The sequence below is a fragment of the Neisseria sp. P0021.S006 genome (assembly GCF_051956895.1).
Genome location: NZ_JBQCWZ010000011.1, coordinates 1 through 57,671, shown reverse-complemented (window position 1 = coordinate 57,671; position 57,671 = coordinate 1). Strand labels below are relative to the sequence as shown.

Annotated in this window: 52 protein-coding genes, 2 tRNA genes and 1 other RNA gene (1 of these 55 running past the window's edge); 39 read left to right on the top strand and 16 right to left on the bottom strand. The window is 48.7% G+C overall.

Annotated features, from left to right (window positions below; all coding sequences use genetic code 11):
* Both gatB and ACTHUM_RS04095 read left to right on the top strand, forming a co-directional pair.
* On the top strand, positions 1-79 hold the 3' end of the coding sequence (gene gatB / locus ACTHUM_RS04100) for an Asp-tRNA(Asn)/Glu-tRNA(Gln) amidotransferase subunit GatB (RefSeq protein WP_003685244.1). Its footprint begins 1,352 nt before the window's first position; only the last 79 of its 1,431 coding nucleotides appear in the window; its start codon lies beyond the left edge, outside the window; it ends in the stop codon at positions 77-79.
* Between the two features lie 79 nt (positions 80-158).
* A complete protein-coding gene (locus tag ACTHUM_RS04095; RefSeq protein ID WP_004520131.1) occupies positions 159-1,163 on the top strand; it encodes an FAD-binding oxidoreductase in 1,005 nt (334 codons plus the stop codon).
* A 240-nt stretch (positions 1,164-1,403) separates the two neighbouring features.
* On the opposite strand, the gene ACTHUM_RS04090 is transcribed toward ACTHUM_RS04095, so the two are convergent.
* Positions 1,404-3,512: a LysM peptidoglycan-binding domain-containing protein gene (locus ACTHUM_RS04090; protein WP_049336493.1), complete on the bottom strand. Its 2,109-nt coding sequence runs from the start codon at positions 3,510-3,512 to the stop codon at positions 1,404-1,406.
* 155 nt (positions 3,513-3,667) lie between these two features.
* Between ACTHUM_RS04090 and ACTHUM_RS04085 the strand changes: the two genes are divergently transcribed.
* The 5 genes from ACTHUM_RS04085 to ACTHUM_RS04065 all read left to right on the top strand — a co-directional run bounded on the left by ACTHUM_RS04085 (position 3,668) and on the right by ACTHUM_RS04065 (position 8,634).
* The gene (locus ACTHUM_RS04085) at positions 3,668-4,327 is read left to right on the top strand and encodes a class I SAM-dependent methyltransferase (protein ID WP_049336494.1); all 660 of its coding nucleotides are present in this window, start codon (positions 3,668-3,670) and stop codon (positions 4,325-4,327) included.
* Between the two features lie 44 nt (positions 4,328-4,371).
* Positions 4,372-5,199 (top strand): DNA-formamidopyrimidine glycosylase, encoded by an 828-nt coding sequence (gene mutM, locus ACTHUM_RS04080; protein WP_070504764.1) that lies wholly within the window; start codon positions 4,372-4,374, stop codon positions 5,197-5,199.
* A 64-nt stretch (positions 5,200-5,263) separates the two neighbouring features.
* Positions 5,264-6,049, top strand: coding sequence for a 1-acylglycerol-3-phosphate O-acyltransferase (locus ACTHUM_RS04075; RefSeq protein ID WP_049336498.1), 786 nt, complete (start codon positions 5,264-5,266; stop codon positions 6,047-6,049).
* Between the two features lie 188 nt (positions 6,050-6,237).
* On the top strand, positions 6,238-6,975 hold the full coding sequence (locus tag ACTHUM_RS04070; protein WP_004520136.1) for a redoxin family protein: 738 nt from the start codon (positions 6,238-6,240) through the stop codon (positions 6,973-6,975).
* Between the two features lie 252 nt (positions 6,976-7,227).
* Positions 7,228-8,634 carry a dihydrolipoyl dehydrogenase gene (locus tag ACTHUM_RS04065; RefSeq protein ID WP_004520137.1) on the top strand — a complete coding sequence of 469 codons (1,407 nt, stop codon included), beginning with the start codon at positions 7,228-7,230 and terminating at the stop codon, positions 8,632-8,634.
* 79 nt (positions 8,635-8,713) lie between these two features.
* On the opposite strand, the gene ACTHUM_RS04060 is transcribed toward ACTHUM_RS04065, so the two are convergent.
* Positions 8,714-9,844 (bottom strand): PilT/PilU family type 4a pilus ATPase, encoded by a 1,131-nt coding sequence (locus tag ACTHUM_RS04060; RefSeq protein ID WP_004520139.1) that lies wholly within the window; start codon positions 9,842-9,844, stop codon positions 8,714-8,716.
* Between the two features lie 204 nt (positions 9,845-10,048).
* On the opposite strand from ACTHUM_RS04060, the gene ACTHUM_RS04055 reads away from it, so the two are divergent.
* The 3 genes from ACTHUM_RS04055 (at position 10,049) to lepB (ending at position 13,695) form a co-directional block, all read left to right on the top strand.
* Complete coding sequence (locus tag ACTHUM_RS04055; RefSeq protein WP_049336499.1) at positions 10,049-10,750, top strand: 5'-methylthioadenosine/adenosylhomocysteine nucleosidase; 702 nt, start codon at positions 10,049-10,051, stop codon at positions 10,748-10,750.
* Between the two features lie 132 nt (positions 10,751-10,882).
* A complete protein-coding gene (gene lepA / locus ACTHUM_RS04050; RefSeq protein WP_049336500.1) occupies positions 10,883-12,676 on the top strand; it encodes a translation elongation factor 4 in 1,794 nt (597 codons plus the stop codon).
* Complete coding sequence (gene lepB / locus ACTHUM_RS04045) at positions 12,676-13,695, top strand: signal peptidase I (RefSeq protein ID WP_049336502.1); 1,020 nt, start codon at positions 12,676-12,678, stop codon at positions 13,693-13,695. Before lepA ends, lepB begins: the two co-directional genes overlap by 1 nt.
* Positions 13,696-13,748: 53 nt before the next feature.
* Here the strand turns inward: lepB and ACTHUM_RS04040 are convergent, their stop codons facing one another.
* A complete protein-coding gene (locus ACTHUM_RS04040) occupies positions 13,749-14,627 on the bottom strand; it encodes a DMT family transporter (protein WP_049336504.1) in 879 nt (292 codons plus the stop codon).
* 238 nt (positions 14,628-14,865) lie between these two features.
* Between ACTHUM_RS04040 and ACTHUM_RS04035 the strand changes: the two genes are divergently transcribed.
* The 12 genes from ACTHUM_RS04035 (at position 14,866) to greB (ending at position 24,099) form a co-directional block, all read left to right on the top strand.
* Entirely contained in the window at positions 14,866-15,405 is a 540-nt protein-coding gene (locus ACTHUM_RS04035) for a gamma carbonic anhydrase family protein (protein ID WP_049336505.1), read from the top strand.
* A gap of 14 nt (positions 15,406-15,419) precedes the next feature.
* On the top strand, positions 15,420-16,019 hold the full coding sequence (locus tag ACTHUM_RS04030) for a Maf family protein (RefSeq protein WP_049336507.1): 600 nt from the start codon (positions 15,420-15,422) through the stop codon (positions 16,017-16,019).
* Positions 16,020-16,107: 88 nt separating this feature from the next.
* Positions 16,108-16,887 carry a 16S rRNA (adenine(1518)-N(6)/adenine(1519)-N(6))-dimethyltransferase RsmA gene (rsmA, locus tag ACTHUM_RS04025; protein ID WP_004520146.1) on the top strand — a complete coding sequence of 260 codons (780 nt, stop codon included), beginning with the start codon at positions 16,108-16,110 and terminating at the stop codon, positions 16,885-16,887.
* A 7-nt stretch (positions 16,888-16,894) separates the two neighbouring features.
* Positions 16,895-17,218, top strand: coding sequence for a hypothetical protein (locus ACTHUM_RS04020; RefSeq protein WP_004520147.1), 324 nt, complete (start codon positions 16,895-16,897; stop codon positions 17,216-17,218).
* Positions 17,218-17,946 (top strand): amino acid ABC transporter ATP-binding protein, encoded by a 729-nt coding sequence (locus tag ACTHUM_RS04015; protein ID WP_003747231.1) that lies wholly within the window; start codon positions 17,218-17,220, stop codon positions 17,944-17,946. Before ACTHUM_RS04020 ends, ACTHUM_RS04015 begins: the two co-directional genes overlap by 1 nt.
* Before the next feature lie 63 nt (positions 17,947-18,009).
* The gene (locus tag ACTHUM_RS04010) at positions 18,010-18,369 is read left to right on the top strand and encodes a hypothetical protein (RefSeq protein ID WP_003747228.1); all 360 of its coding nucleotides are present in this window, start codon (positions 18,010-18,012) and stop codon (positions 18,367-18,369) included.
* A gap of 4 nt (positions 18,370-18,373) precedes the next feature.
* The gene (locus tag ACTHUM_RS04005; protein ID WP_039862251.1) at positions 18,374-18,826 is read left to right on the top strand and encodes a protein YgfX; all 453 of its coding nucleotides are present in this window, start codon (positions 18,374-18,376) and stop codon (positions 18,824-18,826) included.
* A gap of 38 nt (positions 18,827-18,864) precedes the next feature.
* Positions 18,865-20,148, top strand: coding sequence for a bifunctional tetrahydrofolate synthase/dihydrofolate synthase (gene folC / locus ACTHUM_RS04000; RefSeq protein ID WP_004520149.1), 1,284 nt, complete (start codon positions 18,865-18,867; stop codon positions 20,146-20,148).
* A gap of 13 nt (positions 20,149-20,161) precedes the next feature.
* Complete coding sequence (gene ftsN, locus ACTHUM_RS03995) at positions 20,162-21,307, top strand: cell division protein FtsN (RefSeq protein ID WP_049336513.1); 1,146 nt, start codon at positions 20,162-20,164, stop codon at positions 21,305-21,307.
* A complete protein-coding gene (locus ACTHUM_RS03990) occupies positions 21,300-21,833 on the top strand; it encodes a CvpA family protein (RefSeq protein WP_049336514.1) in 534 nt (177 codons plus the stop codon). Before ftsN ends, ACTHUM_RS03990 begins: the two co-directional genes overlap by 8 nt.
* 152 nt (positions 21,834-21,985) lie before the next feature.
* Entirely contained in the window at positions 21,986-23,533 is a 1,548-nt protein-coding gene (purF, locus tag ACTHUM_RS03985; protein WP_049336516.1) for an amidophosphoribosyltransferase, read from the top strand.
* Between the two features lie 74 nt (positions 23,534-23,607).
* Complete coding sequence (gene greB / locus ACTHUM_RS03980; protein WP_049336518.1) at positions 23,608-24,099, top strand: transcription elongation factor GreB; 492 nt, start codon at positions 23,608-23,610, stop codon at positions 24,097-24,099.
* A gap of 65 nt (positions 24,100-24,164) precedes the next feature.
* On the opposite strand, the gene plsY is transcribed toward greB, so the two are convergent.
* Positions 24,165-24,776, bottom strand: coding sequence for a glycerol-3-phosphate 1-O-acyltransferase PlsY (plsY, locus tag ACTHUM_RS03975; protein ID WP_004520155.1), 612 nt, complete (start codon positions 24,774-24,776; stop codon positions 24,165-24,167).
* Positions 24,777-24,833: 57 nt separating this feature from the next.
* On the opposite strand from plsY, the gene folB reads away from it, so the two are divergent.
* The gene (gene folB, locus ACTHUM_RS03970; RefSeq protein WP_004520156.1) at positions 24,834-25,184 is read left to right on the top strand and encodes a dihydroneopterin aldolase; all 351 of its coding nucleotides are present in this window, start codon (positions 24,834-24,836) and stop codon (positions 25,182-25,184) included.
* Between the two features lie 74 nt (positions 25,185-25,258).
* Positions 25,259-25,795, top strand: coding sequence for an NUDIX hydrolase (locus tag ACTHUM_RS03965; RefSeq protein WP_004520157.1), 537 nt, complete (start codon positions 25,259-25,261; stop codon positions 25,793-25,795).
* A gap of 129 nt (positions 25,796-25,924) precedes the next feature.
* Here ACTHUM_RS03965 and ACTHUM_RS03960 read toward each other — a convergent pair whose 3' ends face one another.
* Both ACTHUM_RS03960 and ACTHUM_RS03955 read right to left on the bottom strand, forming a co-directional pair.
* Positions 25,925-26,563 carry an alpha/beta hydrolase gene (locus ACTHUM_RS03960; protein ID WP_440361185.1) on the bottom strand — a complete coding sequence of 213 codons (639 nt, stop codon included), beginning with the start codon at positions 26,561-26,563 and terminating at the stop codon, positions 25,925-25,927.
* A gap of 41 nt (positions 26,564-26,604) precedes the next feature.
* Positions 26,605-27,399 carry a polyamine aminopropyltransferase gene (locus tag ACTHUM_RS03955; protein WP_440361184.1) on the bottom strand — a complete coding sequence of 265 codons (795 nt, stop codon included), beginning with the start codon at positions 27,397-27,399 and terminating at the stop codon, positions 26,605-26,607.
* A gap of 215 nt (positions 27,400-27,614) precedes the next feature.
* On the opposite strand from ACTHUM_RS03955, the gene ACTHUM_RS03950 reads away from it, so the two are divergent.
* The 6 genes from ACTHUM_RS03950 to ACTHUM_RS03925 all read left to right on the top strand — a co-directional run bounded on the left by ACTHUM_RS03950 (position 27,615) and on the right by ACTHUM_RS03925 (position 33,256).
* Positions 27,615-27,690, top strand: a tRNA-Thr gene (locus ACTHUM_RS03950).
* A gap of 36 nt (positions 27,691-27,726) precedes the next feature.
* A tRNA-Thr gene (locus tag ACTHUM_RS03945) sits at positions 27,727-27,802 on the top strand.
* A 128-nt stretch (positions 27,803-27,930) separates the two neighbouring features.
* On the top strand, positions 27,931-28,722 hold the full coding sequence (panB, locus tag ACTHUM_RS03940) for a 3-methyl-2-oxobutanoate hydroxymethyltransferase (RefSeq protein ID WP_049333454.1): 792 nt from the start codon (positions 27,931-27,933) through the stop codon (positions 28,720-28,722).
* Positions 28,723-28,841: 119 nt separating this feature from the next.
* Complete coding sequence (panC, locus tag ACTHUM_RS03935; RefSeq protein ID WP_254323800.1) at positions 28,842-29,678, top strand: pantoate--beta-alanine ligase; 837 nt, start codon at positions 28,842-28,844, stop codon at positions 29,676-29,678.
* A gap of 88 nt (positions 29,679-29,766) precedes the next feature.
* Positions 29,767-32,367, top strand: a complete 2,601-nt coding sequence (gene mutS, locus ACTHUM_RS03930; protein WP_440361183.1) for a DNA mismatch repair protein MutS — start codon at positions 29,767-29,769, stop codon at positions 32,365-32,367.
* Between the two features lie 37 nt (positions 32,368-32,404).
* A complete protein-coding gene (locus tag ACTHUM_RS03925) occupies positions 32,405-33,256 on the top strand; it encodes a DUF5672 family protein (protein WP_440361182.1) in 852 nt (283 codons plus the stop codon).
* Positions 33,257-33,299: 43 nt separating this feature from the next.
* Here ACTHUM_RS03925 and ACTHUM_RS03920 read toward each other — a convergent pair whose 3' ends face one another.
* A complete protein-coding gene (locus ACTHUM_RS03920) occupies positions 33,300-34,133 on the bottom strand; it encodes a DUF4198 domain-containing protein (RefSeq protein ID WP_049343971.1) in 834 nt (277 codons plus the stop codon).
* Positions 34,134-34,385: 252 nt separating this feature from the next.
* On the opposite strand from ACTHUM_RS03920, the gene ACTHUM_RS03915 reads away from it, so the two are divergent.
* From ACTHUM_RS03915 to ACTHUM_RS03905, 3 genes are all read left to right on the top strand, one after another.
* The gene (locus ACTHUM_RS03915; RefSeq protein ID WP_191620581.1) at positions 34,386-35,429 is read left to right on the top strand and encodes a sulfate ABC transporter substrate-binding protein; all 1,044 of its coding nucleotides are present in this window, start codon (positions 34,386-34,388) and stop codon (positions 35,427-35,429) included.
* A gap of 77 nt (positions 35,430-35,506) precedes the next feature.
* Positions 35,507-36,565: a DNA polymerase IV gene (gene dinB, locus ACTHUM_RS03910; RefSeq protein ID WP_004521080.1), complete on the top strand. Its 1,059-nt coding sequence runs from the start codon at positions 35,507-35,509 to the stop codon at positions 36,563-36,565.
* Positions 36,566-36,680: 115 nt separating this feature from the next.
* Positions 36,681-37,412, top strand: coding sequence for a phosphoadenylyl-sulfate reductase (locus tag ACTHUM_RS03905; RefSeq protein WP_004521081.1), 732 nt, complete (start codon positions 36,681-36,683; stop codon positions 37,410-37,412).
* 59 nt (positions 37,413-37,471) lie between these two features.
* On the opposite strand, the gene recB is transcribed toward ACTHUM_RS03905, so the two are convergent.
* From recB to ACTHUM_RS03885, 4 genes are all read right to left on the bottom strand, one after another.
* Positions 37,472-41,128 carry an exodeoxyribonuclease V subunit beta gene (gene recB / locus ACTHUM_RS03900; protein WP_070625424.1) on the bottom strand — a complete coding sequence of 1,219 codons (3,657 nt, stop codon included), beginning with the start codon at positions 41,126-41,128 and terminating at the stop codon, positions 37,472-37,474.
* 144 nt (positions 41,129-41,272) lie between these two features.
* Positions 41,273-45,031: a hemagglutinin repeat-containing protein gene (locus tag ACTHUM_RS03895; protein ID WP_070625422.1), complete on the bottom strand. Its 3,759-nt coding sequence runs from the start codon at positions 45,029-45,031 to the stop codon at positions 41,273-41,275.
* A 255-nt stretch (positions 45,032-45,286) separates the two neighbouring features.
* Positions 45,287-46,954 carry a ShlB/FhaC/HecB family hemolysin secretion/activation protein gene (locus ACTHUM_RS03890; protein WP_049343965.1) on the bottom strand — a complete coding sequence of 556 codons (1,668 nt, stop codon included), beginning with the start codon at positions 46,952-46,954 and terminating at the stop codon, positions 45,287-45,289.
* A gap of 211 nt (positions 46,955-47,165) precedes the next feature.
* Entirely contained in the window at positions 47,166-48,074 is a 909-nt protein-coding gene (locus ACTHUM_RS03885) for a Dyp-type peroxidase (protein ID WP_049343964.1), read from the bottom strand.
* 105 nt (positions 48,075-48,179) lie between these two features.
* Between ACTHUM_RS03885 and ACTHUM_RS03880 the strand changes: the two genes are divergently transcribed.
* Positions 48,180-49,268: a metallophosphoesterase gene (locus ACTHUM_RS03880; protein WP_070504789.1), complete on the top strand. Its 1,089-nt coding sequence runs from the start codon at positions 48,180-48,182 to the stop codon at positions 49,266-49,268.
* Positions 49,269-49,410: 142 nt separating this feature from the next.
* Entirely contained in the window at positions 49,411-50,001 is a 591-nt protein-coding gene (locus ACTHUM_RS03875; protein ID WP_039862166.1) for a LemA family protein, read from the top strand.
* A gap of 108 nt (positions 50,002-50,109) precedes the next feature.
* On the opposite strand, the gene ACTHUM_RS03870 is transcribed toward ACTHUM_RS03875, so the two are convergent.
* From ACTHUM_RS03870 to ACTHUM_RS03855, 4 genes are read right to left on the bottom strand one after another with little or no spacing between them, the layout of a single operon-like run.
* Positions 50,110-51,222 (bottom strand): SGNH/GDSL hydrolase family protein, encoded by a 1,113-nt coding sequence (locus ACTHUM_RS03870; RefSeq protein WP_004519876.1) that lies wholly within the window; start codon positions 51,220-51,222, stop codon positions 50,110-50,112.
* Positions 51,219-52,247 (bottom strand): peptidoglycan O-acetyltransferase PatB, encoded by a 1,029-nt coding sequence (gene patB, locus ACTHUM_RS03865; RefSeq protein WP_004519875.1) that lies wholly within the window; start codon positions 52,245-52,247, stop codon positions 51,219-51,221. The genes ACTHUM_RS03870 and patB overlap by 4 nt, the downstream gene beginning before the upstream one ends.
* A gap of 10 nt (positions 52,248-52,257) precedes the next feature.
* The gene (locus ACTHUM_RS03860) at positions 52,258-53,694 is read right to left on the bottom strand and encodes an MBOAT family O-acyltransferase (protein ID WP_049336334.1); all 1,437 of its coding nucleotides are present in this window, start codon (positions 53,692-53,694) and stop codon (positions 52,258-52,260) included.
* A gap of 46 nt (positions 53,695-53,740) precedes the next feature.
* On the bottom strand, positions 53,741-54,379 hold the full coding sequence (locus tag ACTHUM_RS03855; RefSeq protein ID WP_004519872.1) for a DedA family protein: 639 nt from the start codon (positions 54,377-54,379) through the stop codon (positions 53,741-53,743).
* A 230-nt stretch (positions 54,380-54,609) separates the two neighbouring features.
* On the opposite strand from ACTHUM_RS03855, the gene hda reads away from it, so the two are divergent.
* From hda to ACTHUM_RS03835, 4 genes are all read left to right on the top strand, one after another.
* Positions 54,610-55,278, top strand: coding sequence for a DnaA regulatory inactivator Hda (gene hda / locus ACTHUM_RS03850; protein WP_004519871.1), 669 nt, complete (start codon positions 54,610-54,612; stop codon positions 55,276-55,278).
* A complete protein-coding gene (locus ACTHUM_RS03845) occupies positions 55,275-55,943 on the top strand; it encodes an HAD family hydrolase (RefSeq protein ID WP_004519869.1) in 669 nt (222 codons plus the stop codon). The genes hda and ACTHUM_RS03845 overlap by 4 nt, the downstream gene beginning before the upstream one ends.
* A gap of 59 nt (positions 55,944-56,002) precedes the next feature.
* A complete protein-coding gene (locus tag ACTHUM_RS03840; protein ID WP_004519868.1) occupies positions 56,003-56,317 on the top strand; it encodes a TonB family protein in 315 nt (104 codons plus the stop codon).
* 157 nt (positions 56,318-56,474) lie between these two features.
* Positions 56,475-57,260, top strand: coding sequence for an endonuclease/exonuclease/phosphatase family protein (locus ACTHUM_RS03835; RefSeq protein WP_039862165.1), 786 nt, complete (start codon positions 56,475-56,477; stop codon positions 57,258-57,260).
* A gap of 167 nt (positions 57,261-57,427) precedes the next feature.
* Here ACTHUM_RS03835 and ssrA read toward each other — a convergent pair.
* Positions 57,428-57,671: a transfer-messenger RNA gene (gene ssrA, locus ACTHUM_RS03830) on the bottom strand; the annotation flags it as partial.

Sequence of the window (57,671 nt, the reverse complement as noted above, 5' to 3'; positions counted from 1 at the left end):
CGGCCAAGTGATGAAAGCAAGTAAAGGCAAGGCCAATCCGGCTCAGGTTCAAGAGTTGATTAAAGCCAAATTGGCTTGATAGATAGGATAGGCCGTCTGAAAACAGGTTTTATTTTCAGACGGCCTTTGTTTTTGATAATAAATTTATTCTAAATACCATGACACATACCATTACCTTACCAGATCAAACTACATTTACGGCGAATGAGGACGAAACTGTTCTTGCTGCCGCAACCCGTCAGAATTTAAATTTGCCTCATTCTTGCAAAAGTGGTGCCTGCGGGCAGTGTAAGGCTGAGTTGATTAGTGGCGAATTTGAAATGGGCAAACATATTGATAAAGCCATCAGTGAAGAAGAAAAAGCACAAGGTAAAGTGTTATTGTGCTGTACCACTGCAAAGAGCGACCTCAAAATCAATGTGCCGGGTTTTAATCAAAATGCTTTGCCGGTGCGCACTTTGCCTGTACGCATTGAAACGATTGAAATCAAACATGATGTTGCTTTGTTGCGATTGGCTTTGCCTAAAGCGCCGTCATTTGCATTTTATGCCGGACAATATATTGATTTGCTGCTTCCCGGCAATATCAGCCGCAGCTATTCAATTGCCAATTCTCCTGACCAAGAAGGTGTTTTGGACCTGCATATCCGCAAACGTGAAAACGGCGTATGCTCAGAAATGATTTTTGGTGCCGAGCCTAAAATCAAAGAAAAAGGCATTGTCCGCGTTAAAGGGCCATTAGGTACATTCACTTTGCAACAGGACAGCAATAAACCGATTGTTTTGTTGGCAACGGGTACAGGTTACGCACCTATCCGCAGCATCTTGCTTGATTTGATTCATCAGAATAGCGAACGTCAGGTTCATTTTTACTGGGGAGCACGTCAGCAGGAGGATTTGTACGCATTGGAAGAAGCAGAAGCATTAATAGACCGTCTGAAAAATGCGAAATTCTCGCCTGTTCTTTCTAAGCCTGATTCCGATTGGAAAGGGGAGAATGGGTACGTGCAAAATGTTGCCGCACAAAATTATCCTGATTTGAGCCAATACGAAGTTTATGCTTGTGGGTCACCAGCTATGACCGAGAGTGCGCAAAGTTTGCTGACTCAAAATTGCGCTTTACCGGAAGATGCCTTCTTCTGTGATGCTTTTTCACCGGCATAGGAATATATTTTACGGAATTCATATGTTTGGATAAGGGTATTTAGCATAGGGTTTGACGACAATTCGTTTGAAGAAGAGAGTGTGTTTTTGCACACTCTTTTTTTATACAGTAATTTTCAAAAAATATTTTTATCTTTAAGTAAAGACTATTCTGTTTGTTATCAAACATTAACTTGATTATCTATCATCAAGAAAAAGGCCGTCTGAATCTTTCAGACGGCCTTTGTTTTAAAGATAATATTAGCTACCAATCAGTTTCAAACGTTGACCGGGAGATACGGTACGGGTATTGCGGTTCCAACGGCGGATATCGTTAATATCAACATTGAAACGGCTGGCGATGGTGTTCAGGGTATCGCCTTTACGTACAGTGTAGGAAACGTTTTGAACCGGGTTGCTGCGGACTTTTGCCGGAGTAGCTGTAACACGGAGGATTTGGCCTTTTCTGATATTGTTGCCTTTGATGTTGTTGGCAATAATCAAATCAGCTACGCTCAAGTTGTAACGTTTGGAGATATTAAACAACGTATCACCATCTTCCACACGGTGTGTGCCTGCTGCAAGTGCTGCAGTTTGTGTGTTTTGTTGGCCATTTACACGGGCAAGACGCGCATTGATGCGTTGTTGTTGTTTAGCGGTATTGGCTGCGATACGTGCTGTACGAGCGCTTTCGGCAGTCACAACAGTTTGAACTTGTTTGGCTTCAGAAGTCGCTTCAGCAACAGTCGCTGCAGGTTCCTCCGCAGGTTGGCTTTGTACCAAAGCCATCAGGTCATCATGCTCTTCTTGAACCGGAGCAACAGCAACAGATTCAACTGCTGGAGTAGGGGCTACATCGTTTGCGGCAACAGTCGGTGCAGTCAAGTCGGCAGGGATAGCTGCTTTTGGTGCTTCAGCAACATTTGTGGCAGCAGGCTCAGCAGTAATATGGGTCATGGCTACAATAGGGGCGGCTACTTCCGCACTTGCAACTTGAGGCTGCGCCTTGGTTTCTGTTACCGCTACGGAAGTAACGTTTTCAGTTTTGCTGCGTGCAATAAAGTCAACCGGTTTGCTGGACTGTGGAACAACAGGAGCAACAATATTGGTCACGGTAGTTTGAGCAACTTTAACCGGTTCTGCTACGCTTGAAGCAATAATCGGCGACATAGCCGGCATATTGGATTGGTAAGTATCCGGCGTATTGTCTTTGTCGATAAAGTTAATAATGTCTTGACTTTGGGTAACTGAGTTTTTAGCCACCAAAATGCTGCGGCCTTCAGAAATGGCGCTACCGCTCAGGCCGTTGAGGCGTTTGAGTTCGGCTACGCTCATGCCGGTATCGTTGGCAATGGCGTTAAGCTTCTTGTTGCCCAAAGAAGTATAAATATCCCAAGACATCAGGGTATCTGGATTGGCATTGCGGTAGTTCTTTTCAAATGCAGAAACCGCAGAAACCGGCAACAACAGGCGACGATTGTTTTTAGGGATAAATACCGGGGCATTGAAACCTGGGTTGAGTGCCAACAGTTCGCTTTCGCTGATGTTTGCAAAACGAGCGATTGTGCTGTTATCAATAGGTTTGTCGATGCTGACAGATTTGAAATACGGCTGATTGCTGATTTCGCTGATATTCATACCGAAGGTTTGCGGATTGGCAACGATATTGCGTACTGCCAATAGTTTTGGAACGTAGTTGCGTGTTTCGTTCGGCATACGCAGGTTTTCGTATGTTGGTTCCAAACCTTGCGCACGGGCGCGGTTTACGGCACGGCCGACGTTACCTTCGCCCCAGTTGTAAGCGGCAAGCGCCAAAGACCAGTCGCCGAACATACCGTGCAGGTATTGCAGGTAGTTCAATGCAGCATCGGTAGCGGCGTAAACGTCGTGGCGGCCGTCATACAAAGGCGTTTTTTCCAAGCCGAAGTGGCGGCCGGTAGCCGGCATAAATTGCCACAGGCCGGATGCGCCGACGTGTGATTTGGCTTTGGTTACGAATGCGCTTTCAATGAAGGGCAGCAAAGCGATTTCGGCGGGCATATTGCGTTTTTTAACTTCATTGGCAATATGGTACATATAAGGTTTGCTGCGGGAGATGGTGCGGTCGAAATATGCACTGTTTGCAGCAAATTTGTTTTCATGGCGGCGAACCAGTTCTGTATTGACTTCGTTGATGCGGAAGTCTTTACGCAACGATGCCCATAAGCTGCCGGAGCCGAAGGTTTGTGCTTTGGCTTGGTCGAGCAGGGCGGAGTTGAGGCGCATCATGGCCATGCCGACTTGGTTGGGTGTAGCGTTTTGTGCGTAGGCTGTGGCGGAAACCGCCGACAGGCTTGAAACGGTCAGAGCGATGGTTTTTAGTTTTGCCATAGTAAATAAAGTTATCAAATATATAATAAAATTTCGTCTTTTTGATAGTATCGTTTCAGCATTTAAACGTCAAGTCGAGCAGGGAATTTGCTTGTGTGATGTGGCCGTGGTGTTAAAATTCTGTCACACAAGTCGGGATGCATAGGGGGCCTTTAATGGAAGTTTTTTTTATGCAAACGCCAATGGGACAATATCTTGCTCAAAAAGAGGCGGATTTTTTCAGACGGCATTTGCAGTATTTGAATAGGCAGGTGGCGGTTCAATTGGGCGGTGTATGGCAGAGGCCGTCTGAAAACATGCTTGTAGTGCCTCGCGATGTGCGGATGGATGCTGAAATGTTGGCATTTGAAACGCATTCCGTGGATGTGTTATTGATGCCCCATCTTTTGGAAGTTTCATCTGCAGATTTGGTGTTGCAAGAGGCGTTTAGGATATTAAAACCTGAAGGCAGATTGATTTTGACGGGGTTCAACCCTAAATCTTTGTGGGGGTTGAGCTCTTGGTTTGATGGGGAAAAGCTGCCTTTGAAATCTCAATGCTTGGCTCTGGCTGAGTTGAAACGAAAAATTGCGGATATTGGTTTTGAAATAGAATATGGGCAGTTTATGGATTATCTGCCTGCTGTGAATTCGCCTTCTGCTTTGAAGTTTTGGCGGTTTATGGAAAAGGCAGGGGATAGGTGGTGGCCGCAGTGTGCAGCGGTTTATGGGATGGTGTTAACGAAACATTTGATTGGTGTCCATCCTTTGCCTGAATTGGAATCTGCATTTGATGGCAATACGGTTGCTTTAAGTACGGCACGTTTGGCCGAATAGTTTTCAGACGGCCTGTATATTAATGATGAATTTGGAGAATAACGATGCCTGAATTACCTGAAGTGGAAACGACTTTACGCGGAATCGCGCCTCATATTGATGGCAAGAAGATAGAAAAAGTCATTATTCGCCAGTTTAAATTGAGATGGCCTATTCATCCAAACTTGGCGCAAATTTTGGCTGGGCACAAAGTTTTGGCATGCAGTCGGCGTGCGAAGTATTTGATTATTACTTTTGAAACGGGTATTTTACTTATTCATTTGGGTATGTCCGGAAGTTTGCGGATTTTTACCGCCGATGATGAGCGCATCGCCACGCCGGATAAGCATGATCATTTAGATTTTGTATTTGATGACGGCACCGTATTGCGTTATCACGATCCGCGTAAATTTGGTGCGGTATTGTGGTATGAGGGTATTGCCGAGCATCATCCGCTGTTGGAAAAACTGGGGCCGGAGCCGCTCTCGGACGATTTTGATGCAAATTACCTGTATCAGAAATTGAAAACCCAAAAGCGTGCAGTCAAATTAGCGCTGATGGATAATGCGGTGGTGGTTGGTGTTGGCAATATTTATGCGAATGAAAGTCTGTTTAAGGCAGGTATTTCGCCATTGCATCCGGCAAATAAGCTGACCAAGAAAGAATGCGCATTATTGGTGGAAACCGTTAAAGCGGTTCTGCAAAGGGCGATTGCAACGGGCGGCAGTACGCTGCGGGACTTTGTCAATAGCGATGGCAAAAGCGGCTACTTTCAGCAGGAATATACGGTCTATGGCCGTCACAATGAGCCTTGTGTCCAATGTGGCGGGCTGATTTTTAAAGAAACTTTGGGGCAGCGTGGAACGTTTTATTGTCCAAATTGCCAGAAATAGTTTCAGACGGCCTTAAATGTCAGAGGCCGTCTGAAAATAATGAATACCATACAGAAGAAATTTTATGTCTAAACAAAAAGCTCCTTTTTTTAAACGACTGGGCAGACTTTGCCGTTTGGCGGCTTGGTTGTTCCGAACCGGCCGGAATTTGCGTGCCATCGATGGCAATAATGCAGAGGAACGCAATCATGCTGTGGTTGTTTTGGGAAAAGGCGCATTGGATGCTTTGGATATTGAATTGGAAATCGGCGTACCGCCTCAAGGCAATGTGAGCGGTACATTGGTAGTGGCCAACCATGTTTCTTGGTTGGATATTTTTGCCATGAGCGCCGTTTATCCGAGCAGTTTTATTGCCAAGCAGGAAATCAGCGGTTGGCCGGTTTTGGGGAAAATGGGTAAAAATGCCGGCACGGTGTTTATCAACCGCAATTCCCGCCGAGATATCGAGCCTATTAACCAGGCGATTTGCGCGGCATTGAAAGCAGGACAGAATGTCAGCTTCTTCCCTGAAGCGCGTACTTCTTCCGGCTTGGGTATTTTGCCGTTTAAAGCAGCCCTGTTTCAATCGGCGATTGATGCGAAAGCGCCGATTCAAGCAGTGACCTTGCGCTATTATGATGGCGAAGGACAACGGACGGACTTGCCGTCTTATGCGGAGGTAAACCTGTTTCAATCTTTATGGCGCATTGTTTCGATGAAGAAAATCTGTATCCGTTTGGATTTCTCGCCTCAATACAAACCGACAGATATGCCGGATAAAGACCGCTATGCTTTGAAAGATATTGCGGAAACAGCCATCGGCGAAATTGTGGCTTCGGATTCGCCCGTTCAGCCCTTACCTAAAAAATAATTTCAGTCAGGCACTTGTTTTATTTCAGATGGCCTTCATTTAGAGGAATAGCTGTTTTCGGTTTAATTGAATTGATAGTTTGATGTAATTAATATTATTTGAACTATAAATTATACAAATCGATAGGCCTGCATTAAAATGCAAGCATTGATTCATTTCTCAAACCCGAATTTTTAAGGAGCTTAAAAATGGCTTTGCAAGATCGTACCGGTCAAAAAGTACCTTCCGTAGTATTCCACACTCGCGTTGGCGACACTTGGAAAGATGTTTCTACTGATGATTTGTTCAAAGGCAAAAAAGTAGTCGTGTTCTCTCTGCCTGGCGCATTTACTCCAACTTGCTCTTCTTCTCACCTGCCACGCTACAACGAATTGTTTGGTGCGTTCAAAGAAAACGGTGTTGACGCAATCTACTGCGTATCTGTAAACGACACTTTCGTAATGAACGCTTGGGCTGCTGAAGAAGAAGCCGACAACATCTACATGATCCCTGATGGCAACGGTGAATTCACTGAAGGCATGGGCATGTTGGTTGACAAAGAAGACTTGGGCTTCGGTAAACGCTCTTGGCGTTATTCCATGCTGGTTAACGACGGCGTGGTTGAAAAAATGTTTATCGAACCTGAAGAACCAGGTGATCCTTTCAAAGTGTCTGACGCTGACACTATGTTGAAATACATTGCTCCTGACTGGAAAGCTCAAGAGTCTGTTGCCATCTTCACCAAACCTGGCTGCCAATTCTGTGCTAAAGCTAAAAAAGCTCTGCAAGACAAAGGCTTGTCTTACGAAGAAATCGTATTGGGCAAAGATGCAACTGTTACTTCCGTACGCGCTATTACCGGCAAGATGACTGCTCCTCAAGTATTCATCGGCGGTAAATACATCGGCGGTAGCGAAGACTTGGAAGCTTACTTGGCTAAAAACTAATCGCCTGTATGCTTGAGACGGTTTAAACAGGCCGTCTGAAAGATAAAATATAGAGTTATTCAGACGGCGTTTACAATTCGGCGTTCTGAATAACTCTATATTCGCAAGTAGAATTTGAGATTATTGTTTTAAATCGATATTTAGGTATTGGCTATTGATTTTTAAATTTTGATAGTTTGTGAAGTTTAGGCCGTCTGAAAACGGATAACCTGATGGCAATATCGGTTTGGATATAGACAGTAAGGATAAAATATGAAAAAGATTCAAGCAGATGTGGTAGTACTGGGTGGCGGTACAGCCGGTATGGGCGCATTTCGCAATGCCCGACTTCATACAGACAATGTTTACCTGATTGAAAATAATGTGTTCGGCACGACCTGCGCGCGCGTGGGCTGTATGCCTTCTAAACTCTTGATTGCCGCAGCAGAAGCGCGCCATCATGCTTTGCATACCGATCCGTTTGGCGTGCATTTGGATAAAGACAGCGTAACGGTAAACGGCGAAGAAGTCATGCACCGCGTGAAGTCCGAACGCGACCGTTTTGTCGGTTTTGTAGTCAGCGATGTAGAAGAGTGGCCTGCCGACAAGCGTATTATGGGTACGGCAAAATTTGTTGATGAACACACCGTCCAAATCGATGACCATACGCAAATCACTGCAAAAAGTTTTGTGATTGCCACCGGCTCACGCCCTGTGATTTTCCCGCAATGGGAAGTTTTGGGCGATCGCTTGATTGTGAACGATGATGTTTTCTCTTGGGATACCCTGCCTAAGAGTGTGGCCGTATTCGGCCCCGGCGTAATCGGCTTAGAGTTGGGTCAGGCTTTGCACCGTTTGGGCGTAAAAGTTGAAATTTTTGGCGTGGCAGGTGCTATTGGCGGTATTTCCGACCCTGTTGTCGCTGAAGAAGCCAAAACTGTTTTTGGTGAAGAGTTGACTTTGCATTTGGATGCCAAAACCGAAGTCAAATTGGACGCAGAAGGCAATGTTGAAGTTCATTGGGAACAAGATGGCGAAAAAGGCGTGTTCCATGCCGAATATGCTTTGGCTGCCGCCGGCCGTCGTCCGAACGTGGATAATATCGGTTTGGAAAATATCAATATCGAAAAAGACACGCGCGGCGTGCCCGTTGCTGATCCGCTGACCATGCAAACCAGCATTCCTCATATCTTTATCGCAGGCGATGCGTCCAACCAACTGCCTCTGCTGCACGAAGCTGCCGACCAAGGCAAAATTGCCGGTCATAATGCCGCTATTTTCCCGAATATTGAGGGCGGTTTGCGCCGTAGCGTAATCGGCGTGGTATTTACCAGTCCGCAAATTGCCACTATCGGTTTGAAATACGCGCAAGTTGCAGCGAAATATCAACCTGACGAGTTTGTCATCGGCGAAGTTTCCTTCCGAAACCAAGGCCGAAGCCGCGTTATGTTGGTAAACAAAGGCCATATGCGTTTGTATGCTGAGAAAGCAACCGGCCGTTTCATTGGTGCGGAAGTTGTCGGCCCTGCTGCCGAACATTTGGCACACTTGATGGCTTGGGCGCATCAAATGAAGATGACGATTCCGCAAATGCTGGATATGCCGTTCTACCATCCGGTTATCGAGGAAGGTTTGCGCACTGCATTGCGTGATGCCGATGCAAAATTGAAACAGGCTTGATTATTTGATGGAATAAAGGCCGTCTGAAACTCATAGTAAGGTTTCAGACGGCCTTTTCTATGCTTTGAAGCTTTTACTTTTAAATCAATTCTAAATCTGGACCGGCATTTTGCGCACGACGGCTTCGTAATTGAATGTCTAGGCGCAAATCGTGGGCGGAGTCGGCATTTTTAATGGCGTCTTGATAGCTGATATCGCCGTTTTCATACAAATCATATAAGGCTTGGTCAAAAGTAATCATGCCCATGCCAGTTGATTTTTTCATCATTTCTTTGATGTTGTGGACTTCGCCTTTTCGAATCAAGTCGGCAATAATGGGCGAATTGAGCAAAACCTCGACAGCCGCTACGCGTCCCCGTCCGCCTTCACGGGGAATCAGGCGTTGCGAAATAAAGGCTTGCAGGTTGAGCGATAAATCGGTTAGCAACTGGTTACGGCGCTCTTCGGGGAAGAAGTTGATGATGCGGTCCAGCGCTTGGTTGGTACTGTTGGCGTGCAGTGTCGCCATACACAAATGGCCGGTTTCCGCGAAGGAAATGGCGTAGTCCATGGTCTCGCGGTCTCGGATTTCACCAATCAGGATAACATCCGGCGCTTGGCGCAGGGTATTTTTCAATGCAATCGGCCAATTTTCTGTATCTACACCGATTTCACGTTGGGTGATGATGCAGTTTTTGTGTTGGTGGATAAACTCAATCGGGTCTTCGATGGTAATAATGTGGTCGAAGCTGTTTTCGTTTCGATAGTCGATAAGGGAGGCGAGGGAAGTGGACTTGCCCGAACCTGTACCGCCGACAAAAATAACCAAACCGCGTTTTCTGAGGGCGATGTCTTTCAGAATCGGTGGCAGATTGAGCGTTTCAAATTTAGGGATATTGCTGGTAATGGAGCGGAACACTAATGCAGTTGCGCCGCGTTGAACCATTGCATTGACACGGAAGCGGCTGGTATCGGGCAGGCTGATGGCGAAGTTGCATTCGTTGGTGGAAGAAAATTCTTCGATTTGTTTGGAAGACATAATCGAAAAAGCGATTTCCATACATTTTTCAGCACTCAGCGGCTCATCGCTCAGTCGTGTGATTTTGCCATCCACTTTCATGGCAGGCGGGAAATTGGTGGTAATGAAAAGGTCGGAGCCTTTGTATTTGTTCATATGGCGTAGCCAAGCGAACAATTCTTCTTTTGCGCCCGGAGTATTTTCGTCAAACATAAGAATTTAGATATTTAAAATAGAGTTATTTTATTGAGAATAATTATAACAGAAGCAATCATTATTTGCTGTTTTGCCCGCTAGAGCGGCAATCTGTTTTAAATTGAGTGTCGTGTTGGGAATATAGCAGATTTTTCAGTATCCCTGTGATTTTAAATTCTGCTGTTATAATGTTGCTCGATTAGTGAATGGAAAGGTAACGAGATGTCAGTACAAACAATTGCCGTGGTCGGCGCAATGGAACAGGAAATCGAGCTTTTGCGTGAAAGTATGGCCAATGTCAAGCATGTGTCCTTCGGTAAATTCTCGGCATATGAAGGCGAATTGACTGGAAAACGCATGGTATTGGTTTTGAGTGGTATCGGTAAGGTCAATGCAGCGGTTTCTACTTCTTGGGTCATTCATCAGTTTGCACCGGATTGCGTCATCAATACCGGCAGTGCAGGCGGTTTGGGTAAAGGTCTGAAGGTTGGCGATGTGGTTATCGGCGAAACTGTGGCGCATCATGATGTTGACGTAACGGCTTTTGGTTATGTTTGGGGACAAGTACCGCAACTTCCTGCTGTGTTTGTATCGGATTCAAACCTGATTCGTCAAGCAGAAAAGGCAGCGCAAGTGTTTGAAGGTGCGGCCGTAACGCAAGGCCTGATTGTCAGTGGCGACCGTTTTGTACACAGCAGCGAAGGTGTTGCGGAAATTCGCAGTCATTTTCCTGACGTAAAAGCAGTTGAAATGGAAGCTGCGGCGATTGCGCAAACCTGTCACCAGTTGGAAGTGCCGTTTGTGATTATTCGTGCCGTATCCGATTCGGCAGATGAGAAAGCGGACATTAGCTTTGAAGAGTTTTTGAAAACGGCTGCCGTCAGCTCGGCGAAGATGGTGACCGAGATTGTCAAATCGCTATAAAATCATGCAAAAGCGTTGAATTTCCGTTAGAATACGGAACGATTCAACCTTATTCTAAGGCCGTCTGAAAACCGAATCCCTGTTTTTTCAGACGGCCTTTCAGCCTTTAATTGCATTTATCTTAATAACAATATGAAAAACATACGGAATTTCTCCATTATTGCCCACATCGACCACGGCAAATCTACGCTTGCTGACCGTTTTATCCAATACTGTGGCGGTTTGGATTTGCGCGAAATGAGTACGCAGGTGCTCGATTCCATGGACATCGAAAAAGAGCGCGGCATTACCATTAAAGCGCAAACCGCCGCGCTCAACTATAAAGCACGCGATGGGCAGGTGTATCAGCTCAACCTGATTGATACTCCGGGACACGTCGACTTCTCTTACGAAGTATCCCGTTCGCTGTCGGCTTGCGAAGGTGCGCTTTTGGTGGTCGATGCGTCTCAAGGTGTAGAAGCGCAAACCGTGGCGAACTGCTATACCGCGATTGATTTGGGCGTGGAAGTTGTGCCTGTTTTGAACAAAATCGACTTACCTGCAGCAGAACCCGATCGCGTGGAGCAGGAAATTGAAGACATCATCGGCATTGATGCCGTTGGTGCGGTGCAATGTTCTGCAAAAAGCGGCATTGGTGTGGAAGATGTTTTGGAAGAGATCGTTGCCAAAATCCCTGCGCCGACTGGTGATGAAAATGCGCCGTTGCAAGCGGTTATTGTCGATTCGTGGTTTGACAATTACGTCGGCGTAGTTATGTTGATTCGTGTGAAAAATGGCACCATCAAGCTGAAAGACAAAGTGCGCTTTATGAGCACTAAGGCGGAAACTCAGGTTGAGCAGCTGGGTGTATTCACGCCGAAATCGGTTCAAAAACAAGAACTCAAAGCCGGCGAAGTAGGCTTTTTGATTACCGGCGTAAAAGAATTGGGTCAGGCGAAAGTCGGCGATACGGTGACTTTGGTTGCCAACCCTGCCTCTGAGCCGCTGCCCGGCTTCCAAGAAGTACAAAGCCAAGTATTTGCGGGCCTCTATCCTGTGGAAAGCCACGACTACGAAGCCTTGCGTGACGCTTTGGAAAAATTGCAGCTGAACGATGCTTCGTTGAAATTTGAGCCTGAGGTTTCCCAAGCATTGGGCTTCGGTTTCCGTTGCGGCTTCTTGGGTCTGTTGCATTTGGAAATCGTGCAGGAACGTTTGGAGCGCGAGTTCGACATGGACTTGATTACCACTGCGCCAACGGTGGTTTATGAAGTCGTGTTGAAAAACGGCGAGAAAATCGAAGTTGAAAACCCGTCCAAACTGCCTGAAATCAGCACCATCGAAACTATTCTTGAGCCGATTATCACTGCGACCATTCTTGTGCCGCAGGAGTATGTCGGCAACGTCATGACTTTGTGTAACCAAAAGCGTGGTGTTCAGGTCAATATGCAATACATGGGCCGTCAAGTCATGCTGACTTATGATTTGCCGATGAACGAAGTCGTAATGGATTTCTTTGACAAGCTTAAATCGACTTCGCGCGGTTATGCTTCGTTGGACTACCATTTCAAAGAGTTCCAACCGTCTGATTTGATTAAGCTCGACATTATGGTCAACGGCGAAAAAGTCGATGCCTTGAGCCTGATTGTGCACCGTCAAAGCGCCGTTCACCGCGGTCGAGAGCTGGCATCAAAAATGCGCGAACTGATTCCGCGCCAAATGTTCGACATCGCCGTCCAAGCCGCCATCGGCAGCCAGATTATCGCCCGCGAAAACGTCAAAGCCCTGCGTAAAAACGTTTTGGCGAAATGTTACGGCGGCGATATTACGCGTAAGAAAAAACTTCTTGAAAAACAAAAAGCAGGTAAGCGCCGCATGAAACAAGTGGGCAATGTGGAAATCCCGCAAAGCGCATTCTTGGCGATTCTGCAAGTGAGTGATAAATAATGAGTATAAATCTGACTTTAGGCGCAATCGTTGTACTGCTGGCCGGCTTGGTCCTCAACTTCAAAAGCAGCAAAGAGCGTCAGGAAAACGGCGAATGGAGCTCCGGCTTGCAATGGAGTTATCTCTTGTGCATGGTCGGCGTATTCGGAATTTTGTCCGAATTTATGAGCTTTACCGCCGTATTGCTGGTGTTTGTCGTGTTCACCGGTATTGTTTGGGCAATCCATAAAGGCCGTCTGAAAAAAAGCGAAACCGGCGAAGACAATGCACATTTTACCGACTACATGGGCGGCTTTTTTCCTATCATCTTGGTTATCTTTGTATTGCGTAGCTTTATTGCTGAGCCGTTCCAAATTCCGTCCAGTTCCATGCGTCCGGGCTTGGTCAAAGGCGATTTTATCTTGGTAAACAAATTTTCTTACGGTATCCGCCTGCCGATTTTGAATAAGGTCATTATCCCTGTCGGCAATATTGCCCGAGGCGATGTCGTGGTGTTCAATTACCCACTTCAGCCTGAGATGAATTACATCAAACGTATCGTCGGTATTCCGGGTGATGTTGTGGAATATCGTGATAAGGTTTTGACTGTTAACGGTGAAATTATTCCCGAAAAACCAAACGGCAATTATCAATACGCAGATGATACCGATCCGTCTATGATTCATACGCTTGAGCGTTTTCAGACGGCCTTGAACGGCAAAAACTTTGATGTGGTCAAAGAAGCCGGTCAGCCTTCCGTATCCATTGCCGTATTGAACAAATACACCTCCGAAGTAATGCCTGAAAGCAATTACTCGCTTGAAACGAGCGGTTTGGAAAATTGTGAGTACGCAGAAGACGGCAATGGCTTTATTTGTAAAGTTCCCGAAGGCCGTTATTTCGCGATGGGCGACAACCGCGACAACAGCGCCGATTCTCGTTACTGGGGATTTGTCGATGACAAGTTGATTGTCGGTAAAGCCTTCTTTGTTTGGATGAACTTTGGCGAACTCAGCCGTATCGGTACCAGTATTAAATAAGCAATAACAGATGAAAAGGCCGTCTGAAATTTTTCAGACGGCCTTTTTGGTATCTATTTTTTGTCTTTTAACGAACCTAAATAAATCGCCAATAAAGTCAAAGTAGCGCCGCTCCATTGGACGGCGTTAATCGGTTTATCTAGCCAGAAATAATCGATCAACATGGCGGCAACTGGTTCGGAGAGCAGTAGTAGGCCGGTCAGTGACAAGGATAAAAGCGGGATGGCGTAAGCAATCAATGCCCAAGCAAAGCATTGCATAACGATGCCGTAGATGGAGACTAGAATCACATCGTTTAAAGTTTTGGGGTAAAGATGGGCGGCATCGAATAGCAGAGATGGGATGACCAGCGCCATTGCGCCGCCAAAGCTTAAAATCATCATCAGTGGAAACAAACCGACTTTTTCCTGTTCATGGGTTTTGCGTACGAAAACCATAGACAGGGCCAGCATAGCACCGGACACTACGCCGCTGACAAATCCCCATGCGGCATTGTTGTTATGACCGAATTCTGGGCTGCCGATTAAGGCTACGCCTATGGTAGCCAATATCAAACTTAAAATTTGCAGGGCGCTTAGACGTTCCGAATAAAAGAAGAAGCCGATGGCGGCTAAAAAGAAAATCTGCAGGCTGTTGAGCAAGGTGGAAATGCCGGGGCCTACGGCGTGAATGCTTTCATGCCACAGAGCGAGGTCGAATGCGAGGAAAACGCCGGATAAGACTGCGTAGCCAACTGTTTTTCTTTTCGTGGGCATTTTTTGTCTGAAAAAACGCCCGAGCAGGAAGAATATAGGGGCGGCGATCAGCAAGCGCCAGAATGCGATGGCGTAAGAGCCGACATCGACAAATTTGACGATCAAACTGCCCAAGCCGAAGACGACGCAGCCGACGACTAGCAGGGGCGCTGCATAATTTCCTGAACGTGTGTTCATCGGCTTCTCCAAGAATTAAATGAAGACGATTATTCCATAAAAGACAGATGAGGCGTTAATGATAAATAGTGGTAAGCCAAGATAAAGGGTTTATGATGAAAGGCCGTCTGAAAACTGTTTCAGACGGCCTTTTGATGATTTTCTGGCTTGATTTCGTATTGTTGTAGTATAAAATCGTTTTACGCCGTGTTTTCAGACGGCCTGATCAGTTTTGGTTTTGAGAAAAGGATTATTGGAAATGGCAAACCCTATTCGTGCGTTTTTGGATTATGTGCCGTCGGTTGATGAGTCTTGTTTTGTAGATGAGACTTCGGTAGTGATTGGCGAAGTGTCGCTGGCGGAAGATGTATCGATTTGGCCTTATGCTGTATTGCGCGGCGATGTGAACAGTATCTCTATCGGTAAGCGCAGCAATGTGCAGGATGGCAGCGTTTTGCATGTGTCGCATAAGAATGCGGCGAAGCCTGACGGTTCGCCCCTGATTATCGGCGATGATGTGACGATTGGGCATAAGGTCATGCTGCATGGCTGCCGAATTGGAAATCGTGTTTTGGTGGGCATGGGTTCAATTATTTTGGACGATACGGTTGTCGAAGATGATGTGATGATAGGCGCGGGCAGTTTGGTGCCGCCGCGCAAGCGATTGGAAAGCGGTTTTTTATACGTCGGCTCGCCTGTGAGACAAGTGCGTCCGCTGACGGATGAGGAAAAGGCATTTTTGACGTATTCGGCTGCGCATTATGTCCGCCTGTTCGGACAGCATAAAATTTCAAAATAAGGAAGTTCAATACAATGAACGCAATTTATCTGGCCTCGGGCAGTCCGCGCCGTCGTGAGATTTTGGAGAATTTAGGTTTCACGGTACGCCGCCTTCCTGCGGATATTGATGAAACCCCCAAAGAAGGCGAAGCCGCAGTAGAGTATGTGCGCCGTATGGCCTGCGAGAAAAATCAGGTAGCGGTAGCGCAATGGTTTACTGCTCATGATCAAGAGCCTGAGTTTGCTGTATTAACGGCGGATACGACGGTGGCGGATGGTGCGGCTATTTTGGGTAAACCGGAATCCGAGGCGGATGCGGTCGATATGCTGGAACGCTTGTCCGGACGGACGCATCAAGTGCTGACGGCTGTATGCGTTTACTGGCGAGGCGTGCGCCATGATGTGGTGCAGACGAGCGAAGTGCGCTTTAAAACGTTGACGGCTGAGGAGATTGCAGCCTATGTTGCCAGCGGCGAGCCGATGGACAAAGCCGGTGCGTATGGGATTCAGGGCTTGGGCGGCGTATTTGTCGAGCATTTGCAGGGCAGTTTTACCGGCGTGATGGGTTTGCCGGTTTATGAGACCGCGCAACTACTGAAATCTTTGGGTTTGGAAGCGCCGCCGTTTGCTTAAAATTAGGCAAATGCCGTCTGAAAGCGTGCCGACAAAAACGCCTGTTTCAGTTACAATACTGCCTTAAACAGCTTGCTTGAAGAAAGATATGAAAGAACATAAGGCCCGGAAACGCTTCGGGCAGAATTTTTTGCAGGATACGCGGATTATTAGCGATATTGTCAATGCGGTCAGACCGCAGCCCGATGATATCGTGATTGAAATCGGCCCGGGCTTGGCAGCCATTACCGAGCCTTTGGCGAAAAAACTCAACCGCCTGCATGTTTGCGAAATCGACCGCGACATCGTACGCCGTCTGAAAACCTTGCCGTTTGCAGACAAATTGGTGATACACGAAGGCGATGTATTACAGTTTGATTTTAACAGCATTGAAGGCAAGAAAAAAATTGTCGGCAACCTGCCGTACAATATTTCCACGCCGCTTTTGTTCCGATTGAGCGAAGTGGCAGACGATGTGATCGATATGCACTTTATGCTGCAAAAAGAAGTGGTCGAACGCATGGTGGCGCAGCCGAAAACCAACGACTATGGCCGTCTGGGCGTAATGCTGCAATATTTCTTCGATATGGAAATGTTGATTGAAGTACCGCCTGAATCCTTTGATCCTGCGCCGAAAGTAGATTCGGCCGTCGTGCGCATGATTCCGGTGAAACACCGCATTGGTAAAGCGGAAGATTTTGAACATTTTGCCAAACTGGTGAAACTGGCTTTCCATCAACGCCGCAAAACCATACGCAATAATTTGAAGGAACTTGCCGGCGATGATGATTTGCAGGCAGTCGGCATCAATCCGCAGGACAGGGCAGAACACATTGCCGCTGAAAAATATGTGGCATTGAGCAATTATCTGGTTCAAAAGGCCGTCTGAAACAGTGATGGCAATTTTTAAGCAACCTCCTATTCAATGGGGGTTTCTAGGTAATTCATATTTGTGGCGCAAGTTGGCGCAGTATTTTTCCGGTAAGGATATGCCGCCTGAGCGGCACCGTTTTGAAGCGGCAATTATCGGCGCAGTTTGGGTATTGACCGGGCATCGTCTCGATAGGGAAGAGCAATTTAAAGTCAATCGGTACAATCAAGGTGGAACCTCCGACGGCATAGTCAGCTGCCGTTTTTGGCTTGAAACGGCCATTCCTTTGCTTTGGCAGCGGCAAGCGAAACTTAAGCCCCGAAAATTTTGGCAGTTTGGAAAGAAATAATGATTAAATTCAAAAATGTACACAAACATTTTAAAGATTTGCACGTTATCAACGGCGTGAATCTGGAAGTCAAACAAGGCGAAGTGGTCGTTGTATGCGGTCCTTCGGGCAGTGGCAAATCGACGCTGATTCGTACGGTAAACCAACTCGAGCGCATTGAAAGCGGCGAGATTTGGGTGGACGGCATCAATGTTGCCGATCCGAAAACCGATTTGAACAAAGTGCGCGAAGAAGTGGGCTTTGTGTTCCAAGGGTTCAATCTGTATCCGCATTTGACTGTCTTGGAAAATATTATTCTTTCTCCGATGAAAGTGAAAAACCAAAGCCGTGAAGAGGCGGAAAAGAAAGCGATGGAGCTTTTGGAACGTGTCGGCTTGGCGCATAAAAAAGACGCGCTGCCCGGCCAGCTTTCCGGCGGTCAGCAACAGCGTGTGGCGATTGCACGCGGTTTGGCGATGGAGCCGCGCGTGATGTTGTTTGACGAGCCGACTTCCGCACTTGATCCTGAAATGGTCGGCGAAGTATTGAAAGTGATGAAAGACTTGGCGGAAAGCGGCATGACCATGATGTGTGTGACCCATGAGATGGGTTTTGCGCGCGAAGTCGCCGACCGTGTGATTTTTGTCGATAAAGGCCAGATTCTGGAAGATGAAACGCCGGAAGAATTTTTTACCAATCCGAAACACGAGCGTGCCAAACAATTCCTGCAACAGGTGATGACACATTAAACTCGGGCCGTCTGAAATTTCAGACGGCATGATCGGTTTGAATGATTTTGAAAGTTGAAAATAATGTATTTTGTTGACCGTACTGCTGTTGTGCTGAAGCCGACCGCCCGTTTTTTGGAATGGCTGAAATCCGCCGATGAAAATATGCCCGACCTGACCGTCGAGCAACTGCGCACCAACTGCTCAGTATTCCTTGTGCCGCAATTTGACGAACCCGAATCCGTCATTTCCTATTTTGACGAACGCTACCAGCAGATTTTTGAAGCCGAATTGGCAGGCTGGGACATTGATAAAAGCAAATGGCCGCAAGACATGAGCTTGAAGGCTTTTTGGGAATTTTTCGATACCGAAATCCACGATATGGTTTTGGATATGGAAGAGGCGGAATTGAACATTACGCCTGTTTTCGACAATATGATGTAAAGCCGTGAGAAGTTTTCAGACGGCCTTAAAGCCCTCGCGTTCTTTGAAAATTCTGATTGTTTCCTTACACCTTTCGGCGTTGGCCTTATGCCTTGTCGAGTTTTACGGCTGGATGATGTGGCTGGGTTTGGCGGCATTGGCCGGCAGTTTTGCCTATGCTTGGCGCAGCGTTAATTTTCAGACTCAAAATGCGGTCAGAAAAATCATCATCGACCGCCAATACCGTGCGACGGTTTATTTGAATAACGAGGCAGAGGGAAGAAGTGCGGTTTTGCAAGACAGCAGTATGTTGACGGTTTATGCTTTGTTTTTGCAATGGAATGTTGACGGGAAAATAGTCAAACACTGCATCTTGCCCGATATGGCCGACCGCGATGCCTACCGCCGTCTGAAAGTGTGGGCGCGCTGGTGCCGTGAAAAAGAAGACAAAGCAGAACTTGCGGCAGATATAGATTAAACGGCCGTTTCAGACGGCCTTTTGAAGCGATAAATACAATGAAAACATTACAAGACTGGCTTTCTCATTTGGAGACTGCCCATAGTTCCGGCCTTATCGATATGGGTTTGGAACGCGTGGGAGAAGTGAAAAAACGCATGAATTTGGTGCCGCAATGTCCTGTCGTCGTGGTGGCGGGTACAAATGGCAAAGGCTCTGTATGCGCCTATTTGTCGCATATTTATAAAGAAGCCGGTTTTAAAGTCGGTACGCTGACCAGTCCGCACCTTCTGCGTTACAACGAACGAATCGCCATCAATACTCAGCCGGTTTCAGATGAATTGATTATTTCCTCATTTGAGCGTATCGAAGCGGCACGCGGCGAAATTTCGCTGACGTATTTTGAGTTTAATGCTTTGGCTGCCGTCGATATTTTCATGCGTGAAAATGTGGACGTAATGATTTTGGAAGTCGGTTTGGGCGGACGATTGGATGCTGTGAATGTATTTGACGGCGACTGCTCGGTCGTTACCAGCGTGGATTTGGACCATCAGGCATTTTTGGGCGATACCGTTGAGCAGGTCGGTTTTGAAAAAGCCGGAGTGTTCCGTGGTGGCAAACCAGCTGTGTGCGGTCAGAATCCTGCGCCTGAATCATTGGTCAAACACGCAGAAGAAATTGGCGCAAAACTGTTGATGGTTCAGCGAGATTTTGATTTTGCATCAATGGAAAGCGTACAGTGGAACTACCGCTTCCATCCGCAATCTTCAGACGGCCAAAGCCGTAACCGCAATTCCTTGCCGTTTCCTGCTTTGCGCGGTGCCTATCAGTTGTCCAATGCCGCGTGTGCATTGACGGTGTTGGAGTGTTTGAACGAACAATTGCCGGTTGATATCGGCGCGATTAAACGCGGTTTGCTGTTGGTTGAGAATCCTGGACGTTTCCAAGTTTTGCCCGGCCGTCCGCTGGTGGTTTTGGATGTCGGCCACAATCCGCACGCAGCCCGTGCTTTGCGCCGCAGTCTGATTAACCTTGCCTTTGCCCAAAAACGTACTGCTGTATTCAGTATGTTGTCCGACAAAGATATTGATGGCGTGCTGGAAATCGTTAAAGATCAGTTTGACGAGTGGAACATCGCGCCTTTAGATGTACCGCGCGGCATGACGATAGAGGCTTTGCAGGCCAAACTGGCTGAACACGGCATCGACAATGTAAATGTTTTTGAAACTGTCGCTGCTGCCTACCGCGCTGCTTTGGCTAAAGCAACCGAAAATGATAGAATCGTTGTTTTCGGCTCATTCCATACTGTTGCCGATGTAATGGCTGTTTTGAAAGAACACTAACGAGGAAATTATCATGTCCGACAATAAACAAAAAGAAACTCCAAACGGATACGATTTAGACGGTTACGAACAACTCAAACGTCGCAACCGCCGTCGCTTGGTCTTAGCCTCCGGCTTGGTGGTGGCATCGGGTATGCTGTTCGGTCTGGCACTGACTTCCGGCGACGATAAAAATTCACCGTTTAAAGAAGCACCTGTCGGTCAGAGCCAAGTCAAAACGGCTGATGAGCCGAGCAAGGCCGTTGTTTTAGAGCCGAATAAAGAGGATGTTGCGATGGCTGAAGAAGCAGCCCGCCATGCGGATGCCGAAGCGCAAAGCAAACCTCAAAATGCCGGCGACGAAGAAGACAATGCGCCGGTTGAAGTATTGAAGCCAAACCGTGAGTCTGCTCCCGAAGATGTCGGCGAGCCGTTGGTTTTGATTAATGATACTTTGGATGACGGCAATATTAAAGGTTTGGAAGAGTCTGAGCGTATTCAACGAGCTGAGGCCGCCAAACGCGAAGCTGCGGAGCGCCGAGCCGAAGAACGCCGCCAACGCCAGGCAGAACAACGTGCTGCGGCACGCAAGGCACAAGCCCAACAGGAAGCGGATGAAAAAGAAAACGCATTGGCTGCTAAAAAACGTGCACTTCAAGCGCGTGCTGAAAAAGCAGAGCGTGAAGCTGCTGCTGAACGCAATAAATTAGCACAATTGGAAAAAGCAGAGAAAGCCATTGCCGAGCGTAAATCTGCCAAAAACAGCAAAGACAGCGTAAAAGACAAGGCCGAACCTACTAAGAAAGCAGAAGCCAAAGTTGAAAAACCAAAAAATGAGAAGGCTAAACCAGAAACGGCCAAAGCAGAAAAAGCCGATAAGGTAAAAACTGCCGAGAAGCCGTCTGAAAAAGCCAAACCTAAAGCTGAAAAAGAAAAAGCAGAAGCCAAGCCTGCTAAAAAAGCCGCTATTCAGGCTGGTTATGCTGAAAAAGAACGCGCGCAGAGCCTGCAACGTAAAATGAAAGCCGCAGGTATCGATTCGACCATTACTGAAGTGATGACCGATAAAGGTAAGGTGTATCGCGTGAAATCAGCCAGTTATAAAAATGCACGCGATGCAGAGCGCGATTTGAACAAATTGCGTGTACATGGCATTGCCGGTCAGGTGACCAGTGAGTAATTTGCCTGTTGCCGATTTATTGGCGGCCGCCGTCATCGTCATCTGCATCATTATTTCGTTGACACGGGGTATTATTGCCGAAGCAGGAGCGATGGTGGCCTGGGTGGTATCGTTTATTGCAGCCAGAACGCTCGCCGTGCCGTTTGCCGATGTGGTCTTTAAATCGGTTGAGCCGCATTCCTTGGCGGTTGCCATGGGTTTTGCCGCTGTGTTTTTTCTGGCATGGCTGTTGCAGAAACTGGCACGATCGCTGTTGAGCAGTTTGATGTCTGCCGTTGGTTTAGGAAGCATCAACCGTTTGCTTGGCGGCGTATTCGGTGCTGTGAAAGGTGTGATTTTGGTGACACTGGCAGTGATGGTTTTTTCACACACTGATTTGCCGAAAACGGAAGAGTGGCAAAGTTCGCACACAATTCCGTATTTTGAATCACTTGCAGATGCTGCGATGCCTTATCTGCCTGGAAAAGATGCCGCAATGCCGCATCTTTCGGGTAAAGCAGCTGAAGTTGAAGAATTGGATGATTGAGTTTGACGGATTCAGACGGTCTATGGGCCGTCTGAATCCGTTTTTATTTGCGTAAATTTAGCATCATATTGTTAACAATTTGAGCAAACTCATCTAAATTATTTTATAATGACAGCTTACCCATTTAATCTTCAAACTCGGAGAAGCACGATATGTGTGGTGTATTAGGTTTGGTTAGTCATGAGCCGGTCAATCAGATGTTGTATGATGGTTTGCAGATGTTGCAACACCGTGGTCAGGACGCAGCAGGTATTGTTACTGCCGAAGGCAATATATTTCATATGCACAAGGGCAAAGGCATGGTGCGCGAAGTGTTCCGCACCCGCAATATGCGCGACTTGGTCGGTAATGCAGGCATTGCACATGTCCGCTATCCGACTGCAGGCAATGCGGGCAGCAGCGCAGAAGCCCAGCCGTTTTATGTCAGCTCCCCATTCGGCATTGTTTTGGCACACAATGGTAATCTGACCAATACCGAAGAGCTCTATGAAAACGTATGCAACAAACACCTGCGCCACGTTAATACCAGCTCCGATTCTGAAGTCCTACTCAATGTATTCGCGCACGAATTACGCCGCGAAGTCTCTAAAAATACAGCCCCTTATCAACTTACCATCGACAATATTTTCAACGCCGTTTCCGAAGTACACCGTTTGGTGCGTGGCGCATACGGTGTCGTAGCCATGATTGCCGGATATGGCATGCTGGCTTTCCGGGATCCTTTCGGTATCCGTCCGTTGGTTTTGGGTTCGCAAATTGACGAATCCGGCAAAAAATCTTATGCCATTGCCTCCGAATCCGTTGCCTTTAATGCACTTGCCTATGATTTGGAACGCGATATCCAGCCGGGAGAAGCCGTATTTATTGGTTTTGATGGCACGATTATTTCCCGTCAATGCAGCGATAAAGCCAAATTAAGCCCTTGTCTTTTTGAATATGTTTATTTTGCCCGCCCGGACTCCGTCATCGATGGCGTTTCCGTTTATCAGTCCCGTATGGATATGGGCGTATCTTTGGCAGAAAAAATCAAACGCGAGTTGCCTGTCGATGATATCGATGTCGTGATGCCGATTCCTGATACCAGCCGACCCAGCGCGATGGAACTTGCCGTCCATCTCGAAAAACCATATCGCGAAGGTCTGATTAAAAACCGCTATATCGGCCGCACTTTCATCATGCCCGGACAAGCAACGCGTAAAAAATCAGTACGCCAAAAACTCAGTCCGATGGAAACCGAGTTTAACGGCAAAAGCGTTTTGTTGGTGGATGATTCCATTGTGCGCGGTACGACCAGCCGTGAAATCGTTGAAATGGTACGCGCGGCAGGTGCACGCAAAGTCTACATTGCTTCCGCTGCTCCCGAAGTGCGTTATCCGAATGTGTACGGTATCGATATGCCGACCCGTGAAGAACTGATTGCAAACGGCCGCAGCGCGGCAGAAATCGCAGCCGAGATTGGCGCGGATGGCATCGTCTTCCAAAACTTAGAAGACTTGGAAGCAGTAGTCAAAGCACTCAATCCAAAAATCGAATCCTTTGATTCTTCATGCTTTAATGGTGTTTATCAAACCGGCGATATCGACGAAGCGTATCTAAACCGTCTCTCTACCGAAAAATCAGGTTGTGGCGGTTTGAAAATTCATCCAAGCAAAATGGAACACAGCATCAGTATCAGCGATAGTGATGATGATGAAGAATAAAGTAAATTGACTTACAATAAAGGCCGTCTGAAAATTAATGTTCAGACGGCCTTTAATTATGTTATAGACACATTATGAGTACCGAAACCAAAAATTACATCACACCTACCGGTTGGCAGGCATTGAAAGACGAACTTTATCATCTGGTCAACAAAGAACGCCCAGAAATCGTCCAAATCGTTAACTGGGCGGCAAGCAATGGCGACCGCAGCGAAAATGGCGACTATCTTTACGGCAAACGCCGTATGCGCGAAATCGACCGCCGTATCCGCTTCCTAACCAAACGCTTGGAAGCCGCCGTTGTCGTCGATCCAGAAGCGCGCGAAGCCACGGACCAGATTTTTTTCAGCGCCACCGTTGGTTTATTGCGCGGAGACGGTCGTGAACAAACCGTCAAAATCGTCGGCGTAGATGAAATCGATACTGCTAAAAACAAAATCTCATGGATTTCCCCTTTGGCGCGCAGCCTGATTAAAGCACGCGAAGGCGATGAAGTTGTCTTGAATACACCGGAAGGGCGTGAGGTTATAGAGATTCTGTCGGTGGAATATATTAAGATTGACTGATTATGCGTGAATAAAAACTATAAAGGCCGTCTGAAAAATATATTTTCAGACGGCCATCTACACTTTTAAGATTTTCCGGCTTTATCCCCGATTTTGCTTTCTTTGCCTTGAATCAGGTTTTGAATATTGCTTTTATGGCGGTACAACACCAATGCTGCAATGAATACGGTTGCCCATGCCCAAGAGGCGTGTGGCATCATGAAGAAGGCGAAGATTGGGGCACAGACGGTGGCGACCAGTGCAGCGAGGGAGGATACTTTGAAACCGAATGCCATGACCAGCCAAATTAAGGCACAGAGCAGGGCGGTTGCAGGGGAGAGGGCGAGCAAGACACCCAATGCGGTGGCTACGCCTTTGCCGCCTTTAAAATTGAAAAATATTGGCCACATATGACCGACCAATGCGGCAATGGCGACCAGGGCTATCGTTGCATCCGATAAATCTAAAGCATCTTGCAGACAGCGTGCCAAGATGACGGCAACCAAGCCTTTTACTGCATCGCCGAGCAAGGTCAGTGCGGCCGCTTTTTTCTTACCGCTGCGCAAGACGTTGGTGGCACCGGGGTTGCCGGAGCCGTAAGTGCGCGGATCGTCCATGCCGTAATATTTTGATACGATGACGGCAAAAGACAGGGAGCCGATAAGATAGGCGGCAATAATGGCGAGTACATTGAACATTTTGGGTGCTTTACTTAAAATGGGAACGGTTATTCTATCAAAAAAACGGACAGGCAAATGGATAAAATCTTTTTGTACGGCATGAAGGCCGATACTTTAATCGGCGTATATGATTGGGAACGCGAGCGTAAACAGACTTTGATTTTGGATTTGGAAATCAGTGTTCCCGAGCGTACCGGCACGAGCGACGATATCGGCGATACCATCCATTATGGCGAAGTATGCGAAGTCGTACGCCGCAGCCTTGCCGAACAGGATTTTTTACTGCTGGAAGCTTTGGCGGAATATATCGCCCAATTGATTTTAAATGATTTTGGTGCGGCCAAAGTGCGCGTCCGTATTGTGAAACCGGGTATCTTGCCCGATGTGGCGCAGGTCGGTATTGAAATTGAACGCGCTCGGGAATAAGGCTTATCTATGCCGTCTGAAAAAGGATTTCAGACGGCCTTTAATATTTTAATAATTTGGAAATGAGGTAAAAAATGGATTTGAAAGAAACTAAATTAAGCAGTGAGCCAATCTACGAAGGTTCTTTTGTTACCATCAGCCGCGATCGGGTGCGCCTGCCCAACGGCAACGAAAGCCAACGGGTTGTGATCCGCCATCCGGGTGCTGCGTGTGTATTGGCGGAAACGGAAGACGGCAAAGTTGTTTTGGTGCGCCAATGGCGTTATGCAGCCGATCAGGCGACGTTGGAATTGCCTGCGGGTAAATTGGATATTGCAGGCGAAGATCCTGCCGAATGCGCTTTGCGTGAGTTGGCGGAAGAAACGCCATATGTCGCCGACAGTGTCAAACTGTTGTACTCCTTTTATACCGCAGTCGGTTTTTGTGATGAAAAAATGTATCTTTACCAAGCGCAAGGCGTGCGTTTGGGCAGCGAGTTGAGCAACGATGAGGATGAAATTACAGAAACTGTCCTGATGAGCAAGGACGAGGTGCGTAATGCATTGGTAAACGATGAAATCAAAGATGGTAAGACTTTGATTGGTTTGCAGTATTGGTTGACTCAGAATTGAGATGTTAAGTAGAAAATCCTTGATGGATTTCTGAATACTTGAGCCTGATATTTGATAATAAGGTTTTCATACAAACAAGGCCGTCTGAAAAAGCTTTCAGACGGCCTTGTTTTATTTTGTAGCTGTATTTTAGCCTAATAAAGCCGGTGCAAACCGTGTGATCGTATCGCGTAAAACGATGAGTTTGCCGTGGAAGAAATGGGACGAGCCGGCAATGGTTACAACCGGCAGGCCTTGTGGTTCTGCCCATGTCAGGGCTTTGTTGATTTCAACGACTTCGTCTTCCGCGCCATGAATCATCAATGTTTTGGCGACGTTGGGAACGTCTGATGGTTCCGGGCGGTCGGTGTAGTGATGGACGGCGGCGCCCATCAGCAACAGCAAATCAGGCGTGCGTTCTTGGGCGGCAAAGGTGGAAACGTAGCCGCCGAATGAGAAACCGGCCAGAACGAATTGCGGTGCATCAGGATGTTGCGCTCGGGCGTAGTCGATAACGGCAATGCAGTCTTGCGTTTCGCCGCGGCCGTAGTCGTGTTCGCCTTCGCTATTGCCTACGCCGCGCAAATTGGGCAGGTAGCAATGAAAACCGAGTTGGCTGAGGGCTTTGGCGGCGGTTTGGATGACCTTGTTGGTGTTGGTGCCGCCTTGCAGGGGATTGGGGTGGTTGATGACGGCAACGCCGCGGGCGGATTCTTGTGTGCTTGGCAGGTAGATGGTTTCCAGTAAACCGGCCGGACCGGGGATTTGAATGATGTCGGGTTTGAGCATGAGTGTGTCCTTGTTTGTTTTTTCAGACGGCCTGAAACGGTTTACAGATAAAAATTCTTGCCGTTGTTTTGATTGTTGGCTTTCAAATCAACAAGCATCCGTTTGAAGTCCAAGCCGTATTTTTCGCTTAATTTTTCGGCGCGTTTTTTTAAGTTGTCGATATTTTGTTCTTTAGGGCTGCTTTGGAATGCCATGACTGCTACGTTGCCGTGGCTTTCGGCAGGCAGCTCGAGTACGCGGCCGTCAAAGACGTTGAGCAGGCGTTCGACAAAGCGTTGATAACGCTGGTCGCCGCTCCACCAGTTGGTAACAAATACGCCATCGGGAGAGAGGGCATTGCGGCAGTCTTGGAAGAAAGGCTCTTCTACCAAAGCATCGATAATCTGTTCGCCGTCAAAACCATCTACCAAAATTACATCGGTATTGTGGCGGAACACTTTAATATATTCCGCGCCATCCGCCTCGATAATTTCAAAATTTTCACCTTCGTGCGGCAATTCAAACAGGCTGCGCGCCACGGCGATGACTTGCGGATTGATGTCCACAGCGGTTTGCTTGGTGTGGGGCAGATAGCTGTCTATCCAACGGGCAAACGAGCCACCGCCCAAGCCGATTTGGGTGATGTGTTTGGGCGGGGTTTCTGCAAACAGCAGCCAACCCATCATGGCGCGGCTGTACGACAACACCAGCTCGGACGGATGATCGACATTCATAGAGCTTTGAATGGTGTCGCTGCCCAAGTGCAGGGAACGGATATTGCCTTCTTCAGAAATACCGACTTCGGGCAGATGGGATTTGGCTGGGCGCAGGCGGCGGTAAGGATGGCGGGGTGGCATGGGTGCAGACGAAAGATGTAAAAGGCGTTATTTTAACAGAAACCATGATGTTTTGTGCTGGGGCGGTTTTCAGACGGCCTTTGAGCGTGTTAGATTGGAAAATAAGGCAGGTATTTAATTTTCTTTAAAATCATTGGTTTTTATAATTTCGTGAGTAACTTTGTTTTAAAATGCTTGCCAAGATGGGAACTTATCGGCATAATGCCGACTTCCTTGCCGGTATAGCTCAGTTGGTAGAGCACCTGACTTGTAATCAGGGGGTCCCGAGTTCGACTCTTGGTGCCGGCACCAGTTAAAGACTGATGGTGCCACAAGGCATTTCAGTAAGCCGGTATAGCTCAGTTGGTAGAGCACCTGACTTGTAATCAGGGGGTCCCGAGTTCGACTCTTGGTGCCGGCACCAATTAAAAGCCCGATTGTGAAAGCAGTCGGGCTTTTTGCTTATGCTTTGATATTTTAAAAGCAGACCTTATAATACCGCGTTTCCATTACAACAAAGGGCTGCCCGTCGGGCGGAACACACAAAACACCATGATTACCGTAAACACTTTGCAAAAAATGAAAGCAGAGGGCGAGAAAATCGCCATGCTGACCGCTTATGAATCCAGCTTTGCCGCGCTGATGGACAATGCCGGAGTAGATGTACTGCTGGTCGGTGATTCTTTGGGTATGGCGGTGCAAGGCCGTCAGTCCACTTTGCCGGTGAGCTTGCAGGATATGTGCTACCACACTGAATGCGTGGCTCGCGGTACTAAAAATGCCATGATTGTCAGCGACTTGCCGTTTGGTGCTTATCAGCAGAGCAAAGAGCAGGCATTTGCGGCGGCGGCTGAGTTGATGGCGGCCGGCGCGCATATGGTCAAGCTCGAAGGCGGTGTCTGGATGGCGGAGACCACTGAATTTCTGCAAATGCGCGGTATCCCTGTTTGCGCCCACATCGGCCTGACTCCGCAATCCGTGTTTGCATTCGGCGGCTATAAAGTTCAAGGCCGAGGCGACAAGGCGGAAGCGTTGCTCAACGACGCTAAAGCGCATGATGCGGCAGGTGCGGCAATCGTATTGATGGAATGCGTTCCTGCGGAATTGGCGAAAAAAGTGACCGAGACCGTTTCTTGCCCGACCATCGGCATTGGCGCAGGCGTGGATTGCGACGGTCAGGTTTTGGTGATGCACGATATGCTCGGCATTTTCCCAGGTAAAACCGCCAAATTCGTGAAGAACTTTATGCAGGGCAAAGACAGCGTTCAAGCTGCGGTCAAAGCCTATGTGGACGAAGTCAAAGCAAAAACGTTCCCATCTGTCGAACATACGTTTGCCGGATAAAATAAAAACCAGGCCGTCTGAAACTTATTTCAGACGGCCTTTTCGATGAATAAAAGCGTATAATCGGCGCGTGATTCCCGTTGATGAAACAGCGGAAAAAATAAAGGATTTTTCAAACCATGCAAATTATTCATACGATTAAAGAATTGCGCGAGTGGCGCAAAACTGCCGGAAAAGTGGCATTTGTACCGACCATGGGCAATCTGCACGAAGGCCATCTTGCGCTGGTGCGCGAAGCAAAAAAACGTGCCGATAACGTTGTGGTCAGTATTTTTGTCAACCGCCTGCAATTCGGACAAGGCGAGGATTTCGACAAATATCCGCGCACTTTGCAACAAGATGCCGACAAATTGACAGGCGAGGGCGTTGCCGTCGTGTTCGCGCCTGATGAAAAAGAGCTGTATCCGAATGTAGAACAGCGTTTCAATGTCGAGCCTCCGCACCTGCAAAATGAATTGTGCGGCAAATTCCGTCCGGGCCATTTCCGCGGCGTTGCGACCGTTGTGACTAAGTTGTTCAACATTGTTCAACCCGATACCGCCTGTTTCGGCAAAAAAGACTATCAGCAGCTGGCGATTATCAAAGGCTTTGTCGAAGACTTGAATTTCAATATCGAAATCGTTCCTGTCGATACCGGTCGCGCTTCAGACGGCCTGGCACTTTCCAGTCGCAACCAATATTTGAGCGAAGCAGAACGCGCAGAAGCGCCCCGTCTCTATCAAGAGTTACAAAACATTGCCGCCGCCTTGAAAAACGGCAATCTGGATTACGCCCAGCTTGAAGCCGAATGTATCCGCCGTTTGACCGATGCCGGCTGGGTGGTTGATTACGTTGAAATCCGCCATGCACACAGTTTGGCAGTGGCTCATGTTGGCGATAAAGAATTGGTGGTGCTTGCTGCCGCACGTTTGGGTACCACGCGCCTGATTGATAATTTGGAAGTAGCTTTGGCTTAAAACCAAGCTGCTGTTAAAGGCCGTCTGAAACCTGTTTTTCAGACGGCCTTTTGTTACAATAACGCTTTTGCGTTTCTAAGGCTTTTCCATGTCCAAACCCACCGTTTCCCCGATGATGCAGCAGTATCTCGCCATCAAATCGCAACACGCCGACAAGCTGGTGTTTTACCGCATGGGCGATTTTTACGAGTTGTTTTTGGATGACGCAGTGGAGGCGGCAAAGCTGTTGGACATTACCCTGACCACGCGCGGGCAGATGGACGGCGTGCCGATTAAGATGGCGGGTGTGCCGTTTCATGCGGCGGAGCAGTATCTGGCGCGGCTGGTGAAGATGGGCAAAAGCGTGGCGGTGTGCGAGCAGGTGGGCGAAGTCGGCGCGGGCAAAGGACCGGTGGAGCGCAAAGTCGTGCGCATCGTTACGCCCGGCACGCTGACCGACGCGGCATTTTTGGAAGACAAGGAAACCAACCGCATCGCGGCGGTGAACGCGGATAAAAAACACATCGCCATCGCGTGGGCATCTTTGCAAAGCGGCGAATTCAAAACCAAGCTGACGACGGCGGACAAACTCGCCGACGAGCTGGCGCGTTTGCAGGCGGCGGAAATCCTGTTGCCCGAAGGCAAAAGCCTGCCTAATGGTTTTCAGACGACCTCTGCCAACATCACGCGCCTGAACTCATGGCAGTTTGCCGCCGACGCGGGCGCGAAATTATTGACCGAATATTTCGGCTGCCAAGACCTGCACGGCTTCGGTTTGGACGGCAAGGAACACGAAGCCGCTGTCGGTGCGGCGGGCGCGCTGTTGAACTACATCCGCCTGACGCAAAACCTGATGCCGCAACACTTAGACGGCATTTCGCTCGAAACCGACAGCCAATATATCGGCATGGACGCCGCCACGCGCCGCAATCTCGAAATCACGCAAACCCTCTCCGGCAAAAAATCGCCGACCCTGTTTTCCATACTCGACGGCTGCGCCACCCACATGGGCAGCCGCCTCTTGGCACTCTGGCTGCACCACCCCTTACGCAGCCGCGTCCATATCCGCGCCCGCCAAGAAGCCGTTGCCGCGCTGGGTTCGCAATACGAAACCCTGCAAGGCCGTCTGAAAAACATCGCAGACATCGAACGCATCGCCGCCCGCATCGCCGTCGGCAACGCCCGTCCGCGCGACCTCGCCGCCCTGCGCGACAGCCTGTTTGCCCTATCCGAAATCGAATTATCCGCCGAGGGTAGCAGCCTGTTGGAAACCCTCAAAGCCGTTTTCCCCGAAACCCTGCCCGTTGCCGAAACCCTCAAAGCCGCCGTAATGCCCGAACCCGCCGTCTGGCTTAAAGACGGCGGCGTCATCAACCAAGGCTATTGCGCAGAACTCGACGAACTGCGCCACATCCAAAACCACGGCGACGAATTCCTGCTCGACCTCGAAGCGCGCGAACGCGAACGCACCGGCCTCTCCACCCTCAAAGTCGAGTTCAACCGCGTCCACGGCTTCTACATCGAGCTATCCAAAGTCCAGGCCGAACAAGCCCCCTCCGACTACCAACGCCGCCAGACCCTGAAAAACGCCGAACGCTTCATCACCCCCGAACTCAAAACCTTCGAAGACAAAGTCCTGACCGCGCAAGAGCAGGCATTGGCATTGGAAAAACGCCTGTTTGAAGCCCTCCTCAAAGACATTCAGACGACCCTTCCCCAGCTTCAAAAAGCCGCCAAAGCCGCCGCCGCCCTCGACGTACTCTCCACCTTCGCCGCGATTGCGGCCGAACGCGGTTTCGTCTGTCCCGAGTTCGCCGACTATCCGGTCATCCATATCGAAAACGGCCGCCATCCCGTCGTCGAGCAACAAGTGCGCCACTTCACCGCCAATCACACCCGCCTCGACCACAAACACCGCCTCATGCTCCTGACCGGCCCCAACATGGGCGGCAAATCCACCTACATGCGCCAAGTCGCCCATATTGTCCTCATGGCGCACACCGGCAGCTTCGTGCCTGCCGATTCAGCCCAAATCGGCCCTATCGACCAAATCTTTACCCGTATCGGCGCATCGGATGATTTAGCCTCCAACCGCTCCACCTTCATGGTTGAAATGAGCGAAACCGCCTACATCCTCCACCACGCCACCGACCAATCCCTCGTCCTTATGGACGAAGTTGGTCGCGGCACTTCGACTTTTGACGGCCTCGCCCTTGCCCAAGCCATTGCCGAACACCTGCTGCAAAAAAATAAATCCTTCAGCCTCTTCGCCACCCACTATTTCGAGCTGACCAAACTGCCCGAAGCCCACGCAACAGCAGTCAATATGCACCTCTCCGCACTTGAACAAGGACAGGACATCGTCTTCCTCCACCACATCGAACCCGGCCCCGCCAGCAAAAGCTACGGTATCGCCGTTGCCAAACTCGCCGGCCTGCCCAACCGCGCATTGAAGGCGGCTCAAAAGCATTTAAACGATTTGGAAAACCAAGCCGCCGCCAACCGTCCGCAGTTGGATATTTTCAGCGCCATGCCGTCTGAAAATAGGGAAGATGAGGAAGGGAAAGAACAAGAAGTTGAGCCTGTCGATAATTTGCAGACCAATGAATTGGCTGAAGCTTTGGCGCAAATTCAGCCCGACAACCTTACGCCGCGCGAAGCCTTGGATGCCTTGTATCGCTTGAAAGATATCTGCAATAAGGCGTCGTAAATAACGTAAAGGCCGTCTGAAACAGGAGAAACATATAATGAGTTTTGCTGACATTACCGTGGTTAGTATTACCGGCGCAGATTCTTATACCGAGGGCACGATGTATGCCATTATCCGCAGCTGCGCCGAATTGCCCGGAAGCCGTGGATTGCTGATCAGCCCGAGTTGTCCGCAAGGTTTGCCGGAAAATATCCGACATCAGCCTTGCCGGAAATTCGGTTATTTAGAATACAATCTGTTTGTTTTGTACCAACTGATGTATTACATCGATACTGATTATTGTTTGATCGTTCAAAATGACGGCTGGGTGTTGAACGGTCAAAACTGGCAGGATGCCTATCGGGAATATGATTATATCGGCGCACCTTTGCCGATTTTGTTGGAAACCGAAGCAGACGGGCAGTTTTTCCTGAAAGGAACCGACCAATATTTGGCTAAACAACATCTGATTCAGACTTCTCCGAATTTGGACGAGCCGCAGAACGGCGGTTTCAGCCTGCGCAGCAAGCGGCTTTTAACCATGCCGCGACAACTGGGTTTAAATGTAGAAATCCGACCGCCTTTGCCGCCGAAAGACGAGAAAATTGCCGATATGGAATGGCTGGTACGGCTGCACCACGAGGATATGTTTTTGACGGCGCAACACCGTTATAGATTGCAGGACTTAGGTTTGAAATTTGCGCCTCCGAATATTGCTACGCAATTTTCTTCAGAAGTACCGTTTATCAATCGAATGAGGAATGTCCCTTTAGAGCGCGTCTTTGGGGCGCACTGGATGGGAAGTGTGGTCTTGACCGGCTGCAACCGTATCCGTTTTACCCAATTAAATGGTGATGAGTTGGAAACATTCTCCCGTTTTTTTAGAAATTTGGGTTATGAATTAGAATAAATGAAGGCCGTCTGAAAGTTCAGACGGCCTTTTTTAATGGTTGTTAATGATGATGGTGGGCATGGCGTGCGGCTGCGCGTTTGGTGCCGACAGGCACAATCAGCGTTGCGTAAGTATTATCTTTCTGACATACGCTTTTATCGCCGTAATCGGTCTCGTTCACGACTTTGATTTTCCACAAACCGTCAATCAGCGTAATCACATTGACCACGCCGTTTTTATCGGTTTTGCCGGAGAAGCCTTGAGGCTCGCGGTGGTCATGGGTTGATTCCAAGTCCATTTCCGCCAAAGTGTCCGAGCTGGCGGTAACGGTGGCTTTAACCAAAGGCTCGCCTTTGTACAGGACTTTGACCGGCAAAATACCGCCGGCTTTGACTTCGTTCGGATTTTTCAGCGGAACCAGTTCCAGCTCTTGGCCGATAGGGCGGGTCAATACAGCTTCATCAACTGCGCCGTTGCCCACTTGGACAAAGCTCTTGCCGAACATTTGCGATTGTTCGCAATAGGTGGCACCGGCCAGCTGTTTCAAGGTTTGCTGTTTCCAGCCGTCTTGGTTTTTCGACCAGAAAGTCGGTTGGTAGGTCGCGCTGACCCAGTAGGAGCCTGCGGGCAGGGCGGCTTTGGAAACGTATTGATAGTTTTCGCCCTTATTCACCAAATCAACGGTTTTCTTTGAGCTGTCGGTCAATTGCAGCGGTTTGAAAATATGCACGCGGTCGTCGGCGATTTTTTCGACATTGGGGAAGTCATGGCTGTAACCCAAATCCGCATGCAGGATTTGGCCGGCAGGCTGATGTGTCGGTGCGGCCACCCAAACATCGTGTGCCTGTGCCACTGCGCCCAATCCCAGCAATCCTAAAAGCATCCATTGTTTCATAGTTTCTACACTCCATCTTTCGATTATTGAATAAAACGCCTAATGATTCGGCGAATACGAACGGTACTCTTTTTTATTAACTTTGTAAATAATATGGTTTAGATTTTATAGTTATAAATAATTATTTTTTGATTTCAGACGGCCTCGGTTTATATAACCAAAACTGATAAACCCAAAAGCAAACATTATTTCCCGTTTGCCTCCGATCCCGATAAAGTATCGCCATACTTTTAATAGGAGCCGACCATGAATATCCGTACCCTTTCTTTTGCCGCATTGACCGCCGCGCTGGCGTTGAGTGCCTGCTCTCCCAAAAACGAACAATCTGCCGACAATGCCGCTTCCGCAGGCAAGGGCGGTAATGTGAAGCTGTTGAACGTCTCTTATGATGTCGCACGAGATTTTTATAAAGAATACAATCCTTTGTTTGTTAAAGAATATGCTGCGAAAAACGGCGGTGCAACGGTTGAAGTCCAACAGTCGCACGGCGGCTCCAGCAAGCAGGCTTTGGCTGTCGCCAATGGTTTGGCTGCCGATGTGGTGACCATGAACCAGACTTCCGATATCGAGCTTTTGGTGAAAAAAGGTTTGGTCAAAGCCGATTGGAACACCCGTCTGCCGGACAATGCCGTGCCTTATACCAGTAACGTCGTTTTCTTGGTACGCAAAGGCAATCCAAAACACATCCAAGACTGGGGCGATTTGGCCAAAGACGGCGTGCAAATCGTTTTGGCGAACCCGAAAACCACCGGCAACGGCCGCTACGCCTTTTTGGGTGCGTACGGTTATGGTTTGAAAGTGAATAACGGCGATGAAGGCAAAACCAAAGATTTTGTGGCCGCATTGCTGAAAAACACGCCTGTATTTGAAAACGGCGGTCGCGCGGCAACGACGACCTTCAGTCAACGCAATATCGGCGATGTCTTGGTTACCTTTGAAAATGAGGCCAACTACGTCAGCAAAAAGCTGACCCAAGACCAGTTTGAAATCGTTTATCCGAGCTACACCATTCTTTCCGAAGCACCGGTTGCCGTCGTGGACAGCGTAGTCGACAAAAAAGGCACACGCTCCGCTGCCGAAGCCTATCTGCAAAACCTCTGGAGCGAACCGGCTCAAGAGTTGGCCGCCAATCTTTATCTGCGTCCGCGCAATGCCGAAGTATTGGCGAAACACAAAGCCGATTTCCCTGAGATTGAGACGTTTAATCCGAATGAGAAATTTGGCCCGTGGGAAGAAATCATGAAAAAATTCTTTGCCGACGGCGGATTGTTTGACCAGCTTTCCAGTAAAAAATAAGGCTTAAACATAGAGGCCGTCTGAAACTTCAGACGGCCTTTTGTTACAATAAGCCTTTTTCTTATCCACCTTTTCCCATGTCCCAACGCAAAATCATCCATATCGATATGGACGCATTCTACGCTTCGGTAGAACTACACGAGCAGCCGCACCTGAAAGGGCTGCCTGTCGTTGTGGCGTGGGACGGTACGCGGTCGGTCATTTGTGCCGCTTCTTATGAGGCGCGCAAATTCGGTTTGCACTCAGCCATGTCGGTGGCAACGGCGAAAAGGCTGTGTCCGCAGGCGGTGTTTGTGCAGCCTCATTTCGATTTGTACCGTCAAGTGTCGGCGCAGATTCATGCCGTGTTTCGGCGTTATACCGATTTGATCGAGCCTTTGTCTTTGGACGAAGCCTATTTGGATGTTACCCAAAATTTTGAAAATATCCCGTACGCCAGCGAAGTGGCCAAACGTATTCGTGCTGAAATTTTTGAAGAAACCGGTTTGACAGCCTCCGCGGGTATCGCGCCCAATAAGTTTTTGGCCAAAATCGCTTCTGACTGGCGCAAACCGAACGGGCAGTTTGTGCTGCCGCCGCAAAAAATCATGGCGTTTTTGGAGAGCCTGCCGTTGGGTAAGATTCCCGGTGTCGGCAAAGTTACACTGAAAAAGATGAATGCCCTCGGTATGCAAACCGCCGGCGATTTGCGCCGTTTTGAGCGCGGCGAACTTTTAAACCATTTCGGCCGCTACGGCTACCGCCTTTACGATTTGGCACGCGGTATCGACGAGCGGCCGGTCAAAGCCGAACGCGAACGCCTGCAAATCTCAACCGAAATCACCTTACCCGAAGATTTGTCTTTGGCGCAGGCTTCAAGCCATTTGCCGCACCTCGCCGAAGACCTCTGGCGGCAAATCGAACGCAAAAACGTCGAAGCCAAAGGCGTTACCCTCAAACTCAAAACCCACGATTTCCGCATTATCACGCGTTCGCTGACGTATTCTTCCGTCCTTCCCGATAGCGCCTCGCTGCTTCAGGCAGCGCATACTTTGCTGCAACGCATACCTCCGCAACGTGAAGACGCCTTCCGCCTGATCGGTATCGGCGTGAGCCATTTGCTGCCGAAAAACCAGCAGCAGACGCTTTGGTTATAAAGAAATAGAAAAGCATTCTTTCCGTTTGAAGATAGGGCGCTGGACAATATTGTTCCATAACCATATCGGCAGCCGTTTCAACAGGCCGTCTGAAAATTATTAGGAACAACCAGCCATGTCTTTATTCCGCCCACAACTCTGGAAAATCCCCGAAATCAGCGATGCCGAACGCCGCCAACTGCCTGAGTTGGCAGCCGCTTTGGAGCACCGTTTGCAAGACATTGCCGCACGCTATCCGCAAGCCGTCTTCGCATCCAGCCTTGCGGTTGAGGATATGGTCATTACCGATGCCGTGTGCCGTCTGAAACTGCCCATCCGCATCATCACGCTAAATACGGGCAAACTCAATCCCGAAACCGCCTCGCTGATTGCCGAAACCAATGCGCGTTATCAAACCGAATTGGAAGTGTTTTATCCCAATCGACAAACCGCCGCCGAATTTGAAGCGGAGTTTGGTACGACCGCGATGTACGACAGTGTCGAGTTGCGCCGCCGTTGCTGCCATATCCGCAAAATTGAACCGCTCAACCGCGCTTTGCACAACGCGCCTGCATGGCTGACCGGACAACGCCGCAGCCAGTCCGAAACGCGCAGCGAATTGAATTTTGAAGAGCTGGATACAGGCCGCAACATCGCCAAATTCAATCCTATTTTCGATTGGGAAGAGCAGGATGTTTGGGCATATGCGCACGAGCACCAAGTTCCGCTTAATGCGCTGTATCATCAAGGCTATCCCAGCATTGGGTGCGAACCCTGCACGCGTCCAGTCAAGCTGGGCGAAAATATCCGCGCCGGGCGATGGTGGTGGGAAAGCAAAGACAGTAAGGAATGCGGTTTGCACAAATAATCAAAGGCCGTCTGAAAACGTTTCAGACGGCCTTTTTGACGGTTTAACAAGATGATTTATCAAGTATTTGCTTTTCGTTCAACAAAAGTGGAAAGCAGGGCGGTATCGATGTCCCATTTCCAGATGCCTTGATCCGAGCCGTCCATGCCGCGCAGGAAGAGGTAGCGGATGGCGATTTGGGGCAAGGGCTTGCCGCGCAGGGCATAGTAGCGCGCGATGGCAACGGCGTAGATCAGGGCTTGCAGGTAGTAGTGATGATGCGCCACAGCTTCGTTCATCGCCTGTTGCGTGTAGGCGCTTGCATCGTTGCCCAAATGGTTGGATTTGTAGTCGATTAAAACGACATTGCTGTCTGAATCTTGGCAAACCATATCAATAAAGCCGTTTAAATAGCCTTGCAAATCATGGAAATCAAGCAGTTGCGCGGCTTGGACGCATTCGGGCGGCAGGTTTGCTTCGCTTGAGGCAAACCAACGGCGCAAGTCGTCCAGTTTGAAATCGTCCATGTACAGGGTGAACCCCATTTCGGGCAGGCGTCGGGTCGTCGGAATCTGTGACAGGCTCTCGTTGATTAAAGGCGTAAGGCGGCAGGTATCGAGCATGGTGATTACCGTCGGCAGCCATTTGTCTTCAAAGCTATGGCGTTGCAAAACTTCGGCAATCATTTCGGATTGGCTCTCGGCAGAGGCGGCGAAATCGAGTTTTTCCAGCATTTCATGCAAACATACGCCGGCATTGGTGCCGCGGGGGAAATGGTGGATATCGAGGCCGTCTGAAAGTGGGGGCGGCAGGTTTTCAGACGGCATGGCACGGTCTGCGCTTTCTGCCGGATCGATGGCAGGTTGCAAAGGCTCGTGTTGTTCGTCGGTTGACTTGGTGTGCCGGCTCAAACCGGTAAAGCTGGTGTGGCGGATAAAGTCAAAATCGCGGCGTTTAATGCTATGTGCGCTAAAAGCTTGGTCTTGCTGGCGGCTGTATTGATAGACGGTTTCCGGCGGGGCTTCTTCCGTGAAGGCAAACTCCGTATTTTCAGGCGCGTTTTTGATAAAGCGTTGCCAGTTGGTTTTAAGCATTTCTACAACGTCTGTCGCGCTTTTATAGCTTTGGCTGACGCTCTCGCGGCCGGCATCCGACAAACCTTCGAGCAGATAGGCAAAAGGATTGTTTGGCGTACAGTTTTTGTTGGCGGCGGCGTAGATATTGAGCTGTTCTTCGGCGCGGGTAAGGGCGACATAAAGTAGGCGTAAATCTTCTGCCGTCTTTTCGTCGGCAAGATGGCTTAGTTCTGCTTCCGAGGTTTGCGATTTTGCCAGTAGCTCGGTTTCGTGGCTTTCAGTATGCAGGATTTTCCAGTTTTCTTTGGAATTGTCTTTGGTATCCCACGCGAAGGGGCAGTACACCAAAGGATATTGCAAACCTTTCGACGCGTGCATGGTAACGATTTTGACCAGTTTTTCGTCGCTTTCAAGACGGATGGTTTGCGCGTCTGATGGGAAATGGCCGCTGCGTGCACGGCTGATTTGTTCGTTCAGCCATTTATGCAGGGCGGCAGGGTTGCGGCTTTGACTGTCTTCTTCGGCCAAAAGCTCCAGAATTTGGTAGTAGTTGGTCAGGCTGCGCTCGTTGCCGCCTTTGAGCAGGCGTGTTTCGATGTCATGTAGGGCGGCAAACTGCTGCACGGCGGCAAAAATGCCGCCTTTCCGCCATTTTTCCATGGCTTGGGCAGATGACTCTAGCCATTTCAGCAGCTGGTGTTCGTTATGGTTGAGTTCGTAAATCTCTTTGGCGGTATAGCCGAATAAAACGCCGGTCAAGACAAAGCGCAGCCAGTCGGTTTGCCTTGGGTTGAGCCAAAAGCCGATCAGCGCGGACAGCGAATCTGCCTCGGCGGAATCGAAAACGGACTGGCGCGACAGCAACACGCTTTGGATACGGCGCTGTTTCAGTTTACCGGCAATCATCGCCGCTTCGTTGTTGGTGCGCACCAAAACCGCAATATCGCCGGACTCCAGCGCGCGGCCTTTGAAGTTCAGACGGCCTTCGGCTGCTTCATTGAGCGCAAAGGCAATTTCATCGGCGCAATATTCGGCGGCACGGCCACGCAAAATCTCTTTGTTGGTCTGATCGTCCGTGTTGAGCCAGCGTACTTGGATGGCGGGACGGTGTGGCGACAGCCGGCTTTCGGCGCGGCTGGCGGAGACATCGCTGTAATCGATATTTTCCAAGACGAAGGGGTGTTTTTTTTGTTTGAACAAGGCGCTGATGCCGTTAATCAGCTTGGCATGGCTGCGGTAGTTGACGGCGAGGGTGTAATGCCTGTCCGCATCTTGCGCAGCTTGCAGATAGGCGTAAATGTCCGCACCGCGAAAGCTGTAAATCGCCTGCTTGGGGTCGCCAACGAGAAACAGCGGGCAGCCTTGTTCGATAAAAATTTGGCGGAAAATTTCGTATTGCAGCGGGTCGGTATCTTGGAATTCGTCAATCAGCGCGATTTCCCAGTTTGCCGCCGCCGCTTTTGCCAACGCGTTGCCGTGTTCATTGGTGGTCAATGCCTGATGGACGTCCAGCAGCAAATCGTCAAACACGCGCTCGCGGCGTGATTTTTTTTGTTCGGCAATGGACTGATTGATGTGGGAAAGGAGGTCGAGTTGCAGGCGGATGAAGACCGCTTCTTCCGCGCTTTCCATTGCCTGCAAATCACGACCGAGATTGGCCAAGGCTTGCAGCTGAATAATTTCCGGCATATCGGCATCGGTTTTATATTCTTTTTTCAGTTTGCTGTTGAGCGTGTCGATACTGAAGAGGCTTAATTTTTCTAGCGTTTGTTTGCTCAGGCGGGGCAGACGGTTGGATTCGGCGTTTGTTTTTAAATCGGTAAAAACATTTTCAAAGGTTTTTCTTTTGTAGGTTTGGCCGTTAAGTTTGGGAAAAATTGCCCAAAATGCTTTTTCCAAGTCTTCCAACTGAGCGCAAACTTTTTGCCATGTTTCTTGAAGGTTGGCTTGGGCTTCTTTCAAATCGCCTTCAGACCGTCTGAATTTCAGATAGGGGCGGCCGGTATAGCTTTTGATTTCGGCAAGCATTTCTTCGGGCGTGCATTTCCGGTCAAAAACCAATTGTGCCAATGTGGCATCGGTTGCCACTTTCTGCCGCCAAAAGTCTTGTGCAGGAATCAGCAGCCTCTCGCGCGAGTCGTCCGACAGCTCGACATCCAAAGGTGCGCCGCACAAAAACGCGTAATCGCGCAAGACGCGCTGACAGAAGCCGTGGATGGTGTAAATAGAGGAGTTGTCAAACTGGCTCAGCGCGGCTTTGAGGCGGAGAATCAGGCGATGGCAGCTTTCTTGTCCGTCTTGCTCGCCTAAAGCCAAAGGAATCAAGCGATTGAGAAAGTCATCGGGGGATTTTTTCTCTTTTTCGTAATATTTGTTCAGGCCGTCTGAAATATGTTCCGGCTCGCCGCCCAAAGTTTGGATTTCGTTCAAAACCTGCAACACTTCGTCCAAACGTGCGCGCAAACGGGTTTTCAGTTCTGCCGTCGCCGCTTTGGTAAAGGTAACGACCAGAATTTTCTCGATGTCTTTTTTTTCTAAAACAATCAGTCGGGTAAAGAGCGCGGCAATGCCGTAGGTTTTACCCGTACCGGCAGAAGCTTCGATAAGGTTGGTGCCGTCGATGGAAAGTGTGAGCGCGTCAAAAGGAAGGGCGGAAGACATGGTAGGAACGGAATAATATTAGCGAGGCATTATCATAACAGAGATAGTGTGTTGTTTTGCATTGATGATAAAAATGCCGTCTGAAAACTTTCTGTTTTCAGACGGCATGTCTTAATGGCTATTAAATGACTTCAATAGCGCATCTTAGTAGCGCAAACGGCGTTTGGCGTAGCTTGGTTGGCGAGGACGATAGGTATAACGGTTCGCCGCAGGAGCTTTACTGTCGTCATAGTAGTACGCAACATTATTACCGTTGATGGTCGTATTGTTGACGCTCAAACCGGTTGGAGAGCCGGTAGTAATAACAACATTGTCGCTTTGGATGGTGTTTGCCGTATTGGTTACGTTGGCTTCGTTTTTACCTTTGGCGTTGATGCCGCCGTTTGGTTTGCCTGAAGCGTAGCTGCCGTTGACATTGATGGTCAGATTTTTTTCGTTAACGCTGCTGATCGCGCCGGAAGTATTGACTTTGTTGCCTTCTACTTCAACGGAGTTGTTGGATACCAAGTTGGTACCGTGCAGGTTGACGTCGCCGTTGTTGGCATTGATTTTAATCTCATTGCCGGCCGCTACATTCGCGCCTGCGGCGGTAGAAGAAGCGTTATCGGTTTTGTTGACGCCGACAGAGCCGTTGACGTGAGGAACGGCAACACCGGTTTCAACATTGATTGTCGCGCCAGCGCCGATACCGACATTAACAGCTGTACCTTGGTTGGAGGCAGTATTGGCTGACTCGGTGAAGGTTACGCCGTTGCCTGCGGTAATGTTGACGTTGTTGTTGGCGGTAATGTTGGATGCGATTTCAGCAGAGTCTTTGGCGTTGATGACAACATTGGTCGCATTCATATCGCCTTTGACGGCGGTAGATTCTTTTTTGTTTTCATCAGCGTAGTTGACGTTCAGGTTGGCATTCACATCAACGTTTGAACCATCTTTGGTGTATGCGCCGACAGTCAAAGAAGCGCCGCCTTGTTTACTGCTGCTGTTGCTGGTGTTGTGGGCGGCAGTGTTGTGGTATGAACCTGCATCAATGTTAATCGCACCGGTCACATCGTATTTTGTACCTTCATCAGACACTTTGTCATTTGCCAAAACGATGGCATTGCCTGCGTTGATGGTGGTTACGGTTGCAGTGGATTCATTGTGGGTCGAGGAGTTGCCTTGACCTTGTGCAGTGATTTCACCGCCGATGCCTTTGTTGGTACTGATGCCGGCAGAAACGACCAAACCGCCGCCGTTTTGTTTCACATCGGATTTTGCACCGCTGTGTGCCGCTGCATGGGTAACGTTTTTGGCAGCTTCAACCACATTGCCGGTCGCATTAATCACTGTACCTTCTTGATTAATATTGCCGTTTGCAGTGATGGTGGCGTTGCCGCCGGTGTTGATGTTGGATACATGAGATGTATTCGTTACGGTAGTTGCATCTGTTTTGGTGCTGGTAATGCCGACAGATACGCCGACGCCTGCAACGTTATTTTTTTCGTATGCAGTAGCAGATACGCCCAAATCAGTTACGCGTCCGGATTCGGTCACAGTGTTGCTGCCTTTGGATGCAACAACATTGACGTCATTGGCTGCGGAAATGTTGACAGATTCTTCGCCGTTGACTTGGCTACCGCTGACGGTAACGTTTGAGTTGGAAGACAACTGGGTGTTTTTACCGGTCAAAATGCTGCCGTTCAGGCCGACAGAGTGGGTGTCGGTGTGGGTATCGGTGAATTTAATACCGGCTTTGGCAGTCACGCTGCCGTTTTCTTTATTGGTTTCGGTGCCAGAGTAGCCTTTGATGGAATACTCGTTGACCTGTTTGTTTTCTACCGCTTTGGCAGCATCAATGGTCAAATCGCCTGCGGAAGAAAGTTGCAGTTTTTGTGCCGCAAACAATGCAGAACCGATCACATTGATGTCTTTGTTGGAAACAACGGTCAGGTCGGCATTGGAAACCAAGGTAGAACCGGTTACTTTTTCAATGCTGCTGTTGCTGCTGGTTTTAGAGGTAGTGATATTGAAAATCGTACCTTTACGCGCGCTTTGTGCGGAAGTATCGGTGCTGGTGGCGTTTTTAATATCGACATTGCCTGCTTTGGAGCTGACGAATGTACCGGCTTGGCCTTCAACGGTACTGCCGTAAACGTTGACGCCGTTTTTTGCACCCAAAACTATGTTTGAGTTGGCAGTAATGCTGCTGCCGTGCAGGTTTTCGGTACGGTTGTTTTGAACTTGGCTTTCACCGCCGAACAGGCCGCCCCAGTATTTTTTCTGGTCGTCGAGGCTGTTGGTGTTGATGGTGGTTTGAGTACCCAAGTTGATGTTGTTGACATCGGTAACGACATTGCCGTTTGCCGCAATGCTTGCGCCGTAAGTGCTCAAATCGCCTTCGGAAATCAAACCGATATCACCGGCTGCGGAGATTTTGGTTTGATGGGCGGTAGAGTTTTTGGAAGATTTTGTAGCGATACCGGTTTTCAGGGCAGCAGTTTCATTTTTGAAGCTGACATAAGTCGAGCTGCTGTCGGTTTCGCTGTTGCTGCTTAATACGATTCCTTGTTGGGCGGCAATGCGTGCATCAGCAGCCGAGTTCAGTTCGGTCGCATCCAATTGAACTTTGCCGGTGGTGGCAATATTGACAGAACCGGCATTGATTTTGGTTTGATGCAGGCTTTCGTCAGCAGAGGAGCTCAGGTTGTTGTTGTACCAAAGGCCTTTGCTTTGAGTGTGGTCGGATTCTGTACGGTTGGTGGTTTTTACCGCGTTAGAATTGATATTGCCTGTGGCAGAAGCAGTCAGCGCGCCGGCATTGATGTTGGCTGCGCTCAGGTTGAGGCTGCCGCTATTGTTCAAAGTCAATGACTCGGATGCATTGATATTGCTGGCGGTAAAGGTTTCCGTTTTGTTGCGGTCCGAACGGAAGTGCTGAACATTTTGCGCCTCTTTGCCGCTGGAAGATTTGTTGGCAGAATGGCTGGTAACCGTGCCTTTGATGTCGGTATCGCGGGCAAACAATTCCATTTGTGCGCCGGTCAGATTGGCGGACTGGATGCTCAGGTTGCCTTTGCTGTCGATATTCAGGTAGCGGGTACCGGTAATGGCGGCATTTTGAATGTTTTGTTTGGCGCGTTTGTCGGTCGCGTGGATGCGGATGGTACCGGCGCGCATACTGCCGAAAATATGACCGTCAAGCACCGGCGCATTTGAAGCAGCGTCCAATGCTTCGATTTGTGCGGTTTTGTAGTCGAAGTTGCTTTTGCCTGAAGAAACATTGATGGCGTCGGCGGCATTAACGTTGGCTGATTTGCCGACAACCACTTGCGGCGCGAGCAGGTCAACCACGCGGTTGCCGCTCAAATTGCCGTTTACTTGCAGTTGTTTGCCATTGTCGCTGATATTGAAAGATTTCAACGCGCCGTCTGAAACGGTTGGCGTACCGACAACCAAGGATGCGCGGTTGGCATTCAGGATACTGCCGCCGTTGTGGGTAATGCCGTTAGGGTTTGCCAAAACATAGTCTGCGGCAATACCGAAGATCTCTTGCTGACCCAAGATCAGGGAAGGGTTTTTGCTGACCACTTCATTCAAGATCACAGATGCGGCCTGACCTTGGAAGTTTTTGTTGGCAGACAGGTTTCCGGCCAGTTGGGATTTACCGGCAGACAGGGCGTTATTCAAAACGGCACCGTGTTGGGAAACGTTGTACTTGTTATATTGGTTGTGAGAAAGACCTTGAGCCGTCGGTGCGGCAATGTTGACGATGTCAACATTGTGTTGCTGCTGTACCGAAGTTTGGCCGATGGCTTCGATATTGGCGGCTACCGCTGCATTTCCCAGGAATGCAAAGCACACGGCGACAGTTACTTTGCCGGAAGCTGAGAGCTTAGGCTGATATAAAGTGTCGATTTTCATGGATTTTAATCCTTATTTATCGTGATGGAGATTGAATCAGAAATCCCATATCGGGTATTGGATTTCTGTTGAGGAAATTTTTGAATGTATTAACATTGTTATGAATTTTTTTACAATCATACCACCAGTATGGCCTTGTGTGCACTATTTCAAATGCAAATAAAAACCGCCCATCTCATTGATATTAATGGAAAATTAATAACGGTAAGATAGGCGGTTTATATATTGGATAAAAGGATATATATTTACATAACTTTAAAATGGAATGCGTAAAGAAACAGTCACATGATCCTGTTTTTCGCTGTTTGATTGGTTGGGCATGCGCGCAAAACCTTTGCCGTAGTCGGCAGAAAGCTGCCATTTGTCCGCCTTGCCCAAATTCAAACCTGCCACTAAGCCCATGGCACGTTGCGAACCTTCGTTATTGTTTTTGGCAACGCCGATGTCTGCGCCCAGATAAGGCTCGATATAGATGCCGTGGGGCGTATTGCGGCGGAAATAAACGGTATTGCTCAACAAGACTGCGCTGTTTGCGCTCAAAGAAGTTGAACGGAAACCGCGTACATTTTGATAACCGACGATGTCCATTTCTTTGGCGGCAAACAAATCATGCGGGCTATATTGGGCGTCTATTTGGTGATGGTTGCGCACGATCCATTTACCCAATGGACGGTTTTGAATCAAATTGCTCTGCAAGGATACAGAGGTATAACGCTTGTCGAATGGCGTGTGTTCGGTATTTTTCGCAAATCCTTGTTCCACGCCGATATTGTTGAGCCAAATGCCGTTTGGCAGGATGGCTGTATGCGATAGGCCGACTTGTGTCGAATAGACTTCCGGGCTTTGCAATTCCAGTTTGCTGTCGGCAAATTTTGCAGTCTGTTTCACATAATCGATGCCGATATAGGCGGAGGTAATATGTTTTTGACTGCGTGAGAATACGCGGTCTGCTTTGATTCCTGCCGCTTTGGATTGGGAGCGGTAGGCATAACGTGTTACGCTGGGCGTTAAGATGCTTTGCGATTGCGACGCGGCGGCGTAAGTGCTGAATGTCCATGCACCATAAGGAACTTGATAGAACATACTGCCGCCGCGACTGTAATGGCTGTCGTGGTTGTTTAGATTGGTATAGCCGTTTAGATAAAGGGAGTCGCTCAATCCCAACGGGCTGCCGACATTCAGGCTGCCGCGCAGTGTCGTGGTATTGGGTTTGTTGCCTTTATTGTCAATGGTGACGCTGCCGCCCCAATGTTTTTCGGCATCGTTGTTGAGTTGGATTGAGGCGGTGCCGTCATCATGCGGATAAACATCGATGCTGACGTTGTTGCCAGCAACATGGTTTGCCTGTTCGATACCTTGGTCGAGGTATTGAATGTTCAGCGGTTTGCCTTGATGATTGGGGAAGAGGGTGTCGACGTTGACTGTACGGGAGCCGCCGGTAATCTCACGGATTTTGCCTTCGATGACTGCTAATTTCAAAACACGCTCAGGCGTGGTTTCAAATTTGATTTGCGTGTGCGGATAGCCTTGAGCGATATATTCGGCAACGATATCCCGGTTCAGTTGGTTGATGTTGTTTTGATTGATGCATTTGGGGAGCTTGGCTTCAATCTTTTTGGAATCGATGAGCGTAATGCCGGAAAGTTCGATACCGGTGTAATCCAAACATTCGGTATTGTTTTCAGACGGCACCTCTTGTGCAACCGTGTCGTTATCTTGTTTTTTCTGTAAATCCCATGCCGACTGCTCGCGTTTTTGGATTTCGACCGAATGAATCTGATCGAGATTGTCGCGGAAGTCTTTGTCGAATTGGTTGGGTACGTTTTTATCGATTTGATTAAGCGGATTCGGTGTATTGGCCGCATAGGCGTTTAGCGCGGAGAGAATCAATACGGGCAGGGGAAGAAGGCGGGATTTGTACATGGTGTCGTAATTTTATAGGGATAATAATTGGGTTTATTTTATCGAAAATAGCTGCTTGGGGCGTATCGGTTTTTATCCTTGTCTGCAATCAGGGTTTATTAAGCAACAATGGGATAAATTTTTATGATAATACCATAAAAATATTAAGGGAATTTAAATAACAAAAACCTGCCTTTGAAAAAGCAGGTTTTTTCAGACGGCCTGTGAGCCGTTAAAGATTTTGCAAACGCTCGACAGAAGGCGCGTAGTAGTAAGCACCTGATACGGCTTTAGACAAATATTTCAGCAGTAAGTCGGTTTTGCCGTCTGCATCGCCGAACATATTGAGCAGCTGAACTTCAATATTGTGCAGCGTGTTGCAATAGGAAGTGAACATCAAACCATGTTCGCCGCTGATTTTGCCGAAGGGCAGGCTGCGGCGGACAATTTTCAAGTCAACGCCGTTTTCTTTGACATTGACGCGGCCGAGATGGGAGTCGGGCAGGCGCACGTCTTCGTTGAATTCATCATTGGTTTCTTTGCTGCGGCCTACGCTGGCTTCTTGTTCGGCAGTAGGGACGGCATCCCATTTTTTTAAATCGTGCAGGTATTTTTGCAGCAAAACATAGCTGCCGCCGGTATCGGGCTTGCCTTCGGGAATAATGGCGACATTGCGCACATTGTCATCGCCCTGCGGATTTTCCGTACCATCGACAAAACCGTCCAAGCCGCGGTCTTCATACAGGCGCAGGCCGTGTTCTTCAGTGGATACGCGGATGCTGTCGCCGAATGCGCCTAAAACAGATTGAGCTAAGGCATAGGCGGCTTTTTGCTCGGTGGCTTGAATGTGGATATAGAGATCGTGTTGGGTGGAGGGGGCGAGGCCGTTGCCCAATTCAGGAAAAGGTTTGATTTCGCTGCCTTCGTCAGTATGGCCGAACGATTGCCATGCGCGGCTGCCAAAGGCAATGGTCAAACCCAAAATATCATTTGGAAAACGGGTTTTCAGTTTGGCCAAGGATTCCAAAGAAAGGCGGCAGGCAGATTTGATGTCTTCGTTGCGGCCGTCTGAAATGTCTGCTTCGATAAAAATACCGGCTTGTGCGTGATCAGGAATAATAGCTGATTGAGGGTGGCTCATGATGATTCCTTTCAAAATATTATGGGTTTTTACGCGGGAGATTATACACTGAAAGTTTCAGACGGCCTAAAATCTGCCTTTTGATTTTTTTAGGGTCGGAAAGTCATGTTTGGTAAGATGTTTTTTGTGAGCGTCATTCTGTTGCAAGTGTTTACATTCGGGCTTGGGCGTTCACTGCAATGGCTGTTTGCGCCTTGGATTGGCAAAGTTGGCAGACGTTGGCTAATGGGTATTTCCTATTTCATTACAAACGGCTTGTTGATCGGCTTGCTGCTGGAGTTGGGGCATATGATGTTCCGCGTGGTGGCGTTTTGGATGGTAATCTTGCTGTTTGTGATGTATGCCGCGTTGGTGACATTTATCCTGTATCTTTTGCTGCGCCGTTTTGTGGCACGCCAACCGCTTTCTCGAAGCCTGCGGCTGTTTGCGCCTTTGTTTGTGGCCGGTTTGCTCGGTTTGGGGATGTATAACGCCTATACGCCCGTGGTCCGCCATCAGACTGTATTCATCAATAAGAAAATGGATAAGCCGCTGCGTATCGGCGTGGCCAGCGATTTGCACTTGGGGATTTTGTTTGGCGCGCGTCAATTGGACAAGTTGACGGACATCATGAAGCGGGAAAAAGTCGACATAGTGTTGCTGCCGGGCGATTTGATGGACGATACCGTCGATGCCTACCTTAAAGAAAACATGAAACCACATTTGCAGAAGCTGACTGCGCCGATGGGCGTTTATGCCACTTTGGGCAATCATGACTGGTTCCGCGATCAGAAGCGTATCAAACATGAATTGGAAGCTGCAGGCTTGACGGTTTTGGCCAATCAGGTTTTGGAAGTGAATGGTGTGTTGCTGGTAGGGCGGAGCGATGATTTGGATCGCAAGCGTCCTAGTGCGGAGCAGCTTTTAGAAGGTCAAAATACCCGATTACCGGTTTTATTGATGGACCACCGTCCTACTTCAATCGAAACCCATGCCCGGCTGCCGATTGATGTGCAGGTCTCCGGCCATGTCCACAACGGCCAAGTTGCACCTGCCAACCTTATCGTCCGTACGCTTTATCGTCTTGCTTACGGTTATGAGGCGATCGGCAACGGCCATTTCTTCACCACTTCGGGCTACGGCTTCTGGGGCATTCCCTTGCGTTTGGGTTCGCAATCAGAAGTGTGGGTTATTGACATCAAGTCAAAGCATTGAAATAGAAATATAAACTTCAGGCCGTCTGAATTTCAGACGGCCTTTTTTATGAAAATTGGGAAAAAATATTGAAATTGGATTATAATCGATGTTAATAAAATCAGCCACCGATATGAGTGGCATCATAACTAGGGAACTCACTATGGGCATTATTAGTCTTGCACTTATCTTCGTATCAATCGCCGCCGTCTTATTGTATTTCAAACAACAGTTGAAAGACCGCAAAAAAGACTGTCGCGAATCCTTTGTCTCTTTGCGCATTGCGCTCGACTGCCGACATCAGGCCGTCCGTCATGTATTGGATGCATACAGCAAACATCTGCAAGAGCAGGGCATTGCATCGGATCGAAACGTTCAGCAGATGTGTGCCGAAGTCGAAACTGCATTGGCGCAAACTGCCAAAACATTTTCCGAGTCCAAAATCAAACATCTGTGTGAAGCCGAAACAGCATTGAATCATGCGTTGAAAAAATTGCAAACTGCCGTCAACGGTCTTTTGAAACAGTATCCTGATGAGCAATTGGCGGGTTTGATGGAAATGCTGGATGCAGCAGAAGCGGAAGTTGCATCAGCACGCCGTACTTACAACCGCAGAGCCGGAAGTTACAACCATCATTTAAACAAGCTGCCCAACCGCCTTGTCGCCAAGCCATTAGGCTTTGACAAGCAGGCAGGATTGGTTCGTTTCACGGAAAATCAAACGCAACGCATGAGCAGCAATATGTTAGCTTAAAAATTAAGCAGTTTGCTGAATAAGTGATACACAAAAGGCCGTCTGAAATATTAATTTCAGACGGCCTTTTGTTTACTGTTAATGAAAAATACTTAGGCTTTGGCCAATTTATTGGGCAAAGCGGATCAGGCTGTCGGCAAGCTTATCGGCTGCAGTTTCGTAACCTTGTGCAGAGAAGTGAACGCCGTCTTTGGCTGCCAAGCCTTGAGCCATCCAGCTTTTCATGCTGCATGCGCCCCCCATTGCATCTTGCCAAGACCAGAACATGATTTTTTCGTCACGGGCAACGCGTTGCTGCATTTGTTGTACTTCGCTGAGCAAGACCGGACGGTTGCCGCAGCTGCCGTAGGCGGTTTTCAAAGATTCCGGAGCGCCGAGGATCAGGATACCTGCGTTGGGCAGGGTGTTTTTGATTTGACGGATGTAATTGCGCCATGTCCGTTCGGTAGAGGAAATATCGAGATTGCCGGAAAAGGCTTCATTGGTACCGTAGGCAAGGATGATTAAATCGGCTTTGGTTTGTGCCAAATCTTCCCACATACCCGGCCGCCATTTTGACCATTGGGATAACTGCGCGCCGTTGATGCCCATGGCGGAAACGGTTACGCCGCGTCCGGGGCGTTCGATATTAATGAAACCGATTTGCCAAGGCATGCTGCTGCTGAGGGTCATCGGCAGGGAAGCGTTGGTATGCAACAGTTGCCAGCCGTTTTGTGTGGCAGGGATTTCGCGGCCGTTGACGGTCAGGGTTTGCTCTGACCAAACCGGTTTGCCGAAAATGGAGATTTGTTGCATATCCATGCTGCCGTCGGCTGCGCTTAAGGTAACGCTGCCGCCATCGGCGCGTGCTTCAATACCGCCGAAAGAAAAATCGCTGTATGATTTGCGGCTGCTGATGGTGTTCCAACCGCTGCCGTTGTAACGGACGGTTGCCATGCGCTGGCCTTTGACGGTGTTGGGATAAACCCAACCGATGCCGCCGTTGCCCCATTGTTGTTGTAAACGGCGGCGCAGGCGGTCGGTGAAATAGTCGCCGGCGGTGTGGGAGTCGCCGACTTGGATAATGCGGAATTTGCCGTCTGAAGTATGGTTGAGCTGTTGCAGTTTGTTCAGCCAGGCAGGGTGGTTGGAGCCGTAGTTGCTTAACAGGCCGTCATTGGTTGCGCAGGCGGTAATAGGGAGTGCGAGAAGCGTGAGGAGTAAGGTTTTATTAAATTTCATGGTTGTGTATCGTGTGTAAAATTAATTTTTTCCATAATTTTTCCGGCCAATAGTTTTTGGCCTTCTGCGGAAAAGTGAATGCCGTCCTTGCTGCGGTAACGGATGATTTTTCCATCTACTTTGACAGAGTCGGCATATTCTTCTGCGCCATTGCTCAACAGTTTGTCGGTAGGCAACCAAATGGCTTGAGGCGACACCGTACCCGACAGGATTTTGTCGAGGTAGCGCATCTGTTCATTGAGCTTGGCTTTTTTCATGTAAGGAATGCCCAGCCAAATGACTTGGACATCATGTGCGGAGGCTGCATCAAGAATACGGCGGACGCGGTTGAGGTATTCTGCCTCCCATTCGGGGGAGGCGAATTTCAGGTATTTTTTACCCATCGGGAAATCCCAAGGGTCGTTTGGGCCTAAGAATACAACCAAAACGCGGATATCGGGTTCTTTTTGCAAAGTTTGTTCGATGGTTTTCGGCCAGTCGAAGAAATTGGGGTAGGACAAACCGGTACTTTGTTTACTGAGGTTGACCGATTGTACGCCATATTCTTGCTTGAGGTGTTTTTGTACGAAAGGTGCAACGCCCTGCATCAGCGAGTCGCCGGCAAAGAAAACTTTGTTGCCTTTTTTCAATACAACCTGCGTTGCCGACTGATCAGCCTGATTGCTTGGCTCGCTGGCTGTGGTATCTGTATTGTTAGTCGCATCGGAAGCAGCAGAGTCTTTTTGATTGTCGGATACTTCAATGTTTTCCGTATTTTCAGACGGCCTTGTTGCTTCAATGCCAGAGTCTTCCGAAGCCAAAGCGTCTTCCGTTTCCAGTGAAGCTTTCAGGCCGTCTGAAAATTCGTAGGCTTTTTGTTGCCAATCCGCACCGATACGCCACCAAGCGTATTCGGATAAAGGCTCAAGCGGACTGTTCTCATGATAGGTCTGCTGCCAATAGGCATTGATGGAGTTTTGGGCAAACCACGTCAGCGCAACCGCACTGAGCAGAATAGAAACAAACAGGGAGATAAAGCGTTTCATGTTCTGCTCCTTAGAAGTTGGCGTAAATAAAGCCGGGAATGCCGGACGGGGCGAAGATGATAATTAGGGCGAGGATAAGCGTGATGGGAATAAACCACAGCCATGCAGGCAGTTTGTCCAAGCCTTTTACCGATGCTTCAAATAAGCGAAGCAAATACGGGTACAGCGAAAGCATCATCGCAAATGTACCCAGCAACATGAGGTCGGTCGGCAGAGGCGCGTTCCAACCTTTGTCATTGGCAAATAATGCGCTGAACAGCATTTCCGTATCGGCAAGCGTTGCGCTGTTGAACACGACAAAAGCGAAACAAACGAAATGGAAGGTAAACAGCCAGGCGAGCGGTTTGCCGATTTTCAGACGGCCTAAGGCATTGCGGCCGACGATTTTGTCGCCGCAGTTAAGGAATACCAAAGCCGCACCGTGCAGCGCGCCCCAAATCAAAAAGCTCCAGCCGTAGCCATGCCAAATGCCGGAAAGCAACATGGCAATCATCAGATTGAGTTGGGTACGTCCGAAGCCTTTTTTGCTGCCGCCCAAAGGAATATAGATATAGTCGCGAATCCAAGTGGACAGGCTGATGTGCCATCTGTCCCAGAAGTCGCGGATGTTGATGGCGCGAAGCGGCGCGGCAAAGTTTTTCGGCAGCTGGAAGCCGAGCAGCATGGCCAAGCCGATGACTAAATCCGAGTAGCCGGAAAAGTCGAAAAAGAGTTGGAAGGTGTAGCCATAAATCGCAGACAACACGCCCCAGCCGTCGAACTGGGCCGGATTTTCAAAAACAGGCGATACCCAGCCTTCTGCCAATACGCCGGCAAGCCACCACTTTTTGGCAATGCCCAATACAATCAGGCCGACCGCCAAAGCCGGATAAATCAGCTGGCGTGCTTGTTTGGTGCGGATTTGCGCCAATGCGCCCGCTTGTTCGCCGTCTATGCTTTTAAAAGCGGCCGCACGGATAATCGGGCCGGATGTGATGGTGGGGAAGAAGCTCAGATGCAGTAGGAGCTCGTGCCATTCAAAACGGTCTCCTTTAGGCTTGCGGTAGCAATACACTAAGTAAGCCAGCGATTGGAAAGTGTAATAAGACAAGCCCAAGGGCAAAAGGATATCGATGACGGCGCTTTGCCCCGTATATTGCTGAATAATCGGGCGGAAAAAGTCGAAATATTTGAAGAAACACAAAACAGTCAATGCCGCCGAAATACCGCAACCCAGCCAAAATTTGCGGATATTCTCGTTTTCAGAAAACATCAGTACGCTGACCAGGTAAACCACAGACGAGTAAACCAAAATCAGCGCGGCAAAAATAGGGTCGATACGGTAAAGCCAGCCTAGCCCGGCAACCAAAAGTAAAACGTTTTGAACTTGCGGCAAACGCGCAAATGCCCAGTACAAGGGCAAAAATACGATAAAGAATACCGCAAACTCAATAGACAGCAACGGCATGACAATTCCTTGATGTGTTTAAACTTTCAAACTTTTCGATTGATTGTTATTTTTTGGCGTTAAGTTTGGCACGGATGACTTCGACTACCGCAGGTAAAATCGAAATCACGATGATTGCCGCCATGACTAAGCCCAGATTGTTTTTGACGACGGGGATATTGGCGAAGAAGTAGCCTGCATAGGAAAACGACAATACCCACAACACCGCGCCGATAATGTTGTAACGGATAAACGTCGCGTAGTGCATATCGCCCATACCGGCGACAAATGGCGCAAACGTCCGCACAATTGGCACAAAGCGGGCAATGATGATGGTTTTGCCGCCGTGTTTTTCATAGAACGCATGGGTTTTTTCCAAATACGAACGGCGGAAAATTTTGGAATCAGGATTGGCAAACAGTTTTTGTCCAAAATATTTGCCAATCATAAAGTTGGCCGCATCGCCTAGAATGGCGGCCGCTAAGAGCAGCAATACCATGACGTGGATGTTCATGCCGCCGATGGCCGCAATACCGCCGGCAGCAAACAGCAGCGAGTCGCCGGGCAAAAATGGCGTTACGACCAAACCGGTTTCGCAGAAAATCACAACAAACAAAATCGCGTAAATCCACGGGCCGTATTGGGAGGAAAGGTGGACAAGGTGTTGGTCGATATGGAGGATGAAATCAATAAGGGTAGAAATCACTAGGGTTCCCCAAATAAAAAGGCCGTCTGAAAAAGAACAGACAAATGTTTCGGCGAGAAGTTCGACATTGTAAAACCAAAGCGGAATAAAACCAATGCCGTAAGCGCGTCAAGATATGTTTAGAAGTGCAGATATGTTGCAGGTATAGGCTTCAGACGGCCTTTATCCTTGATGGTGGACGGCAAAACAACGTAAAATAAAGCCGATTTCAACCTAACCGGTGCGCCTTTGTGAACCAGCTCATCTTCGATTTTGCCAGCCATGATTATCCCGGCTTCGACAAATTTTTGGGAACAGAAAATGCCGAGCTGGTGTATGTGTTGCAGCACAAACATGGGCAATGTATCTATGTTTGGGGCGAAGAGGGCGCAGGTAAAAGCCATCTCTTGCAGGCATGGGTCGCACAGGCGCTCGATGCCGGACGAAATGCCCTCTATATTGATGCCGCCGCCACGCCGCTGACAGAAGCCGCATTGGATGCGGAATATCTTGCCATTGACCAAATCGAAAAGCTTAATAATGAAGAACAGGCTTTACTGTTTGCCATATTCAACCGCTTCCGCAACAGCGGCAAAGGCTTTTTGCTTTTGAGTTCCGAATATACGCCGCAGCAACTCGTTATCCGCGAAGACCTGCGCACACGCATGGCGTATTGCTTGGTTTACGAAGTCAAACCGCTGACCGACCGGGAAAAAATCGATGCGCTCGTCAGCATGGCTGCCGCCCGTCAGGTAACCATCGATCCGGAAATCTTCGAATACCTGCTGAACCATTGGCGGCGCGATATGGACAGCCTGATGCAAATGCTCGATACCCTCGACAACTACGCCGTTATGATGGGCAAGCGCATTACTTTGCCGCTTTTGCGCCAGCTTTTAAAACAACAGGAAACCCAATGAAAAACCTTGCCATTTTCGACCTCGACAATACCTTGATCAATACCGATTCGGATCACTCCTGGCCGCAATACCTGATTAAAAAAGGTATAGTCGATGCGGCTGAAACCGAGGCGCAAAATGAAAAGTTTTACCAAGACTATCAAAACGGTTGTCTTGATATCGATGCCTTCCTCAAATTCCATCTCGCGCCTTTAGCCCGTTTCAGCAAGGAGGAATTGGCTGAGTTTCATCGCGAGTTTATGGCCGAATATATTGTCCCGTATATTTCTCCGATGCAGCGTATGTTGGTGCAAAGCCATCAAATGGCGGGTGACGAAATGTTGGTTATTTCTTCGACCAACGAATTTATCATTACTCCAATCTGTCATCTTTTCGGCATTCACAACATTATCGGTACACAGCTTGAAATCGGCGAAGACGGCCGATATACCGGCAACTATGTCGGTACGCCCAGCCTGAAAGAAGGCAAAATTACCCGATTGAACCAATGGCTTGCCGAGCGTGGCGAGACATTTGAAAGCTACGGTAAAGTTTATTTTTACAGCGACTCCAAAAACGACTTGCCTTTGTTGCGTATTGTGGACGAACCTGTCGCCGTCAATCCGGATGCCGAGCTGGAAAAAGAAGCCAAAGCAAAAGGTTGGCCGATTTTGAATTTCAAATAACGACGAATCAGGCCGTCTGAAATATTTAACCTAATCACAACCCTAATAAGGACTAAAACATGAAAACGACTAAACTCCTCGCCTCAGCCCTGTTGTTTGCCGCTGTATTCGGTACTGCTCAAGCAGCCGATACCGAAACTCTGGAAGCCATGAAAGCGCAAAACGGCAGCGTTAAAACCGTTTTGATGGATGTCTTCACAACACCTGCCGGCGATGTTGACCGCGTAAATATCATTCAATCCAGCGGCAATCCTGAAATGGACGAACGCGCAGTGAAAAGCGTTTCCAAATATCCTTATCCGAAACGCAAAACCGCATCTAAATACCAACACACTGTTACTTTTGAAACCAATGTTGAAGTAATCAACAACTGATTCGGACGCAAGGCCGTCTGAAAAACAGAAGGCGTTTTGATTGGGAAATTCTCTGTCAAAACGCCGTTTTATTTTTTAAACAAGTATAACCAAAATTGCCGTAAAACCACACGCTCCGGTGCTATACTAAAACAAATAAACCGCTTCATCACACATCATGTCTCCCCGTCCAGTTACCATTACTTCCTACAATATGCACAAAGGCATGTCTGCGCTCAACCGCAAAGTGCAAGTCAACCGCATGGCTGACGCGCTGGGTGCATTGGGTTCGGATGTTTTGTTTTTACAAGAAGTCCAAGGACAACATCTCAACAGAAGCCGCCGTACCGACTTTCCCGATGCACCGCATTACGACATCATCGGCGACAGCCTCGATTATCATCGCAGCTACGGCAAAAATGCCGTCTATCCCAAACGACACCACGGCAACGCCATTCTCAGCCGCCTGCCGCTGAAAACGGAAAACAACCTCAACATCAGCGTTAATAAACTCGAACAACGCGGCCTGTTGCATTGTGAGGTCGTACCCGAAGGTTGGGAAGATCCGCTGGTGTGTCTGTGCGTCCACCTCAATCTGCGCGAGCCAGACCGCCTCAAACAATACCGAGCCATCAGCGACTACGTTGGCCGGTACATTCGTCCGGAAAGCCCTTTGATTATTGCCGGCGATTTTAATGACTGGCGGCAGAAATCAGCGCGTGAGCTGGGCAGTGCATTAGATTTGAACGAAGTATTTGTCGATAATACAGGCAAACGCCCCAAAACCTTCCCTTCGCGCCTGCCCATCCTCAGCCTCGACCGCATTTATACGCGCAATCTTGATGTCATCGATTCTGAAATTCACAACAGTAAAGACTGGCAACATTTGTCAGATCATCTGCCATTGAGTGTAACGGTTAGGCCGCATCGTAAAATGAATATGAAATCAGATAGAAAAATGTAAGGCTGAAATTTTTTAAAGCAAAGTACTATTGGCAATGTATCGAAAGAAAAAGTTTTTTCACTCAGATATTTGAGACAAAAACAGGCCGTCTTAAAAGTTTCAGACGGCCTGTTTAAGTTTATAAAAAAGCGCAAACCTTTTTAAATCAAAAATTTGCGCTTCAAATCTGGTGGAGGCGGGGGGAATCGAACCCCCGTCCGAAAGTCCTCTACAGAGCGTTCTACATACTTAGTTGTGTCTATTTAGAATCTCGTCCTCATCATGCCGACCAACAGGCCTTCAGAGAACCAGTTACCTTAAATCTCGTTTCCTGCCAAGTAACCCGACAGAAAACCAGTCAATGTAGAATGACGTTGCGGTAGCTTGCGCTACACAGCCCATTGACCAACTGCTGCAACGGCAGGCCTTAAG

Coding starts and splice junctions, on each gene's coding strand:
- ACTHUM_RS03925 (WP_440361182.1), top strand. CDS start 32,405: ATGAGTTTTGCTGACATTACCGTGGTTAGTATTACCGGCGCAGATTCT.
- ACTHUM_RS04015 (WP_003747231.1), top strand. CDS start 17,218: ATGATTAAATTCAAAAATGTACACAAACATTTTAAAGATTTGCACGTT.
- dinB (WP_004521080.1), top strand. CDS start 35,507: ATGTCCCAACGCAAAATCATCCATATCGATATGGACGCATTCTACGCT.
- ACTHUM_RS04040 (WP_049336504.1), bottom strand. CDS start 14,627: ATGAACACACGTTCAGGAAATTATGCAGCGCCCCTGCTAGTCGTCGGC.
- plsY (WP_004520155.1), bottom strand. CDS start 24,776: ATGTTCAATGTACTCGCCATTATTGCCGCCTATCTTATCGGCTCCCTG.
- ACTHUM_RS03965 (WP_004520157.1), top strand. CDS start 25,259: ATGGATTTGAAAGAAACTAAATTAAGCAGTGAGCCAATCTACGAAGGT.
- panB (WP_049333454.1), top strand. CDS start 27,931: ATGATTACCGTAAACACTTTGCAAAAAATGAAAGCAGAGGGCGAGAAA.
- ACTHUM_RS03885 (WP_049343964.1), bottom strand. CDS start 48,074: ATGAGCCACCCTCAATCAGCTATTATTCCTGATCACGCACAAGCCGGT.
- ACTHUM_RS03840 (WP_004519868.1), top strand. CDS start 56,003: ATGAAAACGACTAAACTCCTCGCCTCAGCCCTGTTGTTTGCCGCTGTA.
- ACTHUM_RS03920 (WP_049343971.1), bottom strand. CDS start 34,133: ATGAAACAATGGATGCTTTTAGGATTGCTGGGATTGGGCGCAGTGGCA.
- ACTHUM_RS04035 (WP_049336505.1), top strand. CDS start 14,866: ATGGCAAACCCTATTCGTGCGTTTTTGGATTATGTGCCGTCGGTTGAT.
- ACTHUM_RS04030 (WP_049336507.1), top strand. CDS start 15,420: ATGAACGCAATTTATCTGGCCTCGGGCAGTCCGCGCCGTCGTGAGATT.
- ACTHUM_RS03845 (WP_004519869.1), top strand. CDS start 55,275: ATGAAAAACCTTGCCATTTTCGACCTCGACAATACCTTGATCAATACC.
- ACTHUM_RS04085 (WP_049336494.1), top strand. CDS start 3,668: ATGGAAGTTTTTTTTATGCAAACGCCAATGGGACAATATCTTGCTCAA.
- ACTHUM_RS03875 (WP_039862166.1), top strand. CDS start 49,411: ATGGGCATTATTAGTCTTGCACTTATCTTCGTATCAATCGCCGCCGTC.
- greB (WP_049336518.1), top strand. CDS start 23,608: ATGAGTACCGAAACCAAAAATTACATCACACCTACCGGTTGGCAGGCA.
- lepA (WP_049336500.1), top strand. CDS start 10,883: ATGAAAAACATACGGAATTTCTCCATTATTGCCCACATCGACCACGGC.
- ACTHUM_RS03880 (WP_070504789.1), top strand. CDS start 48,180: ATGTTTGGTAAGATGTTTTTTGTGAGCGTCATTCTGTTGCAAGTGTTT.
- ACTHUM_RS04010 (WP_003747228.1), top strand. CDS start 18,010: ATGTATTTTGTTGACCGTACTGCTGTTGTGCTGAAGCCGACCGCCCGT.
- ACTHUM_RS03870 (WP_004519876.1), bottom strand. CDS start 51,222: ATGAAATTTAATAAAACCTTACTCCTCACGCTTCTCGCACTCCCTATT.
- ACTHUM_RS04055 (WP_049336499.1), top strand. CDS start 10,049: ATGTCAGTACAAACAATTGCCGTGGTCGGCGCAATGGAACAGGAAATC.
- ACTHUM_RS04075 (WP_049336498.1), top strand. CDS start 5,264: ATGTCTAAACAAAAAGCTCCTTTTTTTAAACGACTGGGCAGACTTTGC.
- mutM (WP_070504764.1), top strand. CDS start 4,372: ATGCCTGAATTACCTGAAGTGGAAACGACTTTACGCGGAATCGCGCCT.
- purF (WP_049336516.1), top strand. CDS start 21,986: ATGTGTGGTGTATTAGGTTTGGTTAGTCATGAGCCGGTCAATCAGATG.
- panC (WP_254323800.1), top strand. CDS start 28,842: ATGCAAATTATTCATACGATTAAAGAATTGCGCGAGTGGCGCAAAACT.
- recB (WP_070625424.1), bottom strand. CDS start 41,128: ATGTCTTCCGCCCTTCCTTTTGACGCGCTCACACTTTCCATCGACGGC.
- ACTHUM_RS04065 (WP_004520137.1), top strand. CDS start 7,228: ATGAAAAAGATTCAAGCAGATGTGGTAGTACTGGGTGGCGGTACAGCC.
- mutS (WP_440361183.1), top strand. CDS start 29,767: ATGTCCAAACCCACCGTTTCCCCGATGATGCAGCAGTATCTCGCCATC.
- ACTHUM_RS03890 (WP_049343965.1), bottom strand. CDS start 46,954: ATGTACAAATCCCGCCTTCTTCCCCTGCCCGTATTGATTCTCTCCGCG.
- ACTHUM_RS03960 (WP_440361185.1), bottom strand. CDS start 26,563: ATGCTCAAACCCGACATCATTCAAATCCCCGGTCCGGCCGGTTTACTG.
- ACTHUM_RS04060 (WP_004520139.1), bottom strand. CDS start 9,844: ATGTTTGACGAAAATACTCCGGGCGCAAAAGAAGAATTGTTCGCTTGG.
- ftsN (WP_049336513.1), top strand. CDS start 20,162: ATGTCCGACAATAAACAAAAAGAAACTCCAAACGGATACGATTTAGAC.
- ACTHUM_RS04020 (WP_004520147.1), top strand. CDS start 16,895: ATGGCAATTTTTAAGCAACCTCCTATTCAATGGGGGTTTCTAGGTAAT.
- folC (WP_004520149.1), top strand. CDS start 18,865: ATGAAAACATTACAAGACTGGCTTTCTCATTTGGAGACTGCCCATAGT.
- ACTHUM_RS03905 (WP_004521081.1), top strand. CDS start 36,681: ATGTCTTTATTCCGCCCACAACTCTGGAAAATCCCCGAAATCAGCGAT.
- ACTHUM_RS03860 (WP_049336334.1), bottom strand. CDS start 53,694: ATGCCGTTGCTGTCTATTGAGTTTGCGGTATTCTTTATCGTATTTTTG.
- folB (WP_004520156.1), top strand. CDS start 24,834: ATGGATAAAATCTTTTTGTACGGCATGAAGGCCGATACTTTAATCGGC.
- ACTHUM_RS04070 (WP_004520136.1), top strand. CDS start 6,238: ATGGCTTTGCAAGATCGTACCGGTCAAAAAGTACCTTCCGTAGTATTC.
- ACTHUM_RS03895 (WP_070625422.1), bottom strand. CDS start 45,031: ATGAAAATCGACACTTTATATCAGCCTAAGCTCTCAGCTTCCGGCAAA.
- ACTHUM_RS04090 (WP_049336493.1), bottom strand. CDS start 3,512: ATGGCAAAACTAAAAACCATCGCTCTGACCGTTTCAAGCCTGTCGGCG.
- lepB (WP_049336502.1), top strand. CDS start 12,676: ATGAGTATAAATCTGACTTTAGGCGCAATCGTTGTACTGCTGGCCGGC.
- ACTHUM_RS04095 (WP_004520131.1), top strand. CDS start 159: ATGACACATACCATTACCTTACCAGATCAAACTACATTTACGGCGAAT.
- patB (WP_004519875.1), bottom strand. CDS start 52,247: ATGAAACGCTTTATCTCCCTGTTTGTTTCTATTCTGCTCAGTGCGGTT.
- rsmA (WP_004520146.1), top strand. CDS start 16,108: ATGAAAGAACATAAGGCCCGGAAACGCTTCGGGCAGAATTTTTTGCAG.
- ACTHUM_RS03835 (WP_039862165.1), top strand. CDS start 56,475: ATGTCTCCCCGTCCAGTTACCATTACTTCCTACAATATGCACAAAGGC.
- ACTHUM_RS03955 (WP_440361184.1), bottom strand. CDS start 27,399: ATGCCACCCCGCCATCCTTACCGCCGCCTGCGCCCAGCCAAATCCCAT.